55 protein-coding genes, 1 tRNA gene and 2 pseudogenes (1 of these 58 running past the window's edge) are annotated in these 57,671 nt (G+C 51.3%); 52 read left to right on the plus strand and 6 right to left on the minus strand.

Translation table 11 applies throughout. From position 1 onward, the window contains the following. From WMO44_RS06425 to WMO44_RS06440, 4 genes are all read right to left on the minus strand, one after another. The coding region (locus WMO44_RS06425; RefSeq protein WP_349152113.1) for a replication initiator protein A at positions 1-498 on the minus strand (498 nt) is incomplete at its 3' end. Then, a complete protein-coding gene (locus tag WMO44_RS06430; RefSeq protein ID WP_005924919.1) occupies positions 461-715 on the minus strand; it encodes a hypothetical protein in 255 nt (84 codons plus the stop codon). The genes WMO44_RS06430 and WMO44_RS06425, both read right to left, overlap by 38 nt. Beyond that, positions 712-972, minus strand: a complete 261-nt coding sequence (locus WMO44_RS06435) for a hypothetical protein (RefSeq protein WP_154256648.1) — start codon at positions 970-972, stop codon at positions 712-714. Before WMO44_RS06435 ends, WMO44_RS06430 begins: the two co-directional genes overlap by 4 nt. A 396-nt stretch (positions 973-1,368) precedes the next feature. Beyond that, positions 1,369-1,442, minus strand: a tRNA-Arg gene (locus WMO44_RS06440). Between the two features lie 560 nt (positions 1,443-2,002). On the opposite strand from WMO44_RS06440, the gene WMO44_RS06445 reads away from it, so the two are divergent. The 33 genes and pseudogenes from WMO44_RS06445 (at position 2,003) to WMO44_RS06605 (ending at position 31,188) form a co-directional block, all read left to right on the plus strand. Further along, positions 2,003-2,824: a ParA family protein gene (locus tag WMO44_RS06445; protein WP_002569249.1), complete on the plus strand. Its 822-nt coding sequence runs from the start codon at positions 2,003-2,005 to the stop codon at positions 2,822-2,824. Continuing rightward, complete coding sequence (locus WMO44_RS06450; RefSeq protein WP_006059569.1) at positions 2,781-3,710, plus strand: ParB/RepB/Spo0J family partition protein; 930 nt, start codon at positions 2,781-2,783, stop codon at positions 3,708-3,710. The genes WMO44_RS06445 and WMO44_RS06450 overlap by 44 nt, the downstream gene beginning before the upstream one ends. A gap of 11 nt (positions 3,711-3,721) precedes the next feature. Further along, positions 3,722-3,994, plus strand: a complete 273-nt coding sequence (locus tag WMO44_RS06455) for a DUF5720 family protein (protein ID WP_007862445.1) — start codon at positions 3,722-3,724, stop codon at positions 3,992-3,994. Between the two features lie 28 nt (positions 3,995-4,022). Next, the gene (locus WMO44_RS06460) at positions 4,023-4,211 is read left to right on the plus strand and encodes a hypothetical protein (protein WP_006059571.1); all 189 of its coding nucleotides are present in this window, start codon (positions 4,023-4,025) and stop codon (positions 4,209-4,211) included. A 67-nt stretch (positions 4,212-4,278) separates the two neighbouring features. Then, on the plus strand, positions 4,279-5,157 hold the full coding sequence (locus WMO44_RS06465) for a DUF6017 domain-containing protein (protein WP_006059572.1): 879 nt from the start codon (positions 4,279-4,281) through the stop codon (positions 5,155-5,157). A gap of 36 nt (positions 5,158-5,193) precedes the next feature. Then, positions 5,194-5,961 carry a BRO family protein gene (locus WMO44_RS06470; RefSeq protein ID WP_002589066.1) on the plus strand — a complete coding sequence of 256 codons (768 nt, stop codon included), beginning with the start codon at positions 5,194-5,196 and terminating at the stop codon, positions 5,959-5,961. Positions 5,962-5,984: 23 nt separating this feature from the next. Further along, on the plus strand, positions 5,985-6,296 hold the full coding sequence (locus WMO44_RS06475; protein ID WP_008723307.1) for a DUF5720 family protein: 312 nt from the start codon (positions 5,985-5,987) through the stop codon (positions 6,294-6,296). 100 nt (positions 6,297-6,396) lie between these two features. After that, positions 6,397-6,897, plus strand: a complete 501-nt coding sequence (locus WMO44_RS06480) for a PcfB family protein (protein WP_008723309.1) — start codon at positions 6,397-6,399, stop codon at positions 6,895-6,897. Beyond that, a pseudogene (locus tag WMO44_RS06485) lies at positions 6,894-7,940 on the plus strand (type IV secretory system conjugative DNA transfer family protein); the annotation flags it as partial. The gene WMO44_RS06480 and the pseudogene WMO44_RS06485, both read left to right, overlap by 4 nt. 60 nt (positions 7,941-8,000) lie before the next feature. Beyond that, positions 8,001-9,872 carry a DUF4368 domain-containing protein gene (locus tag WMO44_RS06490; protein WP_349152114.1) on the plus strand — a complete coding sequence of 624 codons (1,872 nt, stop codon included), beginning with the start codon at positions 8,001-8,003 and terminating at the stop codon, positions 9,870-9,872. Beyond that, a complete protein-coding gene (locus WMO44_RS06495; protein WP_349152115.1) occupies positions 9,869-10,213 on the plus strand; it encodes a TnpV protein in 345 nt (114 codons plus the stop codon). Before WMO44_RS06490 ends, WMO44_RS06495 begins: the two co-directional genes overlap by 4 nt. A gap of 159 nt (positions 10,214-10,372) precedes the next feature. After that, a complete protein-coding gene (locus tag WMO44_RS06500; protein ID WP_349152116.1) occupies positions 10,373-10,732 on the plus strand; it encodes a PadR family transcriptional regulator in 360 nt (119 codons plus the stop codon). Further along, positions 10,729-11,187: a DUF1700 domain-containing protein gene (locus tag WMO44_RS06505; protein ID WP_349152117.1), complete on the plus strand. Its 459-nt coding sequence runs from the start codon at positions 10,729-10,731 to the stop codon at positions 11,185-11,187. The genes WMO44_RS06500 and WMO44_RS06505 overlap by 4 nt, the downstream gene beginning before the upstream one ends. 2 nt (positions 11,188-11,189) lie before the next feature. Next, on the plus strand, positions 11,190-11,630 hold the full coding sequence (locus WMO44_RS06510; protein ID WP_349152118.1) for a hypothetical protein: 441 nt from the start codon (positions 11,190-11,192) through the stop codon (positions 11,628-11,630). A 354-nt stretch (positions 11,631-11,984) separates the two neighbouring features. After that, on the plus strand, positions 11,985-12,350 hold the full coding sequence (locus WMO44_RS06515) for a DUF3847 domain-containing protein (protein WP_349152119.1): 366 nt from the start codon (positions 11,985-11,987) through the stop codon (positions 12,348-12,350). Then, entirely contained in the window at positions 12,307-13,803 is a 1,497-nt protein-coding gene (gene mobQ, locus WMO44_RS06520; protein ID WP_349152120.1) for a MobQ family relaxase, read from the plus strand. Before WMO44_RS06515 ends, mobQ begins: the two co-directional genes overlap by 44 nt. Next, positions 13,800-15,671, plus strand: coding sequence for an AAA family ATPase (locus WMO44_RS06525; RefSeq protein ID WP_349152121.1), 1,872 nt, complete (start codon positions 13,800-13,802; stop codon positions 15,669-15,671). Before mobQ ends, WMO44_RS06525 begins: the two co-directional genes overlap by 4 nt. A 141-nt stretch (positions 15,672-15,812) precedes the next feature. After that, positions 15,813-15,983: a transposon-encoded TnpW family protein gene (locus WMO44_RS06530; RefSeq protein WP_349152122.1), complete on the plus strand. Its 171-nt coding sequence runs from the start codon at positions 15,813-15,815 to the stop codon at positions 15,981-15,983. 32 nt (positions 15,984-16,015) lie between these two features. Then, positions 16,016-16,840, plus strand: a pseudogene (locus WMO44_RS06535) (VirD4-like conjugal transfer protein, CD1115 family); the annotation flags it as partial. Positions 16,841-17,059: 219 nt separating this feature from the next. Further along, complete coding sequence (locus tag WMO44_RS06540) at positions 17,060-17,278, plus strand: Maff2 family mobile element protein (protein ID WP_003525154.1); 219 nt, start codon at positions 17,060-17,062, stop codon at positions 17,276-17,278. 69 nt (positions 17,279-17,347) lie between these two features. Beyond that, positions 17,348-18,217, plus strand: coding sequence for a VirB6/TrbL-like conjugal transfer protein, CD1112 family (locus WMO44_RS06545; RefSeq protein ID WP_024724981.1), 870 nt, complete (start codon positions 17,348-17,350; stop codon positions 18,215-18,217). Positions 18,218-18,230: 13 nt separating this feature from the next. Then, entirely contained in the window at positions 18,231-18,776 is a 546-nt protein-coding gene (locus WMO44_RS06550) for an MT-A70 family methyltransferase (protein ID WP_002589060.1), read from the plus strand. A 14-nt stretch (positions 18,777-18,790) separates the two neighbouring features. Then, positions 18,791-19,246 carry a PrgI family protein gene (locus tag WMO44_RS06555; protein ID WP_002589059.1) on the plus strand — a complete coding sequence of 152 codons (456 nt, stop codon included), beginning with the start codon at positions 18,791-18,793 and terminating at the stop codon, positions 19,244-19,246. Further along, positions 19,203-21,602, plus strand: a complete 2,400-nt coding sequence (locus tag WMO44_RS06560) for a VirB4-like conjugal transfer ATPase, CD1110 family (RefSeq protein WP_006059580.1) — start codon at positions 19,203-19,205, stop codon at positions 21,600-21,602. Before WMO44_RS06555 ends, WMO44_RS06560 begins: the two co-directional genes overlap by 44 nt. 2 nt (positions 21,603-21,604) lie before the next feature. Next, on the plus strand, positions 21,605-21,979 hold the full coding sequence (locus WMO44_RS06565; RefSeq protein WP_002569211.1) for a DUF3851 family protein: 375 nt from the start codon (positions 21,605-21,607) through the stop codon (positions 21,977-21,979). Continuing rightward, positions 21,972-23,681, plus strand: coding sequence for a CHAP domain-containing protein (locus WMO44_RS06570; RefSeq protein ID WP_024724979.1), 1,710 nt, complete (start codon positions 21,972-21,974; stop codon positions 23,679-23,681). The genes WMO44_RS06565 and WMO44_RS06570 overlap by 8 nt, the downstream gene beginning before the upstream one ends. Positions 23,682-23,710: 29 nt before the next feature. Continuing rightward, positions 23,711-23,962, plus strand: coding sequence for a DUF4315 family protein (locus WMO44_RS06575; RefSeq protein WP_006059582.1), 252 nt, complete (start codon positions 23,711-23,713; stop codon positions 23,960-23,962). Continuing rightward, positions 23,952-24,704, plus strand: a complete 753-nt coding sequence (locus WMO44_RS06580) for a DUF4366 domain-containing protein (protein ID WP_024724978.1) — start codon at positions 23,952-23,954, stop codon at positions 24,702-24,704. Before WMO44_RS06575 ends, WMO44_RS06580 begins: the two co-directional genes overlap by 11 nt. 147 nt (positions 24,705-24,851) lie before the next feature. Continuing rightward, positions 24,852-25,559: a hypothetical protein gene (locus WMO44_RS06585; RefSeq protein ID WP_006059584.1), complete on the plus strand. Its 708-nt coding sequence runs from the start codon at positions 24,852-24,854 to the stop codon at positions 25,557-25,559. After that, positions 25,540-27,639 (plus strand): type IA DNA topoisomerase, encoded by a 2,100-nt coding sequence (locus tag WMO44_RS06590; RefSeq protein WP_034567039.1) that lies wholly within the window; start codon positions 25,540-25,542, stop codon positions 27,637-27,639. Before WMO44_RS06585 ends, WMO44_RS06590 begins: the two co-directional genes overlap by 20 nt. After that, a complete protein-coding gene (locus tag WMO44_RS06595; protein ID WP_006059586.1) occupies positions 27,636-27,914 on the plus strand; it encodes a hypothetical protein in 279 nt (92 codons plus the stop codon). Before WMO44_RS06590 ends, WMO44_RS06595 begins: the two co-directional genes overlap by 4 nt. A 6-nt stretch (positions 27,915-27,920) precedes the next feature. Further along, positions 27,921-30,971 carry an LPD28 domain-containing protein gene (locus tag WMO44_RS06600; RefSeq protein ID WP_006059587.1) on the plus strand — a complete coding sequence of 1,017 codons (3,051 nt, stop codon included), beginning with the start codon at positions 27,921-27,923 and terminating at the stop codon, positions 30,969-30,971. A 1-nt stretch (position 30,972) separates the two neighbouring features. Beyond that, complete coding sequence (locus WMO44_RS06605) at positions 30,973-31,188, plus strand: transposon-transfer assisting family protein (protein WP_002570996.1); 216 nt, start codon at positions 30,973-30,975, stop codon at positions 31,186-31,188. Between the two features lie 96 nt (positions 31,189-31,284). Here WMO44_RS06605 and WMO44_RS06610 read toward each other — a convergent pair whose 3' ends face one another. Continuing rightward, a complete protein-coding gene (locus tag WMO44_RS06610; RefSeq protein WP_158365192.1) occupies positions 31,285-32,052 on the minus strand; it encodes a hypothetical protein in 768 nt (255 codons plus the stop codon). Here WMO44_RS06610 and WMO44_RS06615 point away from each other — a divergent pair. The 9 genes from WMO44_RS06615 to WMO44_RS06655 all read left to right on the plus strand — a co-directional run bounded on the left by WMO44_RS06615 (position 32,039) and on the right by WMO44_RS06655 (position 45,025). Beyond that, a complete protein-coding gene (locus WMO44_RS06615) occupies positions 32,039-32,395 on the plus strand; it encodes a TnpV protein (protein WP_117500162.1) in 357 nt (118 codons plus the stop codon). The two genes, WMO44_RS06610 and WMO44_RS06615, sit on opposite strands and share 14 nt — an antisense overlap. A 152-nt stretch (positions 32,396-32,547) precedes the next feature. Continuing rightward, positions 32,548-40,050, plus strand: a complete 7,503-nt coding sequence (locus tag WMO44_RS06620) for a helicase-like domain-containing protein (protein WP_435387728.1) — start codon at positions 32,548-32,550, stop codon at positions 40,048-40,050. Position 40,051: 1 nt separating this feature from the next. Further along, entirely contained in the window at positions 40,052-40,870 is an 819-nt protein-coding gene (locus tag WMO44_RS06625; RefSeq protein WP_024724975.1) for a DUF3848 domain-containing protein, read from the plus strand. Further along, positions 40,867-41,211, plus strand: a complete 345-nt coding sequence (locus WMO44_RS06630) for a plasmid mobilization protein (RefSeq protein WP_024724974.1) — start codon at positions 40,867-40,869, stop codon at positions 41,209-41,211. The genes WMO44_RS06625 and WMO44_RS06630 overlap by 4 nt, the downstream gene beginning before the upstream one ends. 155 nt (positions 41,212-41,366) lie before the next feature. Next, a complete protein-coding gene (locus WMO44_RS06635; RefSeq protein ID WP_008816745.1) occupies positions 41,367-41,666 on the plus strand; it encodes a CD1845 family protein in 300 nt (99 codons plus the stop codon). 124 nt (positions 41,667-41,790) lie between these two features. Further along, entirely contained in the window at positions 41,791-42,384 is a 594-nt protein-coding gene (locus tag WMO44_RS06640) for a type IV toxin-antitoxin system AbiEi family antitoxin domain-containing protein (RefSeq protein WP_425516120.1), read from the plus strand. After that, a complete protein-coding gene (locus tag WMO44_RS06645; protein WP_002595844.1) occupies positions 42,381-43,235 on the plus strand; it encodes a nucleotidyl transferase AbiEii/AbiGii toxin family protein in 855 nt (284 codons plus the stop codon). Before WMO44_RS06640 ends, WMO44_RS06645 begins: the two co-directional genes overlap by 4 nt. Next, positions 43,232-43,558, plus strand: a complete 327-nt coding sequence (locus tag WMO44_RS06650) for a hypothetical protein (RefSeq protein ID WP_006773027.1) — start codon at positions 43,232-43,234, stop codon at positions 43,556-43,558. Before WMO44_RS06645 ends, WMO44_RS06650 begins: the two co-directional genes overlap by 4 nt. Positions 43,559-43,612: 54 nt before the next feature. Beyond that, positions 43,613-45,025, plus strand: a complete 1,413-nt coding sequence (locus WMO44_RS06655; protein WP_024724973.1) for a relaxase/mobilization nuclease domain-containing protein — start codon at positions 43,613-43,615, stop codon at positions 45,023-45,025. A gap of 188 nt (positions 45,026-45,213) precedes the next feature. Here the strand turns inward: WMO44_RS06655 and WMO44_RS06660 are convergent, their stop codons facing one another. Further along, on the minus strand, positions 45,214-45,555 hold the full coding sequence (locus tag WMO44_RS06660) for a helix-turn-helix domain-containing protein (RefSeq protein WP_008723376.1): 342 nt from the start codon (positions 45,553-45,555) through the stop codon (positions 45,214-45,216). Positions 45,556-45,685: 130 nt separating this feature from the next. Here WMO44_RS06660 and WMO44_RS06665 point away from each other — a divergent pair, with 130 nt between their 5' ends. From WMO44_RS06665 to WMO44_RS06710, 10 genes are all read left to right on the plus strand, one after another. Beyond that, positions 45,686-46,228, plus strand: a complete 543-nt coding sequence (locus WMO44_RS06665; RefSeq protein WP_024724972.1) for an SLOG family protein — start codon at positions 45,686-45,688, stop codon at positions 46,226-46,228. A gap of 107 nt (positions 46,229-46,335) precedes the next feature. After that, on the plus strand, positions 46,336-46,506 hold the full coding sequence (locus WMO44_RS06670; protein ID WP_008723379.1) for a hypothetical protein: 171 nt from the start codon (positions 46,336-46,338) through the stop codon (positions 46,504-46,506). A 15-nt stretch (positions 46,507-46,521) separates the two neighbouring features. Then, on the plus strand, positions 46,522-47,637 hold the full coding sequence (locus WMO44_RS06675; RefSeq protein ID WP_024724971.1) for a hypothetical protein: 1,116 nt from the start codon (positions 46,522-46,524) through the stop codon (positions 47,635-47,637). 60 nt (positions 47,638-47,697) lie between these two features. Beyond that, positions 47,698-47,931, plus strand: a complete 234-nt coding sequence (locus WMO44_RS06680) for an immunity 17 family protein (RefSeq protein ID WP_002576934.1) — start codon at positions 47,698-47,700, stop codon at positions 47,929-47,931. Positions 47,932-47,944: 13 nt separating this feature from the next. Next, on the plus strand, positions 47,945-48,157 hold the full coding sequence (locus WMO44_RS06685) for a hypothetical protein (RefSeq protein ID WP_008982527.1): 213 nt from the start codon (positions 47,945-47,947) through the stop codon (positions 48,155-48,157). Further along, positions 48,154-49,311 (plus strand): hypothetical protein, encoded by a 1,158-nt coding sequence (locus WMO44_RS06690; RefSeq protein WP_024724970.1) that lies wholly within the window; start codon positions 48,154-48,156, stop codon positions 49,309-49,311. The genes WMO44_RS06685 and WMO44_RS06690 overlap by 4 nt, the downstream gene beginning before the upstream one ends. Before the next feature lie 130 nt (positions 49,312-49,441). Further along, complete coding sequence (locus WMO44_RS06695; RefSeq protein ID WP_024724969.1) at positions 49,442-50,419, plus strand: hypothetical protein; 978 nt, start codon at positions 49,442-49,444, stop codon at positions 50,417-50,419. Between the two features lie 42 nt (positions 50,420-50,461). After that, a complete protein-coding gene (locus WMO44_RS06700; RefSeq protein WP_006059608.1) occupies positions 50,462-50,932 on the plus strand; it encodes a DUF4259 domain-containing protein in 471 nt (156 codons plus the stop codon). Between the two features lie 3 nt (positions 50,933-50,935). Next, a complete protein-coding gene (locus WMO44_RS06705) occupies positions 50,936-57,151 on the plus strand; it encodes an immunity protein Imm33 domain-containing protein (RefSeq protein ID WP_024724968.1) in 6,216 nt (2,071 codons plus the stop codon). 15 nt (positions 57,152-57,166) lie between these two features. Beyond that, on the plus strand, positions 57,167-57,671 hold the 5' portion of the coding sequence (locus tag WMO44_RS06710) for a CbrC family protein (RefSeq protein ID WP_020225633.1). It continues 359 nt past the right edge of the window; 505 of the gene's 864 nt are visible here — the first part of the coding sequence; it begins with the start codon at positions 57,167-57,169; the stop codon falls past the right edge of the window.

Genomic DNA, 57,671 nt, shown 5'->3' on the forward strand with positions numbered 1-57,671 from the left:
ATCGCTTACCTCTGTATTATTTCTCTCAGTCTTATTACATCGTAGTTTGGCCGGGTCTTGAAGCGTATTCTGGACGGCTCCAGAATCGTCATTATCACGATTCAGAAAGCGTGATTTTGACGATTCTGACGAAAAATTCTTTACATAGATGAGATCGGGCTTGCCCAGCCCCCTCCGTTTGCGTTCAATCAGGCCGTACTCTTCCAGTTCTCGCAGCAGCTTGGTGGCTTTTTTATCGGCACAGCCCAGTGCATCCTGCACTTCCTGCACGGTATAGATGATGAACACACGCCCGGCCTTGTCCAACCAGCCGTTCCGGGCTGAAAGGCTCATGCGGTCGAGCAGGATGCCGTACAGCGTTTTGGCATCTGTGGAGAGCGGTTGGAAGCGGCTGTCTTGAAACAGCATTTTGGGAATCCGATAGAACGAGAACAGTTCACCGGATTGCCCATAGAAGTAATCAAGGTCTGCGGTTCTTGTCTGCTTTCTTTCGGGCATAGAGAATATCCCATTTTTCAGGTGTAGAACGGAACACGTTTACCTGCTTCTTATAAGGGCAGTGGGCATACAGGCAGGTGCGGAACTTGAAATCGGGTCGATAGTACGGGCACAGCTTGCAGCTGTCCGGGGCACGGTCGGAACCTTCGCCAGCGGCGATCACATGGTGCATGGAGTGCTGAACATGGCGCAGAGCTTCGTTTCGCTTGTGGCTCACTTGGCATCACCTCGTTTCTCCAGCGGTGCCATCAGGTCTTTGTAGCAGGGAACCAGCACACAGGGCTTTGCCCGCTTGTAGGGGCACCCTTCGCACTTGCTGGGGCCTTTGGGCGGCTCGATCAGGTAGTAGCAGTTCTCTTTGCCGAGAACGCAGCCCTTCTTTCGATTCTTCCAGAAGAAGCAGTGCCGGCAATCTGCCGGGCGGGAAGCATGGTAGCGGATACCGTCGATCGTGACGGTCAGAACTTTTTTCATCGGTAAACCCTCCTTTGGTGGATTCGGGAAGTTCGGCCCGAAAACAAAAAAGCGCGTTCCTCTTTCTGTTCCGAGAGAACAGCGAGTGAACGCGCTATGTATGGAGAAAAGTGTTTTGCACGGCTTCCAGCAGAAAGGTGGAAAATAGATTCACACAGATTATCTTGTATTTACATGGATTTACAGGAAAGCGTTTACCAATCTTAGCAGAGAGCCAGAAAACAGGGTTCAAAAGGCGCTTTATGAGGCTTCATTAGCTGGAAAGCCGATTTTATTAGCTGGAGCTGAAAATTCTGCTAATGGCATTAGCTGGCTAATTTTGGTGATAGGTTCAAAATGAAAAATGCGAAGATCGTCTTTCACATGGAAAAATGACCTTCGCATTTCTTAAAAGGATGTCCCTACCCGGGTTCGAACCGGGGGCGTTTCGCTTAGGAGGCGAACCCTCTATCCAGCTGAGGTATAGAGACATATATGTATTATCGTTGATTTTTGACTTTTCTGCACTTTGTATGGAATGCTTTTCACAACGAAGTGACCGACTGCGTTGCAACCGGAACGGTGTTAAACTTGTTGCATCAAAAATTGTTGAGAAAACTTCGATTCCCGGTCTTGCTTTTGATTAGAGCAATCACTTCTGCCCCCAAGGTATCAGGTTGACCGAATTCTTAGGAGATGGCCCCAGTGCATATATTCCCTATCAACGGGGATAAAGAAAATGCAGTTATATCAAGGCTTTTCTCCATGTTCTCTATAAACCTTGTACAAGCAAAATCAAGCAAAAACAAAGGATTTTAGCCCCCTATTGTTTGCACTCTGTTTGCAAAGGCGCGAAATTTGGCGTTAGCCAAAAGTTCAATTCCCGTCGAGACTTAATTATATTCATGGTATCGTGGACATAGTTTACCATACATAGAGGTTCATTACAAGAGGTATAGAGCCAGTAAAAGTGCCTGTTTTATCTTTTTCAGGAAAGGTAGAGCAGGCACTTTTTTTCATATCTAAACTTAGAAAGAAATGAGGTGAAATTATGAATACACAGATTATTGCCATAGCCAACCAAAAAGGTGGTGTCGGCAAAACAACCACTTGTGCCAATCTTGGAATTGGTCTGGCGCAGTCCGGGAAGAAAGTCCTTCTGATTGACGGAGACCCACAGGGAAGCCTGACCATCAGCTTGGGCAATCCTCAGCCTGATAAGCTGCCCTTTACACTGTCAGACGCTATGGGCCGTATTTTGATGGATGAACCAATTCGTCCCGGCGAGGGTATCCTGCACCACCCTGAGGGCGTAGACCTGATGCCTGCGGACATCCAGCTATCTGGTATGGAGGTATCTCTGGTAAACGCTATGAGCCGAGAAACCATTCTGCGACAATATCTGGACACGCTGAAGGGGCAATACTCCCATATCCTTATTGATTGCCAGCCCTCCCTGGGTATGCTTACGGTCAATGCACTGGCTGCCGCTAATAGGGTTATAATCCCCGTCCAGGCAGAGTATCTTCCAGCTAAAGGTTTGGAGCAACTTTTGCAAACTATCAATAAGGTTCGCAGACAAATCAATCCTAAGCTGCAAATTGATGGGATTCTGCTGACGATGGTAGACAGCCGAACCAACTTTGCCAAAGAAATCTCCGCTCTTCTGCGCGAAACCTATGGCAGTAAGATCAAGGTGTTTACATCAGAAATTCCTCATTCTGTCAGGGCTAAAGAAATCAGTGCTGAAGGAAAAAGCATTTATGCCCATGATCCTAATGGCAAAGTGGCTGAGGGCTACAAAAATCTGACGAAGGAGGTATTGAAACTTGAAAAGCAGCGCGAAAAAAATAGAGCTGGCCTCAGTAGATGACCTGTTTTCTACAGAAGAAAGTCGGCAAGACGAGCAACTGGAAAAAATTCAGGAAATTCCCCTATCTGAACTGCATCCGTTCAAGGATCACCCCTTCAAGGTCAAGGATGATGATGCAATGATAGAAACCGCAGACAGCATCAAAAAGTATGGTGTGTTGGTTCCTGCGATTGCCAGACCACTGCCTGATGGCGGTTATGAGCTGGTAGCCGGTCACAGACGCCGCAGAGCCAGCGAATTGGCCGGAAAAGAAACCATGCCTGTCATTGTGCGCGACTTGGATGACGATGCTGCCACAATTATTATGGTTGACAGCAATTTGCAGCGAGAAAATCTGCTCCCCAGTGAAAGGGCTTTTGCCTACAAAATGAAGCTGGAAGCCATTAAACATCAAGGAGCAAGAACAGACCTGACTTCTGTTCAAGTTGAACAGAAGTTGAGCGCCAGAGACCAGGTGGCAAAAGAAGCCGGTGAACGAAGCGGTATCCAGGTAATGCGATATGTTCGTTTGACTGAACTGATTCCAGAGCTTTTGGATATGGTGGATGAAAAGAAAATCGCATTTAACCCAGCCTATGAACTCTCTTTTTTGAAACCGGACGAACAGCAAATGCTGGTGGAAACAATGGACTATGAGCAGGCTACCCCTTCTCTCTCTCAGGCTCAGCGAATGAAAAAGTTCAGCCAGGAAGGGAAATTGTCAGAAGATGTGATGCTTGCCATCATGTCAGAGGAAAAAAAGGGTGATCTGGATAAAGTGACCTTGAGCAGCGATACCTTGCGAAAGTATTTCCCCAAAAGCTATACACCGGCCAAAATGCAGGAAACCATTATTAAACTGCTGGAACAATGGCAGAAAAAACGCCAACGAGATCAGGAACGATGAAGGGAGAGCCTATGAAAGATATTGCAGCAAGGGAACTGAAAGGCCACAACATTCTTGCAGTGGAGCGATTTTGGGACAGCACTTTCTGGATGATTGAGTTTACTGTCTTGCGCCCTACTGCTTATGGAGAACCTGGTGACGAAATGAGGCTTTTTCTCACAGAGGACGGGTATCAGTCAGCTCTGCAAAGCCAGCAGCGTCGAGAAATCAAAATTAAGAGATATGCCCATGTTATTGAGGGGCATATCCTCGACTTCAAGCCTAAAAAACACCGTCGTTCATAACCGATACAACGAAAGGAAAGGAATGAATATGTGTACTGTAAGAGAAATCCGAGAAGCTATTCAAGAAGATTGCCGCTCACAGCGTGATATGGAATCCACCGAGATTGACCGTGTTTTTCAAACCTTACCATTTTCTCAGGAAAGGGATCTGTTTGATAAACCACCAATGCCAAAACGCCCCTACCGACGCAAGAAAAAAGATACAGACAGACCCTAACCGCTGCCACAATTCTTTTATGAATTGCGGCTTTTTTCATACCTGAGAAATGAAAGGAGTGAAGTAAATGGCTGTTTTTCGTGTAGAACGCACTGGCGATTACACGGTTATGAGCAATTTTCATCTAAAAGACAAACGACTTTCTTTGAAGGCAAAGGGTCTCTTGTCGCAAATGTTATCTCTGCCTGATGACTGGGATTATACGCTGTCAGGACTCAGCTATATCAATCGAGAAAGCAAAGATGCAATCCGCTCTGCTGTCAATGAGCTTGAAACAGCCGGATACATTCGGCGCAGACAGACAACTGATGCTTCTGGTAAATTCGCAGCCAATGAGTATACCATTTTTGAGCGTCCCATCGAGGGAGAACCGATGTTGGATAAGCCGTTGTCGGAAAACCCGATAACGGTAAACCCGTCAGCGGTAAATCCGTTACCGGAAAATCCAACACAATTAAATACTAAGAAATCAAATACCCAAAAACAAAATACTCATGGATCAAATACCGATTCCATTCCCTTCCGGGAAACAGCGGCGGTAATACCGCCGGAACGGAAAGGAAGGGATGCGATGTCTGTCACAGAGATAGAAAATTATCGGGAATTGATTTTGGAGAATATCGAGTATGATTGTCTGAAGCAGCGTTATCCTCTCTACCTGGATGACCTAAATGAGATCGTAGAGCTGTTGGTAGAAACGGTCTGTGCCAAACGAAAGACCACCCGGATCTCTGGTGCGGACTTTCCTCATGAAATTGTACGCTCCCGCTTTTTGAAGCTGGACAGCTCTCACATCGAGTTTGTCATGGACTGTCTGCAAAAGAACACCACCCAGGTACACAACATCAAGCAGTACCTGCTTGCAGTGCTGTTCAACGCTCCTACCACCATGAATAACCACTACACTTCACTGGTAAATCACGATATGCACGCAGGCGGCTGGTAATCAGCCGCTTTTGTATTACACCAAAGGAGGCACAGCATGAATCAGATTGAAATTTTCAATAGTCCAGAGTTCGGAAGCATTCGCACTTTGGAACAGAATGGCAAAGTATTATTTTGCGGTACAGATGTGGCAACAGCGCTGGGATATACCAATCCACGCAAAGCCGTCCGCGACCATACCAGGGGTGGAACGAAATGTTCCATAGGGGTCCAGACTGGGAAAAAGGCAGATGGAAGCCCCGCGGTACAAATGGTCGAAATGCTCTTTATCCCCGAAGGTGATCTATATCGTCTGATCGCCCATAGTAAACTGCCGTCAGCGGAACGGTTTGAACAATGGGTGTTTGATGAAGTTCTACCTGCCATTCGCAAGCACGGAGCCTATCTCACAAAAGAGAAGTTGTGGGAGATAGCCACTTCTCCGGAAGCTCTGATAAAGCTCTGCTCCGAGCTGCTTGCTGAGCGGGAAGAAAATGCGTCGCTACGAGAGGAAAATGCCCTGCTGGAGAGTAAGGCAGCCTTTTATGATTTGTTCATCGACCTCAATCACAGTACCAACCTCCGCACCACCGCCAAAGAGTTGCTTGTCCCGGAGCGTCGGTTTGTCCGTTTCCTTCTGGAAAAGCGTTTTGTGTACCGCACCGCATCCGGTAATGTACTGCCCTATGCAAAGCCAGCCAATGAAGGACTGTTTTGTGTCAAAGACTACTGCAATCACGGGCATATCGGCTCCTATACGCTGATAACCCCGCAAGGCAAACTCTACTTTGCTCAGCTGAGAGACATGATTTTGATGGTTGTATGAGAGTGGGAAAGGAAGTGAGTTTTATGCCAGAAGGCAAAACAATCGGTCAGCTGATGGAAGAAATGCGCCAGAAAGCTGGAGCGCAGAACTATCACGGCCATGACTACATGGATCTCCAGCGATTTGCTGAGAACACCCGGCACATGATTATTTTTGATGTGCTGACGCATGACTCCCCGGTGGGCTGGAAAGGTGAACGAACCCGCCTGTTTTTGTCAGATAAGGGCTATGAAAAAGCTCTGGACAGTCAGGCAAAGGGACAGATCAAGATTCTCAGTCATGCAAAGGTCAGAAATGGAGATTTGCTCTATGACCGTTCTGAGCAAATTCGTTGAGGGCGGTTCGATGAAGAAATACCTTCTCCGGCGGCTGGTGGTCCCGCCTTAGAAATAAATGCACCACCCCTGCACATTTTGTGGAAAGGAGGCGATGAAAATGCAGGAAGAAGTGGAAAACAGGACTTTAACGCTGGTTGTCAGCGGAACAAAGTTCACCGGCAGGCTGCTCAAAGCCGCCATCAGCAAGTACCTTGCCCACCGCAAGGAAAAGAAGCTGCAAAAGCAGAGAAGCCGTGACGCGCCTGTGAAGCCCCAGGGCAAGCAGACGGTGAAACAGCTGATTGGTCAAAACCAAGGGGTTTCCAACATCGAGATCACCGACCCCTCCATCAAGGAGTTTGAGAAGATCGCCCGGAAATACGGCGTGGACTATGCGGTGAAGAAGGACCGCAGCAGCTCCCCACCCAAGTACCTGATCTTTTTCAAGGGTCGGGACGCGGATGCCCTGACCGCTGCTTTTACCGAGTACACCGGGAAAAAGGTCAGAAAGGCGGAGAAATCCGAGCGCCCGTCCGTGCTGGCAAAGCTGAGCCAGTTCAAAGAACTGGTAAAACACGCCGTCGTGGACCGGAACAAGCGGAAGGAGCTGGAACGATGAAAAAGCAGCTGAACATCAAAAAGCTCATTTTGCTGAATCTGCCGTATATCCTGATGGGGCTTTTCTCCACCAACTTCGGTGAAGCGTGGCGGATGGCCGTGGGTGCGGACGCTTCGGCAAAAATGCTCTCGTTCTTCTCCACGCTGCCGGTGGCGCTGGCCAGCTGGTGGCCCAGCCTGCACCCGCTGGACCTGCTGGTGGGCCTGTGCTGCTGCGGCGGCCTGCGGCTGGCTGTGTACCTGAAAAGCAAGAACGCCAAGAAGTACAGGCACGGCATGGAATACGGTTCCGCCCGGTGGGGAACCCATGAGGACATTACACCCTACATCGACCCGGTATTCCAGAACAATGTGATTCTGACGAAAACGGAGAGCCTGACAATGAACAGCCGCCCCAAGGACCCAAAGACCGCCAGAAACAAAAATGTGCTGGTGATTGGCGGCTCCGGTTCCGGTAAGACCCGCTTCTGGCTCAAACCGAATCTGATGCAGATGCACAGTTCCTATGTGGTCACAGACCCGAAGGGAACCATTTTGGTGGAGTGCGGAAAAATGCTCCAAAGGGGCGCACCCAAGCTGGGGAAAGACGGAAAGCCAATGAAGGATAAGCACGGCAAGGTCATTTATGAGCCGTACCGAATCAAGGTCCTCAATACCATCAACTTCAAGAAATCCATGCACTATAACCCTTTCGCCTATATCCATAGCGAAAAGGACATCTTGAAGCTGGTCACAACGCTGATCGCCAACACCAAAGGCGAAGGCAAGGCCGGAGACGATTTCTGGGTCAAGGCAGAAACGCTTCTCTATTGTGCGCTCATTGGCTATATCCACTATGAGGCTCCGGTGGAGGAACAGAATTTTTCCACCCTTATTGAGTTCATCAACGCCATGGAAGTCCGGGAGGATGACGAGGAGTTCAAAAACCCCGTGGATCTGATGTTTGACGCATTGGAAGCAGAAAAGCCAAACCACTTTGCGGTGCGCCAGTATAAGAAATATAAGCTGGCGGCAGGTGTTGTATGCTCTAAAAGACTTCTTAATCAAGTGGTTGGGAAGTCTCTTAGAACACATAACCTAAAGTCGTAGAAAGGAGCGCAAGCAATGAGAAGAAACGAGAAAATCACCGCTCTTTACGAGCGTTTGAGCCGTGACGATGATTTACAGGGCGAAAGCAATTCCATCTCCAACCAAAAGAAATTGTTGGAGGACTACGCCGCCCAGCATGACTTTCCGAATCCTGTCCACTTTACGGATGATGGTATCAGCGGCACTTGTTTTGACCGCCCCGGATTTTTAGCCATGATGAAAGAGGTTGAAGCCGGGAATGTGGAATACCTCTGTATCAAGGACATGAGCCGTCTGGGGCGTGACTATCTGAAAGTCGGTCAGATTATGGAAATCCTGCGACAGCGTGGTGTGCGCCTTATCGCCATCAATGACGGCGTGGACAGCGCCAGAGGGGATGATGATTTCACCCCTTTCCGCAACATCATGAACGAGTATTACGCCAGAGACACCAGCCGTAAAATCCGTTCCACTTTCCAATCCAAAGGCAAGACAGGCAAGCACCTCACAGGCTTAGTCATTTACGGCTACCTCTGGAACGAGAAACGAGACCAATGGTTGGTTGACCCCGAAGCTGCCGAGGTTGTGAAGCGTATCTTTGCCATGACGATTGACGGTTTCGGTCCGTATCAGATCGCCAATAGGCTGAAAGAAGATAAAGTCCTCATTCCGTCCGCTTACCTTGCACAGCATGGCGAGGGCGTGAATAAAAACAAGACTTTCAAAGATGTGTACGGCTGGGGTTCTTCCACCATCGTCAATATTCTGGAAAAGCGTGAGTATCTGGGACACACCATCAACTTCAAGACCCGAAAGCATTTCAAGGACAAGAAAAGCCATTATGTTCCGGAGGACGAATGGACGATTTTCGAGAATACCCATGAAGCTATCATCGACCAGCAGACCTTTGACCTTGTGCAGAAAATCCGCAGCAAGGTCAGACGCTACCCGGACGGCTGGGGCGAAGTTGCACCCCTCACAGGCTTGCTTTATTGTGCCGATTGCGGCGGCAAGATGTATGTCCACCGCACCAACAATGGCAAGCGCATTTCTCAATATACCTGTTCACAGTACACCAAAGTCCCAGTCGGAACGCTCTGCAAGACACAGCACCGTATCAATGAAGATGTGGTACTTTCTCTTGTCTCCGAAATGCTCAAAGCCATTGCCGAGTATGCCAAGCATGACCGAGCCGAGTTTGTCCGAGTGGTACAGGAAGCGCAGTCAAGCCAGCAGACGGCAGAGGTCAGGAAACAGCGGACACGCCTTGCCGCCGCCAAGCAGAGAGTTTCCGAGCTGGAAGTACTGCTCTGTAAAATCTATGAGGACAACATTTTAGGAAAGCTGTCCGACAGCAGATATGCCACTCTGGACGCTCAATACGAAAAGGAGCAGTCCGAGCTTACCGCTGAAATCTCTGCTCTGGAAAAGGCAGTCAGGAGCTATGAGAAGCACGAAAAGGACGCTGACCGTTTTATCGCTCTGATTGACAAATACGAAAACTTTGACAAGCTGACGATTGCCATGCTCAATGAATTTATCGAGAAAATCCTTGTGCATGAGCGTGACCGCAAAGGCAGTACCCAGACCACACAGGAGGTTGAGATTTACTTCAATTTCGTGGGGCGTTTCGTTCCCCCGGCGTTTGGAGAAGCAGAGCTGACCCCGGAGGAATTAGAGGAAATCCGCAAGCGTGAGGAACGCAAGGACAGGCTTCATCAGAACTACTTGAAGCGTAAAGCCAGCGGAGCGCAGAAGCGATACGAGGATAAAATCAAGGAGAGGAAAAAAGCGGAAATCGAAGCCAAGAAAGCCGCCATTCGTGCGGAGGACATTGCAAAGGGCGTGTTCGTCCCGGTCAGCAGTTTACCGCAGAGAGAACCGCAGAAAGGAGCGCAGATTGCATGAATATCACTTACAGACAGAACGGAGATTATCTTATTCCGAACATCGTTATCCACAAGACGAAGCCCATCGGACACTACGGCAGACTTCGCAAGGCGTATCTGGAAATGCACCGCCCGATACTGTTCAATGAGCTGGTGCTATCCGACAAGCTCTTTGAGCATTGTGCCGAGATTGACGAAGCGGCACGAAACCGCATGGAGCTGATCGTGCCGGAGCTGGCAAAGCGAAATGGCGTGACCGAGCAACTGAAAGCCGAAAACCAAATGGAATGGGTACGGCAGATGAACGCTTGCAAGGCACAGGCAGAAGCGATTGTAAAGTTTGAACTGATTTATGATTGACACCGAGAGCGCCCGGACGAAAAATGTTCGGGCGTTCAAATTATTTTGAACGAACTGTAACTTTTTCAGTAAGCCTATTGACTTGAATTGCGAAAGTGAGTATAATTAGTTTCGCTATTTAGGATTACTGAATAGTGAAACTAAAGTGAGGTAGAGAGTATGGATAATAGGTATGTGCAACAATTTAAAAAAGGCTCTCTTGAAATGATACTCTTGTCTCTGATTGGGCGCAAGGAAACGTACGGCTATGAGATAATCACCGAGTTAAATGATAGTGCGTCTGTCTTAGGCTATGCAAAAGAAGGAACGATTTATCCTATTTTGTACCGTTTACAAGAAGCAGACTTAATTCAATGTCGATTAGCACCTGCGGCGGCGAATGGCGGCTCAAGAAAATATTACTCCCTTACTCCCAAAGGAAAGGAAGTCTTACAGAAATTGATTATGTTTTGGGCAAGCTACACAGATTGCGTAAATAGCTTTATTGCCGCCTATCAACAAACGGAGGTATCAGAATGAAAGAGCAATATATTAAGCAAGTGGAAAAAGAACTGCACTTATCACGCAAAGAGAGAATGGAAGTCTTGCGTGATCTAAATGAAATCTTTGCTTCGGCTGTCGAACACGGCGATACGGAACAACAAGTTATTGAACGCTTGGGAACACCAAAAGATTTTGCGGATAGTACCGCAGAACAATTCGGGATTGATAACACATCATCACAGAAACGAAAAGGAATCATTTCAAGTGTTGTCGCACTTCTCATTGCTGTTGCTTCTTTCGTGATTTACGCCACTACCAAAAACGGAAGAACACCAGAAGGAGCAATCGGACAAGCTGACGCAATGACGAACATTCAAGTCGAGGGGGCATTTAGGTTTGACGCTTTGCAAATAATTTTGGTTGTTGGTGTAATCGCTGTTGCGTTTGCAGTTATTCAGATTATACGAACAGTCCGCAAAAACAGGAGGTAACTATGAAAAAGTTTGTTTCAATAATCGCTGTTTTACTTATACTTTCTTTGGTAGCTTGTTCCAATCAAGACACGCCGCCCACTACGGATAATTCAAGCAATACCCAATCCGAAAATATTACCATGCTTGACGAGGGGGTATGGCCTATGAATGAATACACGGAAGGCCTTCCTGTTCCATCCGGTACAGTTGCATGGGCTATGCTTGATACAGAACACGAAAATTGCGGTATCAGCATTGTAGATATAGCCGAAAGCGATTATCATGATTATATGAAGCTTTTGGAGCAAGAGGGCTTTTCCGTGATTGAGGATGTGTCCGAAGAAATCAAGGGACAGGACTATGTTTCTATTGGCACTCTTCTGTCAAATGGAGAAAAGGGATTGGGCATCAGCTACATACCTGATAACTTAACTATTTACATTTCATTTATTAAAGAATAAGAAAGTGTAATGTAGTACCAAAAGAAAAATCCCTTTAGGAACTAAAGGGCGCACTTCTATACTCTCCTGACGAGAGTAGTGCGTCCTGCGGAGCTTCATTCTCCGTCAGCAGAAGAAAACTGCTTGACCGAGAATGTTGCGTCACTTCGTTCCGTCAAGGTGGCTACACCCCCTTGCACCGCTAAAGCGGCTATCCCCTGTGGACTTGCCGTCCGCAAACGGTTTTGACAAACCGTTCGCCGCCAGCAAGTTTGAAAAATCGAATATCGAAAAATTGACCGTTGACACACATTCCCATGTACAAAAGTTGACGGTCTTTTTTTATACCCATTTTCAAAAAGGAGGTTACGAAAAATGAAACCGAAAACCCTTGAACAACTCCGAGCCGACAAGGAGCGAGCCGAGACGCAGCTTGCACAGGAACAGCACAAGCTGGAGCGTCTGGAGAACAGAAAGAAGTATCTGGAGAAAGGCGAGAGACAGAAACGCACCCACCGCCTTTGCAATCTGGGCGGCACGATTGAGAGCCTTGCCCCGGAGGTCAAAGATCTCACACGCACCGAAATGACAGAGCTGATGGAGCACATCTTTTCTCTGTCCGAAGTCCAGCGAGCCGTCCGACACATGGCGATTACCCACATCAGCCAAGCCAACAGAGGAAAGGAGCAGAAAGCCGATGGCAATATTCCACTTCACAGTCACCCAGACCAAACGCAGTAAAGGACAGTCCGCTATCGCTTCTGCCGCCTACCGTTCCGGCGAGAGATTGTATAGCGAGTATTACGGCGAGTACAGCGACTACACCCGAAAGGGCGGCGTGATATGCTCCGACATTCTTCTACCGTCCCATGCACCGCCCGAATACGCAGACCGCCAGACGCTATGGAACGCCGTGGAAAAAGCCGAGCGTGGAAAGAACGCCCAGCTTGCATACAGCTTTGACATTGCCTTGCAGAATGAATTTTCCCTTGAGGAAAACATCGCTCTTGCAAGGCAATTATTATTGGAGAATTTTGTGAGCCGGGGCATGGTAGTTGACTTCGCCGTACACCAGCCAGACCGGGAGGACGGCGGCATACCAAACCCACACTTCCATGTGCTTTGCCCTATCCGTCCCATCGAACAGGACGGCAAATGGGGGCTAAAGCAACGCCGAGTGTATGAGCTGGACGAGGACGGCAACCGTATCCGGGGAGCAGATGGAAATTTTGTGTTCAATGCCGTTCCCACTACTGACTGGGGCAGTCCCGAAACGCTGGAATACTGGCGGAAGACATGGGCGGAACTATGCAACGCCAAGTTTGCGGAAAAGGGGCTTGCTGTCCGTATCGACCACCGAAGCTATGAGCGTCAGGGCGTGGATTTACTTCCCACCATCCATGAGGGCGCAACCGTCCGGGCAATGGAGAAGAAAGGCATACGCACCGAAAAGGGCGAGTTCAACCGCTGGATCAAAGCCACCAACGCCGTTATCCGTGACATCAAGAAGAAAATCACTTCTCTTATCGGCTGGATAGCGGACATGAAAGCCGAGCTTGCCAAGCCGCAGACCCCCGACCTTGTTTCTCTGCTGAACGCCTATTACACCCAGCGCAAAGCCGGGGCATATTCCCAGAAAGGCAAAATCAGCAACCTAAAGGAGATGAACGAGACTTTCAATTATCTCCGGGCAAACGGTATTTACACCCTTGAAGATTTGGAAAGCCGTGTCAGCGAACACAGCGCAACCACAGAGAGCTTGAAGAAAACGCTGGACGGACAGACCGCACGAATGAAAGCGATTAAGCAGCTCTATGACAGCTCCGCTACATTCCAGAGTTTGAAGCCGGTCTATGACGGCTTGCAGAAAATCAAGTTTGAAAAGCCCAGAGCCAAATACAAGGCAGAGCATGAAGCGGAACTGAAACAGTTCTACGCCGCCAGACGAAAGCTGACCGGGGAGTTCCCGGACGGCAAGGTGGATATGAAAAAGCTGTCCGCAGAGTATGACGCTTTGGAACAGGCGCATGAAACCACCTACGGCGAGTTTAAGACCGTCAGAGACGATTTACACCGTCTTTGGAAGGTCAAGTCATGCGTAGATACTGCCGCCCGATTTAACGAGCGTACAGAGGAGCAAAAGCTCCAAAATCGACCTCAAACACGACAGAAAAAGGAGGAACTATCCCGATGAATTATACCCAAGCGCAGATTGACCGGGCAAATGCCGTCAGTCTGGAAGATTTTCTCCGCACACAGGGAGAGACACTAATCAAAAGCGGACGGGAATACCGCTGGAAAGAACATGACAGCCTGACCGTCCGGGGAAACAAATGGTATCGTCACAGCCAGAGCAAGGGCGGCTATCCCATTGATTTTGTCATGGAGTTTTACGGCAAGTCCTTTCCCGAAGCCGTCCAGCTCCTGACCGGCGAAAGCGGCGAGGGACAGACCGAAGCCAGCACAGCACCGCCCACAGCGTTTCACTTGCCCTTGCACAACCGAACAGCCGAAAGAGCAATTCAATATCTTTGCGAAAGCCGAGGTCTCAACAAAACGCTTGTTGAGGCTTTTCTTCTTTCCGGGGATATTTACGAGGACGCAAAGCGGCACAATGTTGTGTTTGTCGGCAGAGACCGAAGCGGCACACCGAGATACGCCCATGTGCGAGGGACGGCAGACCCATTCAGACAGGACATTACCGGCTCCGATAAATCCTATCCGTTCCGTTACGAGGGCAACGGCAACCAGCTCTTTGTCTTTGAAGCACCGATAGACCTTTTGTCCTTTATCTGCCTTTATCCGCAGGACTGGCAGACAAGGAGCTATCTTGCCCTGGGCGGCGTTTCGGGCAAAGCCCTTGACCGTTTCCTTTCTGACCGCAGGGACACCCGAAAAGTGTTCCTCTGCCTTGACAGCGACACCGCAGGAAGTGAAGCCTGCTCCCGACTGACGCAGGACATTCCCAGCGAGATCGCCGTTGTGCGGCTTGTCCCGGCAAGGAAAGACTGGAACGATGTTCTCCGTCAGCAAAAGGACATTCCAAACCGCAGATTCATAGCGGAAACAATCACGCTGCGAGAGCTGCCCACCGCCCAGCCTGTCCCAATGCTCCGCATGGCTGATGTGGAGCTGACGAGCGTTGATTGGCTATGGTTTCCGTATATCCCATTCGGAAAGCTGACCATCATACAGGGCAACCCCGGCGAGGGCAAGACCTACTTTGCCATGCGCCTTGCGGCGGCTTGTACCAACCGAAAGCCTTTGCCCGGTATGGAGACCCTTGACCCTTTCAATATCATCTACCAGACCGCAGAGGACGGTCTGGGCGATACCGTCAAGCCCCGACTGATTGAAGCGGACGCAGACCTTGAAAAAGTGCTTGTCATTGACGACAGGGACACACCGCTGACTCTTGCCGATGAACGCATAGCAAGGGCAATCCGTGAGAACAACGCAAGGCTGGTTATTATTGACCCGGTACAGGCGTTTCTGGGCGCAGATGTGGATATGAACAGGGCAAATGAGGTACGCCCGATATTCCGCAGTCTGGGCGACATTGCACAGGCTACCGGGTGCGCTATCGTTCTGATAGGACACCTCAACAAAGCCGCAGGAACACAAAGCACCTACCGAGGGTTAGGGTCTATCGACATTACGGCGGCAGTCCGCAGTCTGCTCTTTATCGGCAAGCTGAAGGACAGCCCCACAACAAGGGTACTTATCCATGAGAAAAGCTCCCTTGCGCCGCCCGGACAGTCCCTTGCCTTTTCTCTGGGAGACGAGAAAGGTTTTGAGTGGATAGGAGCTTATGACATTACCGCTGACGAGCTTCTTGCCGGGACGGACACCGCCAAGACCGAGAGCAAGACCGCACAGGCGCAAATGCTTATTCTGGAACTGCTTGAGGACGGAAAGCGTATGCCGAGTGCAGAGTTGGAAAAGGCAGTCAATGAGCGTGGGATTTCTTCACGCACCATGAGAACGGCAAAGAGCCGCATCGGGGACAGGCTTGTGACCGAGAAAGACGGCACAGCATGGGTCTGCTATCTCCGAGAGTAACACAGGAAGAAGGCAAGCGTGGCAAAGGCGGCAAGGTTTTTATAGATACCTTAATGTTGCCGCCTTGCCTTGTTCCCTCATACCGACACCGCCCGATGATGAATAGTCACCGGGCATTTTTCATTTACAGGAGGATTTTGAATGAACAATACCGCAACCCACAGCACCACCAACAACAGCCCTTGCCCGACTGTCAGAAAGCAGATTGGCAAGACCACCTATATCGTCCGTGTCCATTTCAGCGAGACCGCAAAAGAGACGATGGAGGACAAAATCAAGCGTCTGCTCCGTGAGGAAGTCCGCAGAATGTGACTTCTTTGTAAACTTGATTAAAAAGTCCTTGACAATTCGTCTCTGGAAAAACAGCCAAGTCGATCCTGATTTCCTGTGGTGCGCGTCTTGCCGTGTTCGACATTGCAGAGCTGCGTGAGGTCACGGCTTATGATGAGCTGGAGCTGGACACTCTGGGAGATAGGAAAACTGCCCTGTTCCTCATCATGAGTGACACTGATGACAGTTTTAATTTCCTTATATCTATGTGTTATACCCAGCTTTTCAACCTACTCTGTGAAAAAGCCGACGATGTGTATGGCGGCAGGCTCCCGGTCCATGTGCGCTGTCTCATTGACGAGTGCGCCAACATTGGCCAGATACCCAAGTTGGAAAAGCTGGTGGCCACCATCCGAAGCCGTGAGATCTCCGCCTGTCTGGTGTTGCAGGCGCAGAGTCAGCTCAAGGCGATTTATAAGGATAACGCAGATACCATTATCGGAAACATGGATACTTCCATCTTTCTGGGCGGTAAGGAGCCGACCACTCTCAAGGAGCTGGCCGCCGTGCTGGGTAAGGAAACCATCGACACCTACAACACCGGAGAGAGCCGTGGGAGGGAAACATCCCATTCACTCAACTATCAAAAATTGGGGAAAGAGCTGATGAGCCAGGATGAGCTTGCTGTTATGGATGGCGGCAAGTGTATCCTCCAGCTGCGCGGTGTGCGTCCTTTCCTTTCGGATAAGTACGACATCACCAAGCACCCCAATTTCAAGTACACTGCCGACGCGGATGACAAGAACGCTTTTGATATTGAAGCATTCTTGTCCGCAAGGCTGAAACTCAAGCCCAATGAGGTCTGCGATGTATATGAAGTAGACACAAAGGGCGCTTAATTTCGTTCCGCTTTAGAAGGGAGTGATCTTATCTATTCGCCGCATCTGCCCTCTATGGGCCATTGGCGTACAAAGCGGACAATCGCGAGAAAAAATAATGAAAAAGGAGGACAGCCGGAATCATGCCCCCGGAAACCGGGCGGCAGATTGTTCCGGCTTTTGTATGCCTATGAAACATGACAAACCTATTTTTTAATCAGATTCCGGCTAACAAACTATATGGCATTTTTTGAACAGGCAATCACCGTTCTTCAGACCCTCGTTATCGCGCTCGGTGCCGGTCTCGGTATCTGGGGCGTTATCAACCTGCTGGAAGGTTACGGCAACGACAACCCCGGCGCCAAGAGCCAGGGCATGAAGCAGCTCATGGCCGGTGCTGGTGTAGCCGTGGTAGGCATGGTCCTTGTACCTCTGCTCTCCGGGCTTTTCTCTGTCTAAGCGTCTCCGTATGAAATCCTTGCCGCTCCCGCAGTTTTGCGGGGGCGGCGGAAAGGAGGTTGACACCGTATGGATTTCTTACTTGAAGCCCTGACAAATTGGCTGAAAGAAATGCTGGTGGGCGGCATTATGAGCAACCTTTCGGGGATGTTTGACAGTGTAAACCAGCAGGTCGCGGATATATCCGTACAGGTAGGCCAGACCCCACAGGGATGGAATGGCAGTATTTTCAGCATGATTGAGAATCTGTCCAACTCCATCATGGTGCCGATTGCAGGCGTGATCCTGGCTATCGTGATGACCGTAGACCTGATCCAGATGATCGCAGACAAGAACAACCTGCATGATGTGGACACCTGGATGATTTTCAAGTGGGTGTTCAAATCAGCCGCTGCCATCCTCATTGTCACAAATACATGGAATATCGTGATGGGCGTCTTTGATATGGCGCAGAGCGTAGTGGCGCAGGCGGCAGGGGTTATCAATTCGGATGCGTCCATTGACATTTCCTCAGTTATGACCGATCTGGAACCGAGGCTGATGGAAATGGATCTGGGACCGCTGTTCGGACTGTGGTTCCAATCCCTCTTTATTGGCATTACTATGTGGGCGTTATATATCTGTATCTTTATCGTTATTTATGGCCGTATGATCGAAATCTACCTTGTGACTTCGGTGGCTCCCGTTCCAATGGCTGCAATGATGGGTAAAGAATGGGGCGGTATGGGACAGAATTACCTCCGATCCCTGCTGGCGCTGGGCTTTCAGGCGTTTCTCATTATCGTCTGCGTGGCAATTTATGCTGTGCTGGTGCAGAACATCGCTCTGGAAGATGACATCATCATGGCAATCTGGAGCTGCGTGGGCTACACCGTACTGCTGTGCTTTACGCTGTTCAAAACCGGCAGTCTCGCAAAATCAGTCTTTCAGGCGCACTAAAGGAGGGTTCTGTATGAAAAAATATCAAATCATTTACGCAGACCCGCCATGGAACTACAAAGTATATTCCAAGAAAGGATTGGGACGCAGTGCAGAAAGTCACTATCCGACCATGAGTATCGAGGATATTTGTGCGCTGCCAGTAGGCAACTTGGCGGATAAAGACTGTGCCTTGTTTTTATGGGTCACGATTCCATGTTTACTGGAAGGTCTCTCAGTTCTGAAGGCATGGGGATTTACCTATAAAACCGTCGGCTTTGTTTGGGTAAAGCAAAATCGAAAGGCAGATAGCTTGTTCTGGGGAATGGGATATTGGACGCGCTCCAATGTGGAACTTTGTATCCTCGCAACGAAAGGACATCCCAAGCGTATAAACGCAGCTGTTCATCAGGTCATTGTCTCTCACATTGAAGAACATTCAAAAAAACCGCAGGAAGCCAGAGAACGCATTGTCTCATTGATGGGTGATCTCCCGCGCATAGAACTGTTTGCTCGTCAATCCACACCCGGTTGGGATGTGTGGGGAAATGAAGTGGACAGCTCTATTTCATTCCCATAAAGGAGGTGGATAATATGGCTTATGTACCCGTACCCAAAGATTTAACCAAAGTCAAAACCAAGGTCATGTTCAATCTGACACGAAGGCAGCTGGTCTGCTTTACCGCCGGGGCGCTTGTAGGTGTACCGCTGTTCTTGTGGCTCCGTGAGCCTGCGGGAAACAGCATGGCTGCCATGTGTATGATGCTGGTCATGATGCCCTTCTTCCTGCTGGCAATGTATGAAAAGCATGGACAGCCCCTGGAAAAGATCGTCGGCAACATCCTCAAAGTAGCTGTGATCCGTCCCAAGCAGCGTCCCTACCAGACCAATAACTTTTATGCCGTATTAAAGCGGCAGGAAATGCTCGATAAGGAGGTGTATGACATTGTTCACCGCAATGAAAAGCTGGCTGCGCCGTCTGCTGGGAAAACCGGAAGAAAAGACCGTGCATCCGGTAAAGACAAAGAAAAAGCTGTCCCGCGCCGATAAGAAGCAGATCGAAGCGGCCATTGCCCGCGCCAACCGCACGGACAAAAAAGGAAAATCGGCACAGGACAGTATCCCCTATGAACGAATGTGGCCGGACGGGATCTGCCGCGTATCGGACAGCCACTACACAAAGACCATTCAGTTTCAGGACATCAACTATCAGCTCTCCCAAAATGAAGATAAGACCGCGATCTTTGAGGGCTGGTGTGATTTCCTCAATTATTTCGACAGCTCGATTCACTTCCAGCTGTCTTTTTTGAACCTTGCGGCATCGGAGGAGACCTTTGCCAACTCCATTTCCATTCCGCCCCAGGGGGATGCCTTTGACAGTATCCGTGAGGAATATACCACGATGCTGCAAAATCAGCTGGTCAGAGGCAACAACGGTCTCATCAAGACCAAATACCTGACCTTTGGTATCAACGCTGACAGCATCAAAGCCGCCAAGCCCCGTCTGGAGCGTATTGAGACCGATATACTCAATAACTTCAAGCGTCTTGGTGTAGCCGCCAGAACATTGGACGGTAAGGAAAGGCTTTCCCAGCTTCATGCGGTATTCCACATGGATGAACAGCTCCCGTTTCAGTTTGAATGGGACTGGCTGGCTCCTTCCGGCCTGTCCACAAAGGATTTTATTGCACCAAGCTCCTTTGAGTTCCGCACCGGCAAGCAGTTCCGTATGGGCAAGAAATACGGGGCTGTTTCTTTTTTGCAGATTTTAGCCCCAGAGCTGAATGACCGTCTGCTGGCTGATTTTCTGGATATGGAAAGCTCGCTCATTGTGAGTATGCACATTCAGTCGGTGGATCAGGTGAAAGCCATCAAAACGGTAAAGCGTAAGATTACCGATCTGGACCGCAGTAAGATTGAGGAACAGAAAAAAGCAGTCCGCGCCGGATACGACATGGACATCATTCCTTCTGACCTTGCCACCTACGGCAGCGAAGCGAAAAAGCTGTTGCAGGATTTGCAGAGCCGAAACGAGAGAATGTTCCTGGTCTCCTTTTTGGTGCTGAACACAGCGGACACCCCCCGTCAGCTTGGCAACAACATCTTTCAGGCAGGCTCTATTGCCCAGAAGTATAACTGCCAGCTGACCAGACTGGACTTCCAGCAGGAAGAAGGGCTGATGAGCTGTCTGCCCCTGGGACTCAATCAGATCGAGATTCAGCGAGGGCTGACCACCAGTTCTACGGCTATCTTTGTACCATTCACCACACAGGAATTATTCCAGAACGGCAAGGAAGCCCTGTACTACGGCATCAATGCCCTGTCCAACAACCTCATCATGGTGGATAGAAAGCTGCTGAAAAACCCCAACGGCTTGATTTTGGGTACGCCGGGTTCCGGTAAGTCTTTCAGCGCCAAGCGTGAGATTGCCAACTGCTTTTTGCTTACCAATGATGATGTCATCATCTGTGACCCGGAAGCGGAGTACGCACCTCTGGTGGATCGTCTGCATGGGCAGGTCATCAAGATCTCGCCTACCTCAACCAACTACATCAATCCGATGGATCTGAACCTGGACTATTCGGATGATGAAAGCCCACTGTCCCTCAAGTCTGACTTTATCCTCAGCTTGTGTGAGCTGATCGTGGGCGGTAAGGACGGATTGCAGCCGGTGCAGAAAACCATCATCGACCGTTGTGTGCGTCTGGTCTATCAGACCTACCTCAATGACCCGCGCCCGGAGAATATGCCCATACTGGAGGACCTATATAACCTGCTCCGTTCACAGGAGGAAAAGGAAGCCCAGTATATCGCCACGGCCCTTGAAATCTATGTAACCGGCTCCCTCAATGTGTTCAATCACCAGAGCAATGTGGACATCAATAACCGCATTGTCTGCTATGACATTAAGGAGCTGGGCAAGCAACTCAAGAAAATCGGTATGTTGGTGGTCCAGGATCAGGTGTGGAACCGCGTTACCATTAACCGCGCTGCCCACAAGTCCACCCGTTATTACATCGACGAGATGCACCTGCTTTTGAAGGAGGAGCAGACCGCCGCTTATACGGTGGAAATCTGGAAGCGATTCCGCAAATGGGGCGGTATTCCGACAGGTATCACCCAGAATGTCAAAGACCTTTTGAGCAGCCGCGAGGTGGAGAACATCTTTGAAAACTCCGACTTCGTGTATATGCTCAACCAGGCAGGCGGAGACCGTCAGATTCTCGCCAAGCAGCTGGGCATTTCCACGCACCAGCTTAGCTATGTGACCCACTCCGGTGAGGGCGAGGGCCTGCTGTTCTATGGCTCCACCATCCTGCCCTTCGTTGACCACTTCCCGAAGAATACTGAGCTTTACCGCATTATGACCACCAAACCCCAGGAACTGAAAAAGGAGGATGAATAACTATGAAACAGAATATTTGCGAACTTGATACCATGATTTTTTTCCGTGAGGCATTGGAGGCTCACGAATTCATGTTGCTTCCGGTAATGGCCTCCGCTGTTGTTGAGTGTCGTACCGCTGACAAAGAACTCAAAACCTTGAATGAGGATGGCGAAATTGGTCTTGCCCGTCTCTTTTCGATTTGGGCGAATATGATGTGTGCCCCTGGTGCAGCAACCATTGTAGGGTGCAGACCTATCACAATGCTCTCTGAGATTCTGGCGCAAGTCCATGCGTATCTCACCGTGCATCCGCTATATGATCCGGAAGGTTTGGCCCTCTATGTGGAGCTGCACCACATGATGGATGCTATCCTAATGGGTGATTGGTTTGAATAAAGAGCCGCGCCTGCGCTTTACTGATGAGGAACGGGCTGACCCTGCACTGGAAAAGCCGATCCGCAAAACGGAGAAAGCTACGGCCAGAGCAGATAAGGCGCAGGCCAATATTCCAAAGAAAAAAGTCAGACAGACGGTCATTGACCCGGACACCGGGAAAAAGACCTCGAAGCTGACCTTTGAGGACAAGAAAAAACCACCTTCCAAACTTTCTCAAGGGGTTAAGGAAGCTCCCGTCCATCTGGTCGCGGGCAAGTTTCACAAAGAGATCCGGGAAACAGAACAGGACAATGTGGGCGTGGAAAGCGCCCACAAGTCCGAGGAGGCGGTGGAGACCAGCGCTTATCTGGTGCGGGAGGGCTATCGCAGCCACAAGCTGAAGCCGTACCGCAAAGCAGCCCAGGCCGAGCAGAAGCTGGAAAAGGCAAATGTAAATGCCCTGTACCAGAAGTCCCTACGGGAAAATCCTCAGTTTACCAGCAACCCTCTCTCCCGCTGGCAGCAAAAACAGAGTATCAAAAAGCAGTATGCCGTCGCCAAGCGCACCGGTCAGACTGCCGGAAATACCGCCCAGGCTGCGTCCAAAACCGGAAAAGCCGCAAGGACGGTAAAAGAAAAGGCACAGCAGGCAGGGGCATTCGTCATGCGCCACAAGAAGGGCTTCCTGATGGCAGGGGTTTTTTTCCTCATCGCCTGTATGCTGATGAATACCATGTCCTCCTGCTCTATGATGGCACAGAGTATTGGTTCTGTAATTTCCGGCACTACCTATCCATCGGATGACCCGGAAATGCTGGCGGTGGAGGCAGATTATGCAGACAGAGAAGCTCGGTTGCAGGAGAAAATCGACAACATCGAAAGCAGCCACCCAGGGTATGACGAGTATCGCTATAACCTTGGCATGATCGGCCATGACCCCCATGAGCTTGCGGCGTTTCTCTCTGCTGTCTTGCAGGGCTATACACGCCACAGCGCACAGGCAGAGCTGGAGCGTGTGTTTGATGCACAGTATCAGCTCACGCTGAGAGAAGAAATTCAGATTCGCACTTACACTGACGAAGATGGGGATGAGCATGAATATGAATATCGTATTCTCCATGTAACTTTAACAAGCCGTTCCATTGCCTCTCTTGCGCCAGAACTACTGACTCCGGAGCAGATGGAGATGTACCAGGTCTACCGACAGACTATGGGCAATAAGCCGCTGTTGTTTGGTGGCGGTTCTCCCGATACAGGTGTTTCTGAAGATTTGACTGGTGTTGAATTTATCAATGGCACCCGCCCCGGCAATCCGCAGCTGGTGGAACTGGCGAAAAGTCAGGTGGGCAATGTGGGAGGACAACCTTATTGGAGCTGGTACGGCTTTGACTCCCGTGTGGAATGGTGTGCCTGCTTTGTATCATGGTGCTATGGTCAATCCGGTCGAACGGAACCACGCTTTGCTGGTTGTCAGTCTCAGGGTGTTCCGTGGTTCCAGTCTCATGGACAGTGGGGCGCACGAGGATATGAAAACATCGCCCCCGGTGATGCCATTTTCTTCGATTGGGATCTGGATGGTTCCGCAGACCATGTGGGAATTGTTGTCGGCACCGATGGCAGCCGTGTTTATACCGTGGAGGGAAATTCCGGCGATGCCTGCAAGATCAAAAGTTATGACCTGAATTATCAGAGTATCAAGGGCTACGGCCTGATGAACTGGTAACAGAGATTTTTTAGAAGGAGTGATAGACGATGGCAAAGAACAAAATTGAACGCATTGACCAGGAGATTACTAAGGTCCGCGAGAAGATCGCAGAGTATCAGGAAAAGCTCAAGGCGCTGGAGACACAGAAAACCGAGGCAGAAAATCTGGAGATCGTCCAGATGGTGCGCGCACTGCGTATGACCCCGGCTCAGCTGAGCGCCATGCTGTCCGGAGGCACAGTTCCCGGCAGTTTGGCTGATGACAACAACGAACAGGAGGAAAACAGCTATGAGGAATAAACGATTGCTCCGAACACTTTCCGCCATTTGCCTGACGCTGGTTCTGGCATTGGGCTTTACCGTTCCCGCTTTTGCCCAGGGCGCAGCTCCGCCCCCGGCAGAGGATACCACCAATGACAGCAATGTGGTGGTGGAAGAAACGGAAAAAGCACCTCCGCTGACCCCGGATGGCAACGCCGCTCTGGTGGATGATTTTGGTGGCAACAAGCAGCTCATTACCGTTACCACCAAGGCAGGCAACTATTTTTATATCCTGATCGACAGGGCCAACGAGGATAAAAAGACTGCTGTTCACTTTCTGAACCAGGTGGATGAAGCGGACCTGATGGCACTGATGGAAGATGGAAATGCCAAAGAGGAGCCGCCAGCTGTGTGCAGCTGCACGAAGAAATGTGAAGCAGGGGCAGTTAATACGGCCTGCCCGGTCTGTGTAACTGATAAGAGTAAATGTACGGGAAAAGCACCGGAACCTCCGGCAGAAACACCGGAGCCGGAAAAAGAGAAGCCTGCCGGACTGAACCCGGCTGCCCTGATCCTTCTGCTGGCTCTGCTGGGCGGCGGTGGCGTATTTGCCTACTTGAAGCTCGTTAAAAATAAGCCTAAGACCAAGGGCAATGACAGTCTGGACGATTATGATTATGGCGAGGAAGATTCCGAGGAATGGGAAACTGAGGATGAGGAAGTCCTTGAGGATGGTTTTGAGGGTTCTGACCCTAATGAGGAAAGTGATAGAACAGATTGAACCGTTTGAGCGTAGCATATTTCAAATCATTGCGGGATAAGGGACAGAGGACAGGGAGAAATTCCTGTCCTCTGCTGCTCTACTCACTCTCTTACTGCAAATCTACACCCAAAATCAGCACATGGTCAAAGAAAGGAGGACCTCACAATGAACACCTGGAACTTGTTATTACACTTTCTGATTATTTTTGATCTGGTCGCCTTCGGAATTTACTTTGGAGGAGACATTCTTTTCACTGCTATAAGCAAAGTTCAAAAAAAATCAAAGAAGGACGATGACTTGGATCTTTATGATTTTGAAATTGAGACCGCACCCCAAAAACGCTCTTTATGTGTGGACTCAATCCGAATGCTTTATTCTGGTGAGATAGATGAATTTGTGGAAAAGGAACTGTTGCCTGATGCAGCGGAGACCATGAACGCTTTATCTGAAGCTGAAAAAACAGCAGTTAGCCTGTTACTAAAAGCTTATATCGGTTTTTTGAGCGAAGAAGCAACGGTAGATGAACAAAGTTTTCCCATGGTTAAGGAACTGTTGTCTTATACACAGGGCAGCAAAGAAGATGGTGAAAAAGATGCCATAGATTGTCTGATGGAAGATACGGTCAGCAGAACCCACAGACATCGAGAATATTACAACAATTATCAACGCTATCAACTGATGCAGGTGGATAAAGAGCGTGTGATTATGGCCTGCAATATCATAATCAATGATTTGATTGGCAGGTTGTACCGATATGATTATCGCTTTGGCTATGACATTACACTTGCCTCAGAACACAGCATTGCAAAAAAACTGTCTGATAATTGGCAGAATGAATGGGAGGTTGAAGATTATGAAGCTGGTGATTGCTGAAAAACCATCGGTTGCACAAAGTCTGTCGGCGGTGATTGGTGCAACCGCCCGTAAGGACGGGTATCTGGAGGGAAACGGCTGGCGTGTCAGCTGGTGCGTGGGCCATCTGGCCGGGCTTGCAGATGCAGACAGCTATGACCCCAAGTATGCCAAGTGGCGATATGATGACCTGCCTATTCTGCCGGAGCATTGGCAGATGGTGGTGGGAAAGGATAAGAAAAAGCAGTTTGATATTCTCAAAAAGCTGATGAATGCCCCGGATGTGACGGAGGTGGTAAACGCTTGCGATGCCGGACGCGAGGGCGAGCTGATCTTCCGCAGTGTCTATGAGCTGGCAGGCTGCCAAAAGCCGATGAAAAGGCTTTGGATTTCTTCGATGGAGGACTCCGCCATCAGGGAGGGCTTTGCAAACCTCCGCCCCGGTGCGGACTATGACGGACTTCGGGATGCTGCTCTCTGTCGTGCCAAGGCCGACTGGCTGGTGGGGATCAATGCCACAAGGCTTTTTTCCGTGCTGTACCACCGCACCCTCAACATCGGGCGCGTGATGTCCCCTACGCTGGCACTCATTGTCCAGCGAGAAGCTGAGATCGACACCTTTAAGCCGGTTCCCTTTTATACCGTGGCACTGGAGCTACCCGGTCTTACCGTATCCGGGGAGCGCATGGCGGATAAGGCCGCTGCCGAGCAGCTGAAAGAAGTCTGCCAGGGTGCAGCCGTCACGATCAAAAAGGTGGAGTGCAAGGAAAAGTCCGAAAAGCCGCCCGCCCTCTATGACCTGACTACTCTGCAAAGAGATGCCAACCGCTTGCTTGGATTTACAGCCCAGCAGACCCTGGACTATCTGCAAAGCCTGTATGAAAAGAAGCTCTGCACCTATCCCCGTACTGACAGCCGCTATCTGACCGGTGATATGGCAGACAGCCTGCCGGTGCTGGTCAATCTGGTTGCCAATGCTATGCCGTTTCGCAAAGGGATCGCCATTACCTGTGATCCGCAGCCAGTCATCAACGATAAGAAAGTAACCGACCACCACGCAGTAATCCCTACCAGAAATCTCAAGGATGCAGACCTTTCTGCCCTTCCTGCGGGAGAAAAAGCGGTGCTGGAGCTGGTGGCCCTGCGTCTGCTGTGTGCCGTAGCCCAGCCCCATATCTATTCGGAAACCGTTGTGATTGCCGACTGTGCCGGTGGGGAGTTTACCGCCAAAGGAAAAACAGTGAAGCACCCCGGATGGAAAGCACTGGAGGACGCTTACCGTGCCAAAATGAAGGATGCGGAGCCAAAAAAAGAGGGCGCAGAGAAAGCCCTGCCGGAGCTGACCGAAGGACAGACCCTTTCGGTTTCTGCGGCAATCGTCAAAGAAGGCAAAAGCAGTCCGCCCCAGCACTTTACGGAGGACACCCTATTGTCCGCGATGGAGACTGCCGGAAAAGAAGATATGCCGGAGGATGCCGAACGAAAAGGTCTGGGGACACCGGCCACCCGTGCCGGTATTTTGGAAAAGCTGGTATCTGCCGGTTTTCTGGAACGAAAAAAGAGCAGGAAAACGGTGCAGCTTCTCCCTTCCCACGATGCAGTTTCCCTTATCACCGTTCTGCCGGAACAGCTGCAATCGCCGCTTTTGACTGCCGAGTGGGAGTACCGCCTGGGCGAGATCGAGCGCGGGCAGCTTGCCCCGGAGGAGTTTTTGGACGGGATCAGCACCATGTTGGGAGACCTGGTGGGGACTTATCAGGTCATCAAGGGAACCGAGTACCTGTTCTCCCCGCCCCGTGAGGTGGTAGGCAAATGCCCCCGCTGCGGCGGTGAAGTTGCAGAACTGCAAAAAGGCTTCTTCTGTCAGAATGATTCTTGCAAATTTGCAATCTGGAAAAATAACAAATGGTGGGCTGCCAAGAAAAAACAGCCGACCAAGGCTGTGGTGTCTGCACTGCTGAAAGATGGCCGTGTCCGTGTAACGGGCCTATATTCGGAGAAAACCGGCAAGACCTACGATGCCACTGTGGTTTTGGAGGACGATGGACAGTACGCCAACTTCAAGCTGGAATTTGACCAGCGGAAAGGAGGCAGCCGATGAAGCTCTCTTTAGCGGAACGGGAAACCATTCTCCTCTATAACCAGGCAGAACCAATGGCTGAGGTCTACACCCACGATCCCCGTTTGATGGAGAAGCTGGAACTGCTGGCAAAAAAGCACCCCGACCAGATCACCCGAAAGGACGCCCATAACTTTACCGTCCCCAAGCGGTGTGTATCAGTCAGGGAGCCATACAGCGCCGAGCGTCGCAAAGCTGCCAGTGAGCGTGCGAAAGCTGCCGGATACCAGCCCCCTGTGAGAAAGTCCAGCAGTTAAAGGCACATGGCAGAGAATGTATTTGAAGCAGTCAAGCAGTCGGTCAGCACCAGAGAAGCGGCAGCGTTTTATGGGATCGAGGTCAAACGAAATGGTATGGCCTGCTGTCCCTTTCACGATGATAAGAACCCCAGCATGAAGGTAGATCAGCGGTTCCACTGCTTTGGCTGCGGTGCAGATGGGGATGTGATCGACTTTACCGCAAAGCTCTTTGACCTCTCCCCAAAAGAAGCGGCGGAGAAACTGGCACAGGACTTTGGCCTGATCTATGACAGTCAGGCCCCTCCCCGCAGGAGGTATGTCCGGCAGAAAACCGAGGCACAAAAGTTTCGGGAGGACCGGCAGCAGTGTTATCGCGTACTGTCCGATTACTACTATCTGCTGAAAAAATGGGAGGCCGACCATTCTCCCCGGACACCGGAGGAGAAACCGCACCCCCGCTTTGTGGAAGCAATCCATAAGAAAATCTATGTGGAGTACCTGCTGGATCTTTTTCTTTATGAAAGTGAAGAAGAACAAAAGGCATGGATTGCAGAACACACAGCAGAAATCACACACTTGGAAAGGAGATTGAAAATCATGGCTGAGAACAAACCCACCAACCGAGAGCGGCTAAGGGAAATCACAGACGGCATCGAGCAGGGCATCAAGGAACTGTTTGAGAGTGAAAAGTATATGCGCTATCTGTCCGTTATGTCCCGCTTCCACCGCTATTCGGTAAACAACACCATGCTCATCTATATGCAGAAGCCGGACGCCACTTTGGTAGCCGGATACAATAAGTGGAAAGACCAGTTTGAGCGTCATGTTAAAAAGGGAGAACATGGCATTACCATCATCGCCCCCACACCGTACAAGAAGAAAATCGAGGAGCAGAAACTGGACCCGGATACCAAGGCTCCGATTTTGGATAAAGACGGAAAGATCATCACAGAGGAAAAAGAAATCGAGATCCCCATGTTTCGCCCGGTCAAGGTCTTTGATGTGAGCCAGACCGATGGGAAACCTTTGCCGGAGCTTGCCTCCTCCCTTTCCGGCAATGTGCCCAATTATGAGGCATTCATGGAGGCCCTGCGCCGCAGTGCGCCGATGCCGATCACTTTTGAAGCAATGGCCGCCGATACGGACGGCTATTTTTCTGCCGATCATCAGAAAATTGCCATTCGTCAGGGCATGAGCGAGGTGCAGACGGTTTCGGCCACGGTTCACGAGATTGCCCACAGCAAGCTCCACAATCAGAAAAAGATTCAGATTGCCAATGACGAGCAATATCAGGAGATCGAGCTGTTTGATAAACCCGGTCTGTTCTCCAATGGGCGGATTGTCCGTGATAATCTGCCGGAGGGCGTTTATTGCTATGACCTGCGCGGTTCTGACTACGACCCCGGAGAGCCGGTCTGTGTAGAAGAACGAGTGGTTGTAAACCATGCAGGTTCCGTTCTGCTGACAGATCCGCTGGAGCTGGCGGAAAATGGACGCCTGATGCTGACCGAGGAAGAAGGACTGAATTTTGTTGGCGGCTTTTCTACTCTCGCCCAGTTTTTGCAGGAACAGAAGAAAGACCGTCACACGGAAGAAGTAGAGGCTGAAAGCATCTCCTATGCAGTCTGCAAATATTTTGGCATTGAAACCGGAGAAAACAGCTTCGGCTATATTGCCAGCTGGAGTCAGGGCAAGGAACTGAAAGAGCTGAGAGCCAGTTTGGAGACCATCAATAAGACCTCCGGCACTTTGATCTCTGACATTGAGCGCCACTATAAGGAAATCTGCAAAGAGCGTGGAATTGACCCCAATGCAAAAAAAGAGCCGGAAATGGCGGTTCTTGATGCGGAGGCAAACCAGCAGGAGGCTTTGTTTCTAATTGACGATGCCACCTATCTTCATATTCAGCCCTGTGACAGCGGCTGGGACTACACCCTTTACGATGCCGCGTCCATGAAAGAGCTGGATGGCGGTCAGCTGGATATGCCGGAGCTTTCCCGCATGAAGGCAGTTCTCCAGATTTGTGATGACAACGATCTGGACAGCACTTCACTTAGACACGCTCCCCTGTCTATGATCGAGACCTTGCAGGAAGCTGCCTATCAGCAGATGCAGGCAGAGGTCGGTCAGATGGCCGCTTCTTCCCAGCTGCCGGAGGCACAGGAGCAGGCGCTGGATGAATACCCAACGCCCGATGAGCAGGTCTCCACACCGGATATGCAGAAATACGGTTACTCTTATGACGGGATGCTCCCTGTTACAAGAGAACGGGCGCTGGAACTGGATGCTGCCGGTTTGACCGTCTATGTGCTGCATGAGGACAATACGGAGAGCATGGTGTTTGACCCGCAGGAAATCATGGAGCATGGCGGTCTTTTCGGTGTGGACCGCGAGGAATGGGAGAAAAGCCCTCAGTTCCACGAAAAGGTCATGGAGCGTCAGGAACATCAGCAGGAACGAGAACAGGCATTTCTCTCCCAGAACAGAAACTGCTTTGCCATCTACCAGGTGAGCCGTAACGATCCGCAAAATGTGCGCTTTATGAATCTGGACTGGTTAGAGTCCCATGATGTTTCCGTAGACCGCAGCAATTATGACCTCATTTACACCGCTCCGCTGAGTGAGTCTGGCACTGTGCCGGAGCAGCTGGAAAAACTCTATCAGCAATTCAATCTGGAAAAACCCGTAGACTTTCACAGTCCCTCCATGAGCGTCAGCGACATCGTTGCGATCAAACAGGACGGTAAGGTATCCTGTCATTACTGCGACAGCGTTGGTTTTACCCAGATCCCCGGATTCCTGCCGGAAAATCCGCTGAAAAATGCGGAAATGGCCCTGGAGGACGATTATGGCATGATCGACGGTATCATCAACAATGGCGCAAAAGAGCCTACGGTGGCAGAGCTGGAACAGCAGGCCCGAAGCGGTCAGCCCATTTCCCTGATGGAGTTGGCAGCCGCCACCCATCGGGAGGAACGGGAAAAGAAAAAGTCCGTCATGGAGCAGCTGAAAGGCCAGCCCAAGACAGAACACAAAAAGACAGCACCAAAAAAGAGTGCGGAAAGGGAGATTTGATATGGGAAACTTTACTTTTGAGGAAATGAACCTGATGTGCATTTACAATACCGGCAGCCGCACCGGATTGATCGACAGCCTGCGTGAGATGCGCGGCGAGCTTTCGCCGGAGGAAACGGAACTGAGGGAGCTAACCGACAGCGCCCTTACGAAGCTCTGTGCGATGACCGATGAGGACTTTGCCCAGCTGGAGCTGTACCCGGATTTTGACCAGTAAACAGCATAACCGCAGGGATGGGGTGGCAATTTGCCACCCCACCTCTTTACCCCAAAACTGAAAGGAGGACAGAACACCATGCTAACCAAAGCTGAACTATATGCACAGATGGCGGACAAGGTGGCAACACAGCTCACGGGGAGCTGGCAGGAATGGGCAGGGTTTCTCACCACTGCTTCCCGTCTTTACAAGTACCCGTTCCATGAGCAGCTGATGATCTACGCCCAGCGACCGGACGCCACCGCCTGTGCAGAGTACGATTTGTGGAATGAAAAGATGGGCCGGTATGTAAGACGCGGCTCCAAGGGGATCGCTCTGGTGGACGATTCCGGAGACAGACCACGCCTGCGCTATGTCTTTGATATTTCCGACACCGGAACCCGTGAACATTCCCGCACTCCCTGGCTGTGGCAGCTGGAGGAGCGCCATCTGGATTCCGTGCAGGCCATGCTGGAGCGCACCTATGATGTTTCCGGTGATGACCTTGCCGGACAGCTCACGGAGGTAGCCGGAAAACTGGCCGAGGAATACTGGACGGAGCATCAGCAGGACTTCTTCTATATCGTTGACGGTTCCTTTTTGGAGGAATATGATGAGTATAACATCGGAGTGCAGTTCAAGGCAGCCGCCACCGTCAGCATCACTTACGCTTTGATGTCCCGCTGTGGACTGGAGCCGGAACGCTACTTCGACCACGAAGATTTCATGGCGATCTTTGATTTCAACACCCCGTCCACCATCGGGGCGCTGGGAACAGCGGTCAGTCAGATCAACCAGCAGGTGCTGCGGCAGATCGGCGTCACCGTCCGAAATGCAGAGCGCGAAGCCAACCAAGAAAGGAGCAAACAAGATGAACAATCCCATGACCTACATCCAGAACGGAGACTATCTGATTCCCGACCTGAAGCTGAGCCAGCAGCCGGAGAAACCTCTGGGCAAATACGGCAGGATGAGGAAAACCTACCTGAAGGAACACCGTCCCATCCTCTACAACCAGATGCTGCTGAGCGAGAAGCTGTACCAGCACCTTCTGGAGATCGACGAGACCGCCCAGAACAGACTGGAGCAGATGATGCCCCAGCTGGCGAAGGAAGCGGGAGCCACCGAGGAACTGAAAGCCAGCGATCCCATGAAGTGGGTGGGGCTGATGAACACCTGCAAAGCTCAGGCAGAGGAGATTCTGATGGCGGAGCTTATCAACAGCTGACCCTAAACCTGTTCCTCTCCGAAGCGGAACAGATCCAATCCATAGATGAAGCAGAGTATGTAGCGCATACATCCTCTGCTTTTTCTTTTGCCCAAAATGATATTGACCATGTGCTGCGTTTGGGCGGCAATACAGACCGCCAGAGGGAGCGTGTGGTTGCAGCCTTTGAAAAGCAGAAAACCACCGCTGAGATTGCCGAGATACTGAAAACGCTGTACCACGGCGGCAACGGTCTTGGCAGTGTGAGCGCATGGTATGCCGAGGATGGTATCCATCTTTCCCACGGGAAGTCTGTCCGTTATGACAGGTCTGCCCAGGTCATTTCCTGGGAGAGCGCCGCAGAGCGTATCGGGGAGCTTTTGGAAAGTGGTCAGTTTGCCTCCAATGTGGAGCTTGCAGAAGCGGCAGGCTATGAACGCTCCCTCCTTGCAGAAAAGCTCTGGTATCTGTATCACGATCTCAGTGAGGACGCCAGAAAAGCCGGATATTTGTCCTGCCTGTCAGAGATCAAAGGCAATGGGTTCCCGGAGGAGACCCACCGCCTGACGGAGCAGTTGAATGACCCGGCTTTCCGCCAGACACTCAAGGAAGAATACGCCGCCTTCTGGACTGCCTATCAGCAGGACCGTGACCTGTTGCGCTTTCATTACCATAGGCCAAGGGAAATCTGGGAGAACCTGAAAGACCTTGACCTGCCCCGCAGGACTTTTTCTTCGGACCTTTCCCAAGTGCCAACCGTCCAGCATTTCATTACAGAGGATGAGATCGACACCGCCATGACCGGCGGCAGCAGTTTTGCCGGAGGAAAAGGCCGTATCTATGCGTTCTTCATGGAAAACCATACGGATAAGGAAAAAGTGAGATTCCTTAAAGACGAGTATGGCATTGGCGGACGCTCTCATGCCCTGTCCGGCGCAACACACAGCGGCGAAGATCACGATGGGAAAGGACTGCACTATAAAAAGCAGGACTGCCCGGATGTTCACTTGAACTGGGAAAAGGTTTCCAAGCGCATTACCTCACTTGTCCAGAAAGGCCGCTATCTTACCGAACAGGAACAGGCGCAGTATGACAAAATTCAGGCTGAAAAGGAATTGGCAGAAGAAGATGCCATTCAAGCCCAGCAGCCGGAGGTGGAGGAAGAAACGCCAAAGCCTACCCTTCGGGAGCAGTTTGAGCAGTATAAGCCTGTGGTGACTGCCGCCATATCTGAGGATGTGGCATATCGAAATGCCTGCGGTCATTCCGACCGTGAAAATGCTGTCATCGAGGGCAATGCCGCTGTGCGCCGTGCGGTTCTTGGCTCTAAGGATATGGAGCTGATCCGCCTTTATTCGGATGTGCCGGAGTTCCGCCAGCGCCTGCACCGGGAAGTGATCGACGAAACCTATCCAAAGCTCCATGAGCTTCTGCGCCCTCTTTCTCAGGAAGATATTGATACTGCCCTTTGTGCATGGAACGGCAATATCGAGAGTAAACACGCTGTCGTCCGTTATATGAAAGACCATGCAAGAGAGAAGGATACCGCTGCATGGCTGGCTCAGGAATACGGTGGCAGCAACAGCCCGTTCGTTGTCCGTGCCGGCAGCCCGGAGGAAACACAGCTGCCCTGGCCGAAGGTACAGCGCAGGCTTGCCCAGCTCATTCAGGAGGAACGGTTTTATACCGAAGAAGAACAGGATCGTTTTGACAATATCGACCCTATCGCCATCCGGGAAGCCCTGGAGGAAAGAGGGATCGTCAACGGACAGGTGGCAGACCCGGAAAAACTGGACAATGACCCGTTTATCCAACAGGTGATGTCGGATGCCGAGCAGATCGCAGCTGCCGAGACAGAACAGACTTCCGAGGTTTCCATTTCCGATGAGGAATATGATGCAGTTCGCCGCCCGACTCCGCAAAGGACTTCCTATGACCCTGCCGCCCCGGTCTATGCTGTGGGCGATACCGTGTATATCGAGAATGACGCCTATCAGATCACCGAGCTGCGGGAGGACACCGTGCAGCTTCTGCCCACCGGCATGGTATATCCCATCTACCGGGCAGAGCGCAAAGAACAGTTCGAGCAGCTGATTCGGGCAGACCGCCGCAATGCTTACTATACCGAGTTTCTTCCTATTGACCCGGACAAGGCAGATCAGGACCTGCGGGATGTATTGACCCATGGACTTATGGATGAAGCAGATAAAAAACAGGTTTTCACGCTGCTGCAATCCGGCAGGAGCAACAGCGAGATCGCTTATTGGCTGAGCAGAGCCTATTCTGGTGAGATCGAGACGCTGAATCTGGAGACCGGCGATACTGCCGATTACCGTACCACGGCACAGGGCATGGAGCTGGAAGTCCTGGACGCAGAGGAAAAGCGTCTGGCTGTGCTGTATTTTCGCTGGGATGAGGTTGCGCCTTTGCTGCGCGGGATGTATGCCCGTCAGCTGGATGGCTTTGGACAGGAACGCCCCGAACCGGCTGTCGAATCCCCGACCTTCCATTCCGAGACTGTGGCCGTCTATCCGGGCGATAAGAACAATCTACCTTATGATGTGGTGGTGGAACGGTTGCATATTGAGGAGCCGGAGCCGCCAGCCCCTGTAACAGAGCCGGAGAAAACCTTTGAGGAAGTGCTGGATGAACACCCGGTTTCCATTCAGGTCAACGGCCAGTGGCAGACCTTCCCCAATGCCAAAGCTGCCGAGGAAGCCTCCTATGAGGAATACAAGGACAACCTGCGCCGCAATGCACAGAACTTCCGCATTACCGATGAGCATTTGGGTGAAGGCGGTCCGAAAGCCAAGTTCCAGGCAAATATCAATGCCATTCGTTTGCTGAAAGAGCTGGAAGCTGCCGGACAGCAGGCAAGCCCGGAACAGCAGGAAGTCCTATCCCGCTATGTGGGCTGGGGCGGTCTTTCTGATGCCTTTGACCCGGAGAAACCGGCATGGGCTTCCGAGTATGCCCAGCTGAAAGAGCTGCTGACCCCGGAGGAATATGTCGCCGCCAGAAGCTCCACCCTCAACGCCCATTACACCAGCCCTACGGTCATTCAGGCCATCTATGAAGCGGTGGGCCGTATGGGATTTGAGACCGGAAATATTTTGGAGCCATCTATGGGTGTGGGCAATTTCTTCGGTATGCTGCCGGAGGAAATGAGAAACAGCCGTCTGTACGGCGTGGAGCTGGACCCGGTTTCCGGGCGCATCGCAAAGCAGCTCTATCCCAAGGCGGACATCACAGTAGGCGGCTTTGAGACCACCGACAGGCGGGATTTCTTTGACCTTGCCATCGGCAATGTACCTTTCGGTCAGTATCAGGTCAATGACAAAGCCTACAACAAGCTGAATTTCAGTATTCACAACTACTTTTTCGCCAAAGCACTGGACCAGGTGCGTCCCGGCGGAGTGGTAGCTTTTGTAACCTCCCGCTATACTATGGACGCCAAGGATTCCACCGTGCGCCGCTATCTTGCCCAGCGTGCTGAGCTGCTGGGAGCGATCCGTCTGCCGAATGACGCGTTCAAAAAGAATGCCGGTGCCGAGGTGGTATCGGACATCATCTTCCTCCAAAAGCGGGACCGCCTGCTGGACATTGCACCAGAGTGGACCCAGACCGGACAGACGCAGGACGGCTTTGCCATCAACCGGTATTTTATCGACCACCCGGAAATGGTGCTGGGCCGACAGGAACCGGAAAGCACCGCCCATGGCATGGACTACACCGTGAATCCCATTGAGGGGCTGGAGCTTGCCGATCAGCTGCATGATGCTGTGAAGTACATTCATGGCACTTATCAGGAGGCAGAACTGCCGGAGCTGGGCGAGGGCGAAACCATTGACACCTCCATTCCTGCTGACCCAAATGTGAAGAACTATTCCTATGCCATTGTAGACGGACAGGTGTACTACCGGGAAAACAGCCGCATGGTGCGCCCTGATCTCAACGCCACCGCCGAAGCCCGCGTGAAAGGTCTTGTGGGACTGCGTGATTGTGTGCAGGAACTGATCGACCTTCAGATGGATGCAGCGGTTCCAGACAGCACCATTCGGGAGAAGCAGGCGGAACTGAACCGGCTCTATGACAGCTTTTCTGCCAAATACGGTCTCATCAACGACCGTGCAAACCGGCTGGCTTATGCAGATGATTCTTCCTATTACCTGCTCTGTGCGCTGGAAGTCATCGACGAGGACGGAAAGCTGGAACGCAAGGCGGATATGTTCACCAAACGGACCATCAAGCCCCATCAGGCGGTGGCTGTGGTGGATACGGCAAGCGAAGCACTGGCGGTGTCTATCTCGGAAAAAGCCTGCGTGGATATGGGCTATATGAGCCAGCTTACCGGAAAAACCAAAGAAGAACTGGCCGGAGAACTGCAAGGCGTGATCTTTCGTGTACCGGGACAGCTGGAACAGGACGGATCGCCCCATTATGTGACTGCTGATGAATACCTTTCCGGCAATGTACGCCGCAAACTGCGCCAGGCGCAGCGGGCGGCACAGCAGGACCAGGTTTATGCAGTCAATGTGGAAGCCCTTACCGCCGCCCAGCCCAAAGACCTGGATGCGTCGGAGATCGAGGTGCGTCTGGGCGCTACCTGGATCGACAAAGAGTACATCCAGCAGTTTATGTACGAGACCTTCAACACCCCGTTTTATCTCCAGCGCAGTATCGAGGTCAACTATTCCTCCTTTACTGCTGAATGGCAGATCAAGGGGAAATCTTCCGTATCCTACAACGATGTAGCAGCTTACACCACCTATGGAACCAGCCGTGCCAATGCCTACAAGATTTTGGAGGACAGCCTGAACCTGCGGGATGTCCGTATCTATGACACCATAGAGGACGCAGACGGAAAAGAGCGCCGCGTGCTGAACGCCAAGGAGACCACCCTGGCTGCACAAAAACAGCAGGCTATCCGGGAAGCCTTTAAGGACTGGATCTGGAGAGATCCGGAGCGCCGCCAGACTCTGGTGCGCCAGTACAACGAAGAAATGAACTCTACCCGTCCCCGCGAGTATGATGGCAGCCATATCACTTTTGGCGGCATGAACCCGGCCATTACCCTGCGGGAACACCAGAAAAGCGCTATCGCCCATGTGCTGTATGGAGGAAATACCCTGTTGGCACATGAAGTAGGCGCAGGCAAAACTTTTGAGATGGTAGCTGCTGCGATGGAAGCCAAACGCCTGGGCTTGTGCCAGAAATCTCTCTTTGTGGTTCCCAACCACCTGACCGAGCAGTGGGCGTCGGAGTTTCTGCGCCTCTATCCTTCTGCCAACATCTTAGTCACCACCAAAAAGGACTTTGAGACCCATAACCGCAAAAAGTTCTGCGCCCGTATTGCGACCGGTGACTACGACGCCATCATCATGGGACACAGCCAGTTTGAGCGTATCCCCATCAGCCGGGAGCGTCAGGAACGGCTTCTCTATGAGCAGATCGACGAGATCACCGAGGGCATCGCAGAGGTGCAGGCCAGCGGCGGCGAGCGTTTTACCGTCAAGCAGCTGGAGCGTACCAGAAAGTCTCTGGAAGCCAGACTGGAAAAGCTGCAAGCCGAGGGGCGAAAAGACGATGTGGTAACCTTCGAGCAGCTGGGTGTGGACCGTTTGTTTGTGGACGAGGCCCACAACTATAAAAACCTGTTTCTATACACAAAAATGCGGAATGTGGCTGGTCTTTCCACATCGGACGCGCAGAAATCCTCCGATATGTTTGCCAAGTGCCGCTATATGGACGAGATCACCGGAAATCGTGGTGTGATCTTTGCCACCGGCACCCCGGTCAGCAACTCCATGACCGAGCTTTACACCATGCAGCGTTATCTTCAGTATGAACGCCTGCAAGAGCTGAACATGACCCACTTCGACTGTTGGGCTTCCCGATTTGGGGAGACCGTCACAGCATTGGAGCTGGCACCGGAAGGCACCGGCTACCGGGCAAGAACGAGATTCAGCAAGTTCTTTAACCTGCCGGAGCTGATGAACCTGTTCAAAGAAGTGGCCGACATTAAGACTGCCGATCAGCTGAACCTGCCCACCCCGGAGGTGGAATACCACAACATCGTGGCGCAGCCTACCGAACATCAACAGGAAATGGTCAAGGCCCTTTCGGAGCGCGCATCGCTGGTACACAGCGGAACCGTTGACCCGTCCCAGGACAATATGCTCAAGATTACCTCGGATGGCCGTAAGCTGGGCCTGGACCAGAGAATCGTCAACCAGATGCTGCCGGATGAACCTGGCACAAAGGTCAATCAGTGCGTGGACAACATCATGCAGATCTGGCGGGATGGCAAAGCTGACAAGCTGACCCAGCTGGTGTTCTGCGACATTTCTACACCACAGGCAAAAGCTCCTGCAAGCAAGGCGGCGAAAACGCTGGATAATCCACTGCTTCACGCATTGGAAGGCTCTGTGCCTCTGCCGGAGCAGGAACCGGTCTTTACGGTATATGACGATATTCGTCAGAAGCTCATTGCCCAGGGGATGCCTGCCGACCAGATCGCTTTTATCCATGAAGCCAATACCGAGGTGCGGAAAAAGGAGCTGTTCTCCAAAGTCCGTACCGGTCAGGTGCGTGTGCTTATGGGCAGCACCGCCAAGATGGGCGCAGGCACCAATGTGCAGGACCGTCTGGTGGCACTTCATGACCTGGACTGTCCGTGGAGACCGGGAGACCTTGCCCAGCGCAAGGGCCGTATCGAGCGCCAGGGCAACCAGAATCCCCTTGTCCATGTGTATCGCTATGTGACCGAGGGAACTTTCGACGCATACCTCTGGCAGACAGTGGAGAATAAGCAGAAATTCATCAGCCAGATCATGACTTCTAAATCGCCGGTGCGCTCCTGCGATGATGTGGATGAAACGGCGCTTTCCTTTGCCGAGATCAAGGCTCTGTGCGCCGGAGACCCCCGTATCAAAGAGCGTATGGATCTGGATGTGGAGGTATCCCGCCTGAAGCTGATGAAAGCCGACCACCAGAGTAAGCAGTACCGCTTGGAGGATCAGTTGCTCAAATATTTCCCGGAGGAGATTGAAAAGCACAAGGGCTTTATCAAAGGCTTTGAATCTGACCTGGAGGTTTTGGCAGCTCACCCGCACCCGGAGGACGGCTTTGCCGGTATGGAGATTCGTGGAGATCTGCTGACCGATAAGGAGAACGCCGGTGCTGCCCTTTTGGATGCCTGCAAGGAGGTCAAAACCTCCGATCCGGTGCAGATCGGCAGCTACCGGGGCTATGCCATGTCTGTGGAATTTTCCGCTTGGAAACAGGAATATACGCTCCTGCTAAAAGGACAGATGACCCACAGGGCAACCCTTGGTACAGACCCTCGCGGAAATCTTACCCGTATCGACAATGCCCTCGCCCAGATGCCGCAGCGTCTGGAGGCGGCAAAGGCCCAGATGGATAACCTCTATCAGCAGCAGGCTGCGGCAAAGGAGGAAGTTGGAAAGCCATTCCTTTATGAAGAAGAACTAAAAAGCAAAAACGCCCGTCTGGTGGAGCTGGATACCCTGCTCAACATCGACGGAAAGGGACCGGCACACGATGAAGCTGTCGTTGCCAAAAGCACACGGCCTTCGGTATTGGACCATCTGAAACGCCCGGTGCCGCCCCGCAGTACAGACAAGAAGCCAAAACAGCATGAGGAGGTGCGATAACATGAATACCAACGATCTAAATACAGCCCTTTATGAAAAGATGGCTGCCGAGCAGGACAAATACAGGGACTGGCTGAAAAGCCAGCCCCCGGAAGAAATCCTGCACCACACCTATGAGTACACGGTTCGTGAGGACATTGTGATGGCGATGGAGGAACTGGAGCTGACTGATGCCCAGGCTCAGGCACTTTTGGAATCTCCCTCTCCGCTGGCGGATGTGTACCGTTATTTTGAAAAGCTGGAGACCGGCCATATGGATGTGATCCGGGACAGTATTGAGAACCGTGCCGACGATGTGTGCAGAGCTAAAGAGGAACTGCGAACAACACCGGTCTATCCCCACTCTGCCGCCTATGCGAGAGAACATAGGGAACTGGAGCAGTACCGGGTTTCCAACAATGCAAATCTCCAATGCAAGGAGTCCATTGAAGCGGCGGTGCGGGAACACTTCGACGGAATGTATCTCAGTCACGATGCGGCAAAGGGTGTGATCGAGACCTATGGCATGGAGCGTGTGGCGCTGGTCCTTGCCAACACCGTCCAGCTTCAGGACTGGGATGGGCGTTACTCCCGACGCAATAAGGAATGGGCCAAGACCATTCCCAACGATAATCCCGAAACCGTCCGTTGTGGTTATGTCCTGAACAGCCACCCTGCTGTGCTGGATGGCTTTATTGATCTGGTGCGAGAAGAACAGCAGCGCAGCCGTACTCAGGGAGAAAAGATACAACCGTCCCGCCCCTCTGTACGGGATAAGCTCAAGCAGGAACTGCCTGCCCATAAGCCTGCCGCCCCGAAGAAACAGGGACCGGAGAGATAACCATGGCAAAGCGTAAGCGGGATATGCAATTAAACTTTAGAGTTTCAGCGGAGGAACTTGCTGTGATTGAGCAAAAAATGTCTCAGTTTGGAACCTCCAACCGTGAAGCCTATCTAAGAAAAATGGCGCTGGATGGGTATGTAGTCAAGCTGGAGCTGCCGGAGCTGAAGGAGCTTGTTTCCCTGATGCGCCGAAACAGCAACAACTTAAACCAGCTGACCCGTAAAGTGCATGAGACTGGGCGGGTTTATGATGCTGACTTGGAGGATATATCCCAGCGGCAGGAACAGTTATGGGAGGGCGTAGAGGAAATCATTACCCAGCTTTCCAAACTTTTATAACAGGGATAGATACTCCATTTGCGGAGGGAGGAACGGCATTACTTCGCTGCTCCTCTCTCCGCTTTTTCTTTTTATCGGTATCCTTGTCTTTTGCCTGCCCATGCCGGATAATATGATTAGAAAAGATACCAAGAACGCTGCAAGGAGGAAATAACATGAAGATTTTGAAAGGGCTTTTGATGATTATAACTGCACCGGTCATTTTGGTGCTGACGCTTTTTGTCTGGCTCTGCACGGGGCTGATCTACATATCCGGTCTGGTGCTTGGTCTGCTCAGCACTGTAATTGCTCTGCTTGGCGTGGCTGTGCTTATTACCTATTCCCCGCAAAATGGTGTGATTTTGCTGGTTATGGCATTTTTGATTAGCCCTATGGGGCTGCCGTTGGCTGCAATCTGGCTGATGGGTAAGGTGCAGAGTTTGAAATTTGCCATTCAGGATTGGGTTTATGGATAAAAAATACGCAAAGCCACAAAATGCCAAACACCGTCTGTTAAATTTGGAAAGAGAAACTATATATCCACGACTTTACTTTTGAACTAATATTGAATATAATATTAGTACGAAAGGAAGTGACATGATGGGACAATTTGAACAGCTGGATCAGATGCTAACAGCACAAGAAGGAATGCTGCGAACATCACAGGTCGTATCCTCTGGAATTTCAAAGCCGGTATTTTATGATTATGTGCGTTCACGAGATTTGGATAGAGTTGCACATGGGATTTATCTGTCCAAAGATTCCTGGGTGGATGCCATGTATCTGCTTCATTTGCGATTTGAACAAGCAGTATTTTCACATGAAACAGCTTTATTTTTTCACGATCTGACAGACCGTGAACCAATAGAATATACAGTTACGGTCAAAACTGGATGCAATCCAAGCAAAATGAAAGCAGAAGGCATTCAAGTTTTTACGATTAAAGCAGACTTACATGATGTAGGACTTACAACAGCGAAAACTCCGTTCGGGCATACTGTGCCGGTTTATGATATGGAGCGAACGATCTGTGATTTGCTCAGAAGCCGTAGCAGAATTGAAATTCAGACCTTTCAGGGAGCACTGAAAGCGTATGCCCGTAGAAAAGATAAGAACCTGCGAGCTTTAATGCAATATGCCGGGATGTTCAAGGTGGAAAAAATTTTACGACAGTATTTGGAGGTACTTTTATGATAAAAACAGCAAGGCAGCTTAAAGATTTAATACGAAACCTTTCCAGAGAAAAATCCGCAGATGCTCAGATTTTAATGAGGAACTACATGATGGAGCGTTTTTTGGAGCGTATTTCTCTTTCTGAGTATCGTGATAAGTTTATCTTAAAGGGTGGTATGTTGGTAGCGGCTATGGTTGGATTGGATGCCCGCTCTACGATGGATTTGGATGCAACCATAAAAGGAGCTAATGTTAATGTGGAGGATATTGAGAATCTAATTTCATCAATCGTAACTGTTCCGATTGATGATGGTGTTAAATTTCAGCTGAAAAGTATTTCGGAGATTATGGATGAAGCAGAGTATCCGGGGATTCGTGTCAGCATGAGTACAACATTCGATGGTGTAGTGACCCCTTTGAAAATTGATATTTCTACGGGAGATGCAATCACTCCAAGAGAGGTTCGGTATTCATTCAAACTTATGCTGGAAGATCGCTCCATTGATATTTGGGCTTATAATTTAGAAACTGTGCTGGCAGAAAAACTGGAAACCATTATTACCAGAACCACAACCAATACCCGCATGAGAGATTTCTACGATATTTACATTTTAGAACAGCTGCATGGAACCACGCTGAACCCGAAAATTTTACATGATGCGCTTCTGGCAACTGCTCATAAACGGGGATCGGAGAAGTATCTTAACCAGGCTGAAGAAGTTTTTGACGAAGTGGAAAATGATTCGGTTATGCAAAAACTTTGGGAGGCATACCGTAAAAAGTTTTCTTATGCTTCTGATTTGGAATGGGATGTGATTATGAAAGCAATTCGCAGGTTATATGTTCTTTGCGAGAAGGGCATCAGCTTATGAAAAAGCATGGACACTATTGTAAAGTTTGTGGTGAATACAAAGCCAACGAAAAATTTTCAGGCAAAGGTCATGCATCCCACATTTGTAAATCCTGTGCTTCGCTACCAGCAGAAAAGCAGGCTGAACTGATGACACTGAATCGTCTTTTGAATCTTCCATGGAGGCTATCGAAAGAGCAGTTGTCCTGGCTGAAAAATCGACTAAAGGATAGGCGGCCTGATGTCCGTGCATTGGCGCAAGAGCAATATGAAATGAGATTTCCACCAAGACACTTAGAAGATGATGAGTTCAATTTTTTCGATGAAGAAAGTTTTATAGAATAGTGAAAGCGGTCTGCTATGGCAGGCCGTTTTCTTTTCGGGAAGGAGGTCTGACCTATGGCAACCACGAGAATCATGCCGCTTCATGTCGGCAAGGGCCGCACAGAAAGTCGGGCGATCAGTGACATCATCGACTATGTGGCCAATCCCAAAAAAACAGATAGCGGCAGGCTTATTACCGGCTATGCGTGTGACAGCAGGACTGCGGATGCAGAGTTCCTTCTGGCAAAGCGGCAGTACCTTGCCACGACCGGACGAGTGCGTGGCGCGGATGATGTGATTGCCTATCATGTGCGCCAGTCCTTCCGCCCCGGTGAGATTACCCCGGAAGAAGCCAACCGGCTGGGCGTAGAATTTGCAAAGCGTTTTACTAAAGGCAATCATGCCTTTGTAGTCTGCACTCACATAGACAAGTCGCACATTCATAATCACATTATCTGGTCATCGGTCAGCTTAGAATATGACCGGAAATTCCGAAACTTTTGGGGCAGCACCAAGGCGGTTCGCCGGTTAAGTGATACCATCTGCATTGAAAACGGACTGTCCATTGTAGAGAATCCGAAACTTCACGGAAAAAGCTATAACAAGTGGCTGGGAGATCAGGCAAAGCCCTCTCACCGAGAGCTGCTTCGTGTGGCAATTGACAACGCATTATCACAAAGTCCTGCTGACTTTGAAGAACTGCTGAAACTGTTGCAAGAGTATGGTTGTGAAGTCTCAAAGCGCGGAAAATCGTATCGACTGAAGCTCTCTGGTTGGGAGAAAGCCGCCCGCATGGACAGTCTGGGCGAAGGATATGGATTGGAAGATTTGCGGGCAGTTCTCTTAGGGAAGAAAGCACATACCCCGCGAAAGAAAACAGTCACACAGGCAGAGCCGCCGAAGGTCAATCTGCTGGTGGACATTCAGGCAAAATTGCAGGCTGGAAAAGGCGCTGGCTATGCTCGATGGGCTAAGGTGTTCAACCTCAAGCAGATGGCGCAGACCATGAATTACCTGTCAGAGCACAACCTGCTGGAGTATGCGGTTTTGGAAGAAAAGGCTGCGGCTGCCACGGCACATCACAATGAGCTTTCGGCGCAGATCAAAGCGGCTGAAAAGCGCATGGCAGAGATCGCTGTTCTGCGTACTCACATCGTAAATTATGCCAAGACCCGTGAGGTCTATGTGGCATACCGCAAGGCGGGTTACTCTAAGAAATTCAGGGAAGAACATGAGAAAGAAATTCTGCTCCACCAGGCTGCTAAGAATGCCTTTGATGAGATGGGCGTCAAGAAGCTGCCCAAGGTCAAAGAGTTGCAGACAGAGTATGCGAAATTGCTGGAAGAAAAGAAAAAGACCTATGCCGAGTACCGGCGTTCCCGTGAAGAAATGCGAGAGCTTTTAACGGCAAAGGCCAATGTGGATCGGGTCCTGAAAATGGAGGTAGAACAGGATGTTGAAAAAGAAAAAGACCACGGCCAGCGGTAAGCTGGTCCTGGTCAAAAGCGTTCGCAGAACGCGTAGCCACAGAATGAAATTCTGTGTTCAAAGGGGCTTGGGGGCACTGCCCTCAACAAGCAGTTTGTGGCGAAATGGATAGCCACAAGCATTGCTTGCCACAATATGCTGCGCATAAAATAAAAAACCAACGACGGGACATTTACTGCCTCCTATCGTTAGTTTTCTGTGTTTAAGCGACTTATAAAACCAATCAGCATAATCAGATCGTCATCTGACATCTTTCTCATTCCGTCCAAAGCCTTCTTGATAAGCTGAGGGTTATTTTCCTGTGCATCAAAAAATTGAAGCGGTGTGATTTCAAAATATTCACAGATGTTGAGAAACTGCTTCATAGACGGCATAGAACGCCCAGAAGAAATCGCCTGAATATAGCTTCTGTTCTGCCCTAACTCCATGCTCATCTGATATTCTGAAACGCCTTTTTTCAATCGTAATTCTGTGATTCGATTGCGGATAAATTCTTCGTCCATACGCTCACCTCTCTGCTCTTTTAGCATAGCAGAAAGCAATTCTTGATACTTCGTATGTGTTGTGTTATTATTTTATAATACAACCTTTATACGCATTATTATTTGCGTTATTTTTGCTTTATATGCGTAATCAAGGCAGTTATCAAGGGTGATTTATATGAATCAGTATGCCTGCGCCATTACCGGCCACCGACCAACAAGATTTTGCTTTGGATATAATGAGGAAGATCCCCTATGCCAAAAATTAAAAGAATGTCTCCTGGAGCAGTTTCGGATACTTCATGACGAGAAATTTGTCCGTACTTTTTTTGTCGGCGGTGCTCTTGGTGTGGATATGTGGGCTGGAGAACAGCTGCTGACATTGAGGGCACAAACGGGATACGAAGATATTAAAATTGTCGTTGTAGTTCCCTTCATCGGTTATGACTCTAAATGGCCGGATCAGAGTAGACATAGATTGAAAAAGCTGATCCAAAACGCAAACGATTCCATTGTTATTTCACATTCTGCGGATGTTTCCAGTTATAAAAAAAGGAATTACTATATGGTCGATCATGCAGAGTACCTCATCGGTGTGTTTGATAATCAGAAAAAGCTGCGTTCAGGCACAGCACAGACAGTCAACTATGCCTTACATCAGGGAAAAGTAATCTCTCTGATCCATCCAGACACTATGGAGATAACAGCCCCTGCGCCTTAACAAATTCACAAAAATTTTTCATTAGCATTTCCAACAAAATATTTTCATTGAAGGGGTGCTGTGATATAATAAGATATAAAACTACGCTCAGAATAAATGGTGCCGCTATGAACAAATATATTGGACAGCAATTTGCTGCTTTAAGATACGAAAAAAATATTTTGGTTGTTGAAGAAACTACATCTGCTGGTGGATGCGGCTCCTTCAACGCGGCTTCTTCATGTCCTGCGTCAGCCTGTCTTTATGACAGTGCGGCGTGGGGCTTTTTTATTGCCTGAAAGGAGTATGAGAACATGAGTCTGAAATATACCTGCCCCAGCTGTGGAACCCCATTGGGTTATGAGGGATTGTGTTGGAAATGTAAGTGCGAGCAAGAACGGCAAGCTGCTCTGGCCTGGATGCCGGAACAAATTGTCGAAAAACAAAGAAACTTGATACAGAACATCCAGAGGCTGGCTGATATGGAGGACCCAGAGTTCGCCGACTTTTGGCAGCTGCTTGGCTACCATGATGCCATCACCCCGGAGATTCAGCGAGTGGCACTGGCCGCAGAGGTGTTCTGGCCCTGTGAGATCTATTATCATGCTCCCGCCGATGTGCGGGATGGTCTGATCCATGCGCTGTTGTCCGCAGAATATTCCAGCGCGGCCTCCAACCTGATGAGTTGCCTTGCTATGCAAGGAGATGACAAGGCAATGGAGACTCTGCTGGAGCTGGAGCGAAATCCCCGGCCCTGGCGCAAGGGCCTCTATGTAGACCCATCCAGCTATGCGCAGATTGGAGGCTGGACCTTCGACAAGGAGGGCCAGAAAATCCAGCTCAACTTCGATACCTGCTATCCTATGGTCAAAGGAACCACCAGCGAGAAATCTCCCGTCCGCATTGGCCGGGCACGGGAGGACACATGCCCCCACTGTGGCGGACGCATGGTGGACATGCTGGTGCTGGATGGCCGGGATGAGCGGCTGAAATTTCTGGGGTTGGATGGTATTCTGACTGCCACCTGCTGCCCCAACTGTGTGGGATTCTTGAAAGGTCCAGCCTTTAACAGTTTTACCCTGGATGGCGGCGTGGAAGTCTTTCCCTCCGAGCTCTTTGACGGGGCGGAGAAAACGGATTGCTATGTCAGTCCCGAGGACTACAAGGCCCTCACGGAAAATCCCTTTGTGCTGGGCGAAGCGCCCGTGCCCCTGTTTTACGGTGCGGCCTGCCAGGATGTGAACACGGTGGGTGGCTTTGCCAACTGGGTACAGGACGCGGAATATACGACCTGCCCCCACTGCGGGAAACCTATGAAATATCTGGCCCAGATCCAGTGGGATACGGTGTTTGACTGTGCGGAGGGCACGCTCTATGTGGAATTCTGCCCGGACTGCCATATCGTGTCCATGCAGCACCAGCAGACCTAAAAAAGTCGCACGGTATGAAAAGAGAAATACCAGCAGGTATTTGCGTAAGGAGGAAGTAGAATGAACAGCGAACAGATCACAGCATTTTTGCAAGAGCATTGGTACATTGCCTCGGTGCTCATCGGGGCCGTGATTTTAATTGGAGCAATCCGCAACTGGAACTGGCTCTGCGACCCCACTGGTACGCGGGATGCCCACCGCCACAGCAGAGGATACCGGCGGGTGGTGTTCTTTCTGTTGGGTGTCCTCCTGATTGTGGTGAGTATCTGGGGATTTGTGCTGAAGTTGAAATAGGAGGAGCAATCCCATGACCCAAGAAGAACAGATCCGACTCTATCGGCTGATGGAAAAACTCAACTGGTTTTTCCACCAAGAGATGCACTACCTGAATAGAGATATTGCGGAAAAGACCGCACGGGAGTGTTACCCGGAGATTCGGGATTTTACATACGATATTTTGTGGAACGACCTGCCCAGAGAGGTGCAGGGACAACTTATGAACGAGGATGAGACGCTATGAATACTACGATGACTTTAGAACAACTGCCTCCCAAGGGTGTAAAGCGAGAACAGGCCATTTTGGCGCTGGGCAAAGAGGAAGCAAACGGCGAACTGCTTCTCCAGCTTGTGAATACAGAAAAGGGCAAGTGCAAAACGGCTGCTCAAAAGGCTTTGGCGCAGCTGGAGTATGCCCCTGCTGCCCCACTGTGGGCCAAGCTGGTCAAGGGCAAATGGATGGGCAGCCATATCATGTCGGATGCCTGCTCGGATTGTGTATCGGAGCAGATTGCCCCAGTCATCCTGAAAACCCTCTCCCTGCTGTTGGATGAGGCGGATACAAAACCGCTGGAAGAGGGACAGGTGGAACAGATGAATTTCTGTTTTCATTTGATGCTGGGCAAAGCCTCCCCCAAGATGTTGGAGGTGTACCGTTTTCTGGCGGAAAATGCGGAACGGATCGGCCATCTCAAGCACACCCCCTTTTATGATGGTGACAAATGCACTACATGGCACATTTCCCAAGGACTGGGGCTCTATAAAGTAAAGCCAAAGGAAATGGAGAAGATTCCGGCTTTGATTCTGACCGCCTCCTTGATTCGAAACCCGGATACACGACTACAAGCACTGGCCGATGAACTATATGAACGCTATGGCGGCAGTTGGCTGATTCCAGTCTTTATGAAAGCAATTATCACCCAGCCCAAGGAACAGGTGTATGAAACCTATTCGCTCCTGCTGGGCACTCCCAAAGAAATCTACCTGTTCAATGCTCTGGGGATGCTGGATTACCGCTGTTATCCGGAGGACTGGATCTATGAACGCCTGGGGCCTGATGGAATGACTGCGTTCATCTTTTGGGGCTATGACCGCTACGGGTCCTATGACACGACCTTTATGTTTGAACGCTATGTGGAGCTGGATGAGCGGTGGCTTTTTGATCTGGCCAAAGACCCTGAAGGTCGAAAGCCTACGGTGACTTGGCAAAGTTACAACCGGAGTGGTGTTCTGTACGAAAGCTACGACGAAATGTTCATCAGTCTGCTGCCCCGCAAGGTGGAAAACCCGGAACTGAAGTGCGTTCTGCGGGACTACTTCCGCATCCGCAGCCAGAAAAAGAAAGTGGCTAAGAGCATCACCGTTTACCAGGATGCTGCGGAGCGATTCGGAGATTAAGCAGGAATGGAGCGACTGGTATGATCGGAACAGATGAAAACCGGGCAGTGCTCCATGTGGAGGTCATCTTCTGGAGCGGCAAACGAAAAATACCGCCCAGCCTGGTCAGCGGGAAGTAGGAGGACTTGCTATGAACGAAAAACTATTTCGCACCCAATTTAATCAAATGGAAACCACCGAGAAGCAGGCGCTGATGGAAAGCCTGGCTGCTCGTTATGATATGACCTTTCTCGGTCTACATACCTTTGACCGCTGGGGCCAGAACTGCACCACCGGCATCTTCAAGAAAGATGGCCGGGAGTTCGTCTTTGTCCCCGGCGATACCGTCACCCTGGGCTGGGAGCAGTTTGCCGTGGGACTGAATCAGGAGAGCCGGGAGGAATTAGAGTATCTGTTCCGGGAATGGGAAATGGAACCGCAGAACCCGGAGGAGATGATCCGGGAAAGTATGGCTCCCGTTCGGCAGGCGGCCATTGGCCCCATGCTGGTGGGCCGGGAGCTGGAGGAACTCTGCTGGGAGCCAGTCAAGATGGACGATCCCAGGCTGACCGCCCACCCTGACTGGCTGAAGGAATTTCGTGATTTTGCCTGGAGTGACAGCAGCAGTCTTACCTTGCATCAGTCGGCCCGCATTGAGCGGACGGAAAAGGGCTTTCAGATCTGCATCTATAACCGCACAGACTACGATGCGCTTCTTGCCGGGCTGGAAAAGCAGGGGCTTTCGCTGCCTACGGCGGACGAGTGGTCCTACCTGTGTGGCGGCGGGTGTCGGACCCTGTTCCCGTGGGGAGATGGGTTAGACTACTCCATGCGTCTGCGCTGGTTTGAGGACATGGATGAGGATGAGAACCGGCCCTATGACATGGAGGAACCCAACTTCTTCGGCCTGTCCATCGCCTACGATCCCTATATGCGGGAAGTGGTGCAGGCTGATAGACTTACCACCTGTGGCGGCGATGGCGGATGCAATATCTGCGGTGGGCTGGGCCCATTTCTCGGTTTCCTACCCTGTTCGCCCCACTGTAAGCCGGAAGTGCAGGAGGACAATGAACTAAACGGAGATTATGACTTTTATCGGCCTATCATTCGGCTGGAGAACCATGATTGACAATAGAAGCTTGATACAAAATAAAGAAAGAGAGGTGCCGACATGGGAGCATGGGGCATAAAAGCATTAGAGCGTGACGAAGGGCTGGATGTACTGGACATCCTCAAAAATGAATATGTACCGGAGCATCCGGTAATGGATCTGGGCGAGATGATCGAACTGATGAAAGAGGAAGTCATGCTGGGAGCTGACTTCTCACAAATCGACTTCCTCTTTGACAATACTGCGATGGCTCTGGCGGAGCTGTATTTCCAATGGAAGGATAATGGCAAGCTGGACTACGATTATGAAGAAGCTATATGGGATAAAGTCACCGGTTTCACAGCATCCAAAGAAGCCCTTGCTTTCCTGCTGCGGCAGCTCACCGACATCAAAAACGAGGTGCCGGACGAGGACGGCATCCGTGAGATTGTGGATCTTTGGAAGAACGAGGACAGCGGTGAGATCGCTCCTGTGTGGTCAGAGCATTTGGACTGGCTCATCAAGCGGCTGATCTCGGAACAGGAGGCATGACGCATGTATATCAAAAAATACTGGGGCAACTTTATCGGAGGCTCGGACGACAGCCTGAACCTTATGGCATTTTTGGAGGATCAGAAACAAGAGGAGATCCCCCTCAGCGAGATTTTCGCCAAGATTGGTCTGGACAAGCAGAACTGGGACTTCCGCCAGACCGTGGAGTATCTGGAGTTCACCCATTCGGACGGCGTGGAGATGGACTTCCACTTCGCCATTGATGTGGTCACCGACCTGGCCGCCATCCTGCTGGAGTGCAGCGTCAGTGGCAGTGTAAACCTTCAGGATCTGGACGAGTACAACACCCCCGCCCGCCGTATCCGCATCACTGCTACGCCGGAGGAGCACGAGGCCATGGACAAGGCCCTGGCGGACTTTGTCCATGCCCCGCTGGAATACGACATCAGCGAGATGATGGGCGAGGATGAGATCACGGATATGGCTTCTCAGGTGGAGATGCTGCGGAAGGAGCTGTACGAAGCCTCTGGCCGCAACCGGAACTACCATGTAAAGGCGGAAGATGTAAAAGATCTGCTCCCCGACTGGGAGGGTGCCGATGGCTGTATCGCCACCAACCGCATCACAGTGGAGGGCTGCAAGGTTGGCTACTGCTACAGGGAGAAGCCGGACGGCGGCTGGGACAGTGGCTGGCGCTTCACCGCTGGTGACGAGAGCGAGGCGTACATGGACGACCCCAACAACGCCGGGATTTACAAGCTGAACACAATTTGCAACGACGATCCCGACATCATTCCTCTGCTGGACACCCCCGCCCCCTGCGCCTTTGAGCGGGATGAGAACGGAGTGTTCCAGCAGATCAAAAACTGGAAACCGGATGAGGACGAGGAGGACCCTGATATGGACATTTTGAAGCAGTGCCAGAAGTGGCATGAGGAGGACAAACACCTGAAAATCGTTGACGCGCTGGAGGCCATCCCCGCCGAGGAGCGTACCCCGGAAATTGATATGGAGCTGGCCCGCGCCTACAACAATCTGGCGGACCCCAGCGAGCCGGAGGGAAGGAAGCTGCTTCACCAGGCACTGGAACTGATGCAGTCCCATGAGGAGGAACTGGGAGATACTTATTCCTGGAATTTCCGTATGGGGTATGCCTATTATTATCTGGATCAGGAGGGCCGCGCTCTGCGGCATTTTGAAAAAGCTCTGGAACTGCATCCCGGTGATGATCCGAAGCTCAACACCCGACAGGACATGGAGGAACTAATTGACTCGTGCAAGAAGGGTATTTCTCTGCCTCAGTTCTCGGAGTGCTTCCGGGAAAGGACAGAGGACTGGTGGGAAACCTTTGCCGAGATGGAAGCAGAGCTGCGCCAGATGATGGACGAGGACAAAGACCATACCCGCGGCGCAGAACTCGTGGCCCAAATGCAGGAAACCCTGAATCTGGTTTTTGATGAAATCTCCTTCGAGATGGGCTTCAACGGCGAGAAGTACGAGCTGATCCTCACTCCGGAGGGTGACAAGGTCAAGCTGTTTGAGCTGGTCTACTTCCAGAAACACGCCTCCAAGGAGGTGCTGGAGCACTGGAACATCCTTGTGGGCCGTCAGCCCCTCCCGAACATCGGCCTGCGTACCGAGGACGGATGGAATATCTCTGGGGATGATGTGCAGATCTGGCTGGAGGAACAGGGTGAAAACAGCTTCGCCATCTCCGCTTACTGTGAAAAGCTGCTGCCTAAGCTTCAAGAGGAAGAAGGCCGGGCCTGGTGGATGCTCACTACCCTCACCGACCAAGTGCTGGGCGAGATCTCCCACATGAGATACATAGACAGCTTTGATGTGCTGGAGGAACCCAAGGCAGAGCCGTCCTTCCTCCTGTCCCAGCTGCCCGACAAACTGCGGGAGCAGGGCCTGGAGCTCTCCACCGACCCGGAAGCCTATCTGGAGAGCTACCTTGGTTACAAAATGGAACCCAAACAGGACCCGGACGCCGATTGGCGGCTGGATGTAATGGCCGGTTCCACCTGCTGTGTGCCGCTCATCAACGGCTATCTGAATGCCGACAATGATTTTATGGACGATCTCCATGCCGACGGCGCGGTGGCGGGCTTCTTCTGCTATCCCCTGGATACCCTGCGGGAGGAGGAAGGCAGTCAGAAAATTTTCGACTTCCGGGACAAACTGGAGGAAGTGCTCACCGGCGGGGATGGTTCGGAAGTGCTCACTCTCACCGGCGGGGCTACCGGCCTCTACTGTGGCTATGTGGACTTCATCGCCTGGGACATCCAAGAGGCGCTGAACATGGCGAAAGAGTTCTTTGAAGGCACGGACATCCCATGGGCCATCTTCCACACCTTCCGCCGTGAAGCCGGTTCTGTACCCCTAAAGCAACAAGATGATGGGACAGAAACTGAGAATCAGGATGACGAGTTGGACGAAACGCTGACGGGCATGGACTATATTCCTTACACCCAACAGAACGCCGAAGCATTCTTCGCTCAGCTGGAGCAGTGGAACGACGAAGACGAGTACACCCGCTGTATCCAGGCACTGAATGCCATCCCGGAGGACTGGAGGAACTATCGCACCGCCTACGCCTTGGCACGGGCGCTAGAAAACTACGCCATTATCGGGGACCATGACGAGGGCACCCCTCGCTATAAGGGAGACAAGGCCCTGTGCCGCGCCATCGAGGTGCTGGAGTCCGTCCGGGAGGAAGGCCAGGACAAGGCGGAGTGGAATATGCGGATGGCCTACGGCTATCAGTATCTCTATGGTCAGGAGGAAAAGGCCATTCCCTACGCCCAGCGGTGGGCAGAGTTGGACCCGGAGGACGAAAATGCCTCGGCGGTGATTCAGGAGTGTAAGGCGGAGATCCGGAAACGCCAGCGCAGCCGGAAGAAGGCCAAATTCGTGCCCGGTGATACCCCCTTCGAGGGCTTCGACCTCACCAACTTCTGGGACGACAGTATGTATGCGCTGAAAGAGTATGTCAGCGATCCGCCTTCCGATGAGCTGATCGCCAGCGTGGAGGAGGAACTGGGCTATAAGCTGCCCGCCGCCTATATCTGGCTGATGAAGCAGCACAACGGCGGCATTCCGGTGAATACCTGCTATCCCTGCGATGAGCCGACCTGTTGGGCAGAAGACCATGTGGCCATCACCGGCATTTTCGGCATCGGGCGGGAAAAGAGCTGCTCCCTCTGCGGAGAGCTGGGAAGCCAGTTTATGATCGATGAGTGGGAGTATCCTGCCATCGGAGTGGCCATCTGCGACTGTCCCAGCGCCGGACACGATATGATCTTCCTGGACTACCGAGCTTGCGGTCCCCAGGGAGAGCCTGCGGTAGTCCATGTGGATCAGGAAAATGACTATAAAATTACCCATCTGGCAGATAGCTTTGAGGAATTTGTCCGCGGACTGGAGCATGAATCCCTCTATGATCCGGATGAAGATGTAGAGGATCTTGAGGATGACGCCGACGAGGAGAAAACTGACCGTAAGGGCTCCTTTGCCGGGTCTGTGCTCCTCTCCAAAGCGGAATGGGACAAGGAGCAGTTGATCCGGAATCTACGGGAAGAATGGGGCATCGTAGATGAGGAGCCGGATGAGGGCGACGAAGATGATGAGAACAGCGATGACGCTGTGGTAATGCGGGTCGGCGGCATGATGCTGATCGTGACACTCTTCCACGGTCACATCCCGGACAATGAAGCGGAGATCAACGCCGAAAACAACTATATGTGGCCAGAGGCCGTAGAGGTGGCCAAAGCGCACAAGGCCCATATCGTGGTGGCTGTATTGGGCGAGGAGGAAAAACTGCTGGAACGGGGTAAGCTGTTCACTAAGGCGATGGCAGTGTGCTGCAAGCAGAAATATGCCACCGGTGTCTACACCAGCGGCGTGGTATTTGAGCCTCGTTTCTATGAGGGCCTTGCCGATATGCTCAAAGAGGACGAACTGCCCATCTTCAACTGGGTTTGGTTCGGCCTGTACCGGAGCGAGGGGGGCCTAAACGGCTACACCTACGGCATGGATGTGTTTGGCAAGGAGGAAATGGAGGTGTTGAACACCGACGCTGAGCCGGAGGAACTGCGGGACTTTTTGGCCAGCCTTGCCTCCTATGTGCTGGCGTGTGATGTGACACTGCAAGACGGCGAGACCATCGGTTTTTCTGCGGACGATAAGCACACCATCACCCGCAGCCCCGGCGTCTCCCTGCCGGAGGAACAGATGACCCTGAAGATCGGTTACGAGCCTATAAAGGGAGATCCGGAGGATGACAGCTGCGACCACTCAGACAATGATGACACGCAGGATGAGGAAGAATTCAGTAATCCCGAAGTCTACACCGAGGAGGAGATGGAAGCCGTCGAGGGGCACATTGAGCAGTATTTCGGCAAGTTCGAGAATGTGTTCCATGAGCTGGTTTCTCCCGACATCCATGTGGACATCTGCGTGGTGCCGCCCTCTGAGGAGCGGGACTACTGCACCCTGGTCACCATGGGCATGGGCGCTCACCGGATGAATGTGCCGGAGGAACTGGCGGAATATAAGCTGGAGCGGGCGGAGCTGGCCATTGCCCTGCCTGCGGACTGGAAGCTGGATCAGGAGTCCATGAAAGACGAAAAGTGGTACTGGCCCATCCGCCTGCTGAAATCCTTGGCCCGCCTTCCCATTGCCAGCGATACCTGGCTGGGCTTCGGCCATACCATGGACAATGAGGAGGATTTTGCAAAGGACACAAAGCTGTGCGCCGCCATTCTGACTGGTCCCCAGGATACCGAAGATGGCAGCGAGGTCTGCATCCTGCCGAGTGGCGAGGAGGTCAACTTCTATCAGGTGATTCCTCTCTACCGGGATGAATTGGAATATAAGCTGGCCCATGACGCGGACGCCCTGCTGGGCAAAATGAACGGCATCAGCTTTGTGGTGGAGCCTGATCGTCAGGATGCTATCACCCGTGGCACCCTTTCCAATGATGATTTTGACGGTGAGATGGACGATGCCTCCTATCATATCGAGAGCATTGAGGAGAAGGAACTGCCAATTGACCCCATCAACGCTTATAACCACATGGCCATCTACCTGCGCTGGTGCATGGAGCACGACCTGATGGGTGAGGACTTCCTGAAAGAATACAGCGAAGTGGCCAAACAGGTCAAAGCTGATCCTGCCAGTGTGGATCTGCGGGAGTTTATCCGGGATGAGCTGGACGGCTGTCTGTTCTCTGTGTTATTCAATCAGCAAGGCCGTGCCTTTGCAGGCTATTACTACGGAGAGGGCGACAGCCCCTACTATCCTGCCGATGTTGACGACAACGCCCTCCGCTTCTTCGGCCCGGAGCGGTATCACTCTGATGAGTTCCAGGATGAAGCCTACCTGTTCATCCCCTTTGACGAGGACTACTATCAGGCTATGGCAGAGGTGATCGGGGAACGGTTTGAAAACTGGCAGGGACAGGACTTCGACGAGGACACGCTGGAGCCTTCCGAGGTTGCTCAGGCCATCATGGAGTATCTGGACTGCGAGTGTACCTATTTCCCATCCATGGCAGATGATGACCCCATCATGTCGGCATACAGCTACGCCCAGCGGCTGGGGGTACGGGAGGGCTTTGTTCCCGTGCTCATCAAGGCGGATGATGAAACGCTGTTGGAGTGTCTGGTGATGAACGCCGATCCGGAGCACAATGCGGACTTCTACGAATTTGACCTCAAAACAGTAGAGGAGTATCGAAAGAAGATGCTCTCCGCTCCCATCAAGGACGGAAAGGCGGTTCTGGAGGAATTGACCGGCCAGCGCAAGGAAGAAGCCGAGGACGATGACATGGACTGGGAGGCGGAAGTCCTGGGCGAGATGGAGGGCGGCTATGACAATGACCGCTTCTCCTGCTATTGGGATTCGGATAGCCACATGACCTATCCGCTCATTCTGGCCAAAATTCCGGTCAAGAACCCCTGGGAGATCTTCGCCTATCTGCCCTTTGGAAATTGGAATGAGTGCCCCGACACGCCGGACCTGATGGCAGTGGCGAAATACTGGTTCGAGCAGCATGGTGCCATCCCTGCCGCCATGAGCCACGATGAATTGGAGTTTGAACTTCCGACTCCGATCTCCAAGGAAAGAGCTATGGAAGTGGCTGTGGAGCAATATGGCTTCTGCCCAGATCTGGATCAGAATGAGGATGGAAGCATTGGCTCCTTGGCAGATGTCCTGTGGCAGTCCACTGTCTGGTATTTCTGGTGGGATTGATGGGAGGTGCGACCAATGACAGAATATCAGAAAACCTATATCGAACTAAAAAAACAGTTTGTTGCGACCAATGAAGGTCCAGACAATGTCCGCGCTCTATATACCTTCAAGGAAGAACTTGAGCAGAGTGAGGATCAGCAGGCCAAGGAAGTGCTGGTGGATGTATATGACCTGCTGGACTTTAAGAAGGACGCCTACGAACTGCTCTGCCAAATCGGAAATCGTTCCGATAAAAAGACCCTCAAGCGGCTGGGCACGCTGAAGGACTATGCGGAAAACTGGGGCAATCATTATGCTCTCCCCAAGCCCAAAACGCCGGAGGAAAAGCAGAAAGAGAAGGAACGGCAGGCCCAGCTGGGCCTGCCCGCCTTCCGGTATCACCCAAACCCTCTGGAAACTGGGGCTTTTGAGGAATCCGCAGACGGCGTTGTCTGCGACTGCTGTGGCAAGACGACCCATATTTTCTATACAGCCCCCTTTTACGCCGTGGAGGATATTGCATATCTGTGCCCAGAGTGCA

Origin of the sequence: Faecalibacterium tardum, from assembly GCF_040096515.1 — a bacterium.
GTDB lineage: Bacteria > Bacillota > Clostridia > Oscillospirales > Ruminococcaceae > Faecalibacterium > Faecalibacterium tardum.

Coding starts and splice junctions, on each gene's coding strand:
- WMO44_RS06615 (WP_117500162.1), top strand. CDS start 32,039: ATGAACAATCCCATGACCTACATCCAGAACGGAGACTATCTGATTCCC.
- WMO44_RS06705 (WP_024724968.1), top strand. CDS start 50,936: ATGTATATCAAAAAATACTGGGGCAACTTTATCGGAGGCTCGGACGAC.
- WMO44_RS06695 (WP_024724969.1), top strand. CDS start 49,442: ATGAACGAAAAACTATTTCGCACCCAATTTAATCAAATGGAAACCACC.
- WMO44_RS06505 (WP_349152117.1), top strand. CDS start 10,729: ATGAAAGAGCAATATATTAAGCAAGTGGAAAAAGAACTGCACTTATCA.
- WMO44_RS06670 (WP_008723379.1), top strand. CDS start 46,336: ATGAACAAATATATTGGACAGCAATTTGCTGCTTTAAGATACGAAAAA.
- WMO44_RS06585 (WP_006059584.1), top strand. CDS start 24,852: ATGAACACCTGGAACTTGTTATTACACTTTCTGATTATTTTTGATCTG.
- WMO44_RS06655 (WP_024724973.1), top strand. CDS start 43,613: ATGGCAACCACGAGAATCATGCCGCTTCATGTCGGCAAGGGCCGCACA.
- WMO44_RS06525 (WP_349152121.1), top strand. CDS start 13,800: ATGAATTATACCCAAGCGCAGATTGACCGGGCAAATGCCGTCAGTCTG.
- WMO44_RS06675 (WP_024724971.1), top strand. CDS start 46,522: ATGAGTCTGAAATATACCTGCCCCAGCTGTGGAACCCCATTGGGTTAT.
- WMO44_RS06665 (WP_024724972.1), top strand. CDS start 45,686: ATGAATCAGTATGCCTGCGCCATTACCGGCCACCGACCAACAAGATTT.
- WMO44_RS06550 (WP_002589060.1), top strand. CDS start 18,231: ATGAAAAAATATCAAATCATTTACGCAGACCCGCCATGGAACTACAAA.
- WMO44_RS06500 (WP_349152116.1), top strand. CDS start 10,373: ATGGATAATAGGTATGTGCAACAATTTAAAAAAGGCTCTCTTGAAATG.
- WMO44_RS06475 (WP_008723307.1), top strand. CDS start 5,985: ATGCCAGAAGGCAAAACAATCGGTCAGCTGATGGAAGAAATGCGCCAG.
- WMO44_RS06445 (WP_002569249.1), top strand. CDS start 2,003: ATGAATACACAGATTATTGCCATAGCCAACCAAAAAGGTGGTGTCGGC.
- WMO44_RS06530 (WP_349152122.1), top strand. CDS start 15,813: ATGAACAATACCGCAACCCACAGCACCACCAACAACAGCCCTTGCCCG.
- WMO44_RS06545 (WP_024724981.1), top strand. CDS start 17,348: ATGGATTTCTTACTTGAAGCCCTGACAAATTGGCTGAAAGAAATGCTG.
- WMO44_RS06565 (WP_002569211.1), top strand. CDS start 21,605: ATGAAACAGAATATTTGCGAACTTGATACCATGATTTTTTTCCGTGAG.
- WMO44_RS06645 (WP_002595844.1), top strand. CDS start 42,381: ATGATAAAAACAGCAAGGCAGCTTAAAGATTTAATACGAAACCTTTCC.
- mobQ (WP_349152120.1), top strand. CDS start 12,307: ATGGCAATATTCCACTTCACAGTCACCCAGACCAAACGCAGTAAAGGA.
- WMO44_RS06580 (WP_024724978.1), top strand. CDS start 23,952: ATGAGGAATAAACGATTGCTCCGAACACTTTCCGCCATTTGCCTGACG.
- WMO44_RS06470 (WP_002589066.1), top strand. CDS start 5,194: ATGAATCAGATTGAAATTTTCAATAGTCCAGAGTTCGGAAGCATTCGC.
- WMO44_RS06435 (WP_154256648.1), bottom strand. CDS start 972: ATGAAAAAAGTTCTGACCGTCACGATCGACGGTATCCGCTACCATGCT.
- WMO44_RS06640 (WP_425516120.1), top strand. CDS start 41,791: ATGGGACAATTTGAACAGCTGGATCAGATGCTAACAGCACAAGAAGGA.
- WMO44_RS06700 (WP_006059608.1), top strand. CDS start 50,462: ATGGGAGCATGGGGCATAAAAGCATTAGAGCGTGACGAAGGGCTGGAT.
- WMO44_RS06480 (WP_008723309.1), top strand. CDS start 6,397: ATGCAGGAAGAAGTGGAAAACAGGACTTTAACGCTGGTTGTCAGCGGA.
- WMO44_RS06595 (WP_006059586.1), top strand. CDS start 27,636: ATGAAGCTCTCTTTAGCGGAACGGGAAACCATTCTCCTCTATAACCAG.
- WMO44_RS06455 (WP_007862445.1), top strand. CDS start 3,722: ATGAAAGATATTGCAGCAAGGGAACTGAAAGGCCACAACATTCTTGCA.
- WMO44_RS06600 (WP_006059587.1), top strand. CDS start 27,921: ATGGCAGAGAATGTATTTGAAGCAGTCAAGCAGTCGGTCAGCACCAGA.
- WMO44_RS06680 (WP_002576934.1), top strand. CDS start 47,698: ATGAACAGCGAACAGATCACAGCATTTTTGCAAGAGCATTGGTACATT.
- WMO44_RS06490 (WP_349152114.1), top strand. CDS start 8,001: ATGAGAAGAAACGAGAAAATCACCGCTCTTTACGAGCGTTTGAGCCGT.
- WMO44_RS06605 (WP_002570996.1), top strand. CDS start 30,973: ATGGGAAACTTTACTTTTGAGGAAATGAACCTGATGTGCATTTACAAT.
- WMO44_RS06540 (WP_003525154.1), top strand. CDS start 17,060: ATGGCATTTTTTGAACAGGCAATCACCGTTCTTCAGACCCTCGTTATC.
- WMO44_RS06625 (WP_024724975.1), top strand. CDS start 40,052: ATGAATACCAACGATCTAAATACAGCCCTTTATGAAAAGATGGCTGCC.
- WMO44_RS06685 (WP_008982527.1), top strand. CDS start 47,945: ATGACCCAAGAAGAACAGATCCGACTCTATCGGCTGATGGAAAAACTC.
- WMO44_RS06610 (WP_158365192.1), bottom strand. CDS start 32,052: ATGGGATTGTTCATCTTGTTTGCTCCTTTCTTGGTTGGCTTCGCGCTC.
- WMO44_RS06650 (WP_006773027.1), top strand. CDS start 43,232: ATGAAAAAGCATGGACACTATTGTAAAGTTTGTGGTGAATACAAAGCC.
- WMO44_RS06635 (WP_008816745.1), top strand. CDS start 41,367: ATGAAGATTTTGAAAGGGCTTTTGATGATTATAACTGCACCGGTCATT.
- WMO44_RS06660 (WP_008723376.1), bottom strand. CDS start 45,555: ATGCTAAAAGAGCAGAGAGGTGAGCGTATGGACGAAGAATTTATCCGC.
- WMO44_RS06575 (WP_006059582.1), top strand. CDS start 23,711: ATGGCAAAGAACAAAATTGAACGCATTGACCAGGAGATTACTAAGGTC.
- WMO44_RS06510 (WP_349152118.1), top strand. CDS start 11,190: ATGAAAAAGTTTGTTTCAATAATCGCTGTTTTACTTATACTTTCTTTG.
- WMO44_RS06555 (WP_002589059.1), top strand. CDS start 18,791: ATGGCTTATGTACCCGTACCCAAAGATTTAACCAAAGTCAAAACCAAG.
- WMO44_RS06515 (WP_349152119.1), top strand. CDS start 11,985: ATGAAACCGAAAACCCTTGAACAACTCCGAGCCGACAAGGAGCGAGCC.
- WMO44_RS06460 (WP_006059571.1), top strand. CDS start 4,023: ATGTGTACTGTAAGAGAAATCCGAGAAGCTATTCAAGAAGATTGCCGC.
- WMO44_RS06690 (WP_024724970.1), top strand. CDS start 48,154: ATGAATACTACGATGACTTTAGAACAACTGCCTCCCAAGGGTGTAAAG.
- WMO44_RS06495 (WP_349152115.1), top strand. CDS start 9,869: ATGAATATCACTTACAGACAGAACGGAGATTATCTTATTCCGAACATC.
- WMO44_RS06465 (WP_006059572.1), top strand. CDS start 4,279: ATGGCTGTTTTTCGTGTAGAACGCACTGGCGATTACACGGTTATGAGC.
- WMO44_RS06590 (WP_034567039.1), top strand. CDS start 25,540: ATGAAGCTGGTGATTGCTGAAAAACCATCGGTTGCACAAAGTCTGTCG.